At 66.0% G+C, this 56430-nt stretch carries 56 protein-coding genes, 3 tRNA genes and 1 other RNA gene (2 of these 60 cut by a window edge); 30 read left to right on the forward strand and 30 right to left on the reverse strand.

The annotated features are described in order from the left end of the window. Positions 1–365: the 3' portion of a 2'-5' RNA ligase family protein gene (locus tag NNX38_RS07285; protein ID WP_255797395.1), read on the forward strand. It extends 223 nt beyond the left edge of the window; 365 of the gene's 588 nt are visible here — the last part of the coding sequence; the start codon falls outside the window, past its left edge; the stop codon is at positions 363–365. 31 nt (positions 366–396) lie between these two features. On the opposite strand, the gene NNX38_RS16905 is transcribed toward NNX38_RS07285, so the two are convergent. After that, positions 397–1239 carry an LPXTG cell wall anchor domain-containing protein gene (locus NNX38_RS16905; protein ID WP_255797396.1) on the reverse strand — a complete coding sequence of 281 codons (843 nt, stop codon included), beginning with the start codon at positions 1237–1239 and terminating at the stop codon, positions 397–399. Between the two features lie 243 nt (positions 1240–1482). On the opposite strand from NNX38_RS16905, the gene NNX38_RS07295 reads away from it, so the two are divergent. The 8 genes from NNX38_RS07295 to NNX38_RS07330 all read left to right on the forward strand — a co-directional run bounded on the left by NNX38_RS07295 (position 1483) and on the right by NNX38_RS07330 (position 7715). Then, entirely contained in the window at positions 1483–1692 is a 210-nt protein-coding gene (locus tag NNX38_RS07295) for an SDR family NAD(P)-dependent oxidoreductase (protein ID WP_255797397.1), read from the forward strand. Further along, a complete protein-coding gene (locus tag NNX38_RS07300) occupies positions 1671–2216 on the forward strand; it encodes an SDR family oxidoreductase (RefSeq protein ID WP_255797398.1) in 546 nt (181 codons plus the stop codon). Before NNX38_RS07295 ends, NNX38_RS07300 begins: the two co-directional genes overlap by 22 nt. Positions 2217–2316: 100 nt before the next feature. Continuing rightward, positions 2317–2682 (forward strand): YraN family protein, encoded by a 366-nt coding sequence (locus NNX38_RS07305; protein WP_255797399.1) that lies wholly within the window; start codon positions 2317–2319, stop codon positions 2680–2682. Continuing rightward, the gene (locus NNX38_RS07310) at positions 2682–4229 is read left to right on the forward strand and encodes a YifB family Mg chelatase-like AAA ATPase (RefSeq protein ID WP_255797400.1); all 1548 of its coding nucleotides are present in this window, start codon (positions 2682–2684) and stop codon (positions 4227–4229) included. The genes NNX38_RS07305 and NNX38_RS07310 overlap by 1 nt, the downstream gene beginning before the upstream one ends. Next, a complete protein-coding gene (gene dprA / locus NNX38_RS07315; protein ID WP_255797401.1) occupies positions 4226–5449 on the forward strand; it encodes a DNA-processing protein DprA in 1224 nt (407 codons plus the stop codon). Before NNX38_RS07310 ends, dprA begins: the two co-directional genes overlap by 4 nt. Before the next feature lie 47 nt (positions 5450–5496). Further along, the gene (locus NNX38_RS07320; RefSeq protein ID WP_255797402.1) at positions 5497–6024 is read left to right on the forward strand and encodes a methylated-DNA--[protein]-cysteine S-methyltransferase; all 528 of its coding nucleotides are present in this window, start codon (positions 5497–5499) and stop codon (positions 6022–6024) included. A gap of 31 nt (positions 6025–6055) precedes the next feature. Continuing rightward, positions 6056–7000, forward strand: coding sequence for a tyrosine recombinase XerC (locus tag NNX38_RS07325; protein WP_255797403.1), 945 nt, complete (start codon positions 6056–6058; stop codon positions 6998–7000). Positions 7001–7211: 211 nt separating this feature from the next. Continuing rightward, positions 7212–7715 (forward strand): DUF3145 domain-containing protein, encoded by a 504-nt coding sequence (locus NNX38_RS07330; RefSeq protein WP_227923692.1) that lies wholly within the window; start codon positions 7212–7214, stop codon positions 7713–7715. A gap of 189 nt (positions 7716–7904) precedes the next feature. Here NNX38_RS07330 and fabF read toward each other — a convergent pair whose 3' ends face one another. The 12 genes from fabF to aceE form a co-directional block, all read right to left on the reverse strand. Then, positions 7905–9140: a beta-ketoacyl-ACP synthase II gene (gene fabF / locus NNX38_RS07335; RefSeq protein ID WP_255797404.1), complete on the reverse strand. Its 1236-nt coding sequence runs from the start codon at positions 9138–9140 to the stop codon at positions 7905–7907. A gap of 80 nt (positions 9141–9220) precedes the next feature. Beyond that, positions 9221–9466 carry an acyl carrier protein gene (locus NNX38_RS07340; protein ID WP_055240832.1) on the reverse strand — a complete coding sequence of 82 codons (246 nt, stop codon included), beginning with the start codon at positions 9464–9466 and terminating at the stop codon, positions 9221–9223. A 111-nt stretch (positions 9467–9577) separates the two neighbouring features. Beyond that, positions 9578–10639, reverse strand: a complete 1062-nt coding sequence (locus NNX38_RS07345) for a beta-ketoacyl-ACP synthase III (RefSeq protein WP_255797406.1) — start codon at positions 10637–10639, stop codon at positions 9578–9580. Beyond that, positions 10636–11589, reverse strand: coding sequence for an ACP S-malonyltransferase (locus NNX38_RS07350; protein WP_255797407.1), 954 nt, complete (start codon positions 11587–11589; stop codon positions 10636–10638). The genes NNX38_RS07345 and NNX38_RS07350 overlap by 4 nt, the downstream gene beginning before the upstream one ends. A 109-nt stretch (positions 11590–11698) precedes the next feature. Then, the gene (locus NNX38_RS07355; RefSeq protein WP_255797408.1) at positions 11699–12922 is read right to left on the reverse strand and encodes a CdaR family transcriptional regulator; all 1224 of its coding nucleotides are present in this window, start codon (positions 12920–12922) and stop codon (positions 11699–11701) included. 60 nt (positions 12923–12982) lie between these two features. Further along, positions 12983–14338, reverse strand: a complete 1356-nt coding sequence (locus NNX38_RS07360) for an ABC transporter substrate-binding protein (RefSeq protein ID WP_255797409.1) — start codon at positions 14336–14338, stop codon at positions 12983–12985. A 39-nt stretch (positions 14339–14377) separates the two neighbouring features. Continuing rightward, a complete protein-coding gene (locus NNX38_RS07365) occupies positions 14378–15298 on the reverse strand; it encodes a carbohydrate ABC transporter permease (RefSeq protein WP_255797410.1) in 921 nt (306 codons plus the stop codon). Then, positions 15295–16248, reverse strand: coding sequence for a carbohydrate ABC transporter permease (locus NNX38_RS07370; protein ID WP_255797411.1), 954 nt, complete (start codon positions 16246–16248; stop codon positions 15295–15297). The genes NNX38_RS07365 and NNX38_RS07370 overlap by 4 nt, the downstream gene beginning before the upstream one ends. A gap of 174 nt (positions 16249–16422) precedes the next feature. After that, positions 16423–17934 carry an acetyl-CoA carboxylase carboxyltransferase subunit alpha/beta gene (locus NNX38_RS07375; RefSeq protein WP_255797412.1) on the reverse strand — a complete coding sequence of 504 codons (1512 nt, stop codon included), beginning with the start codon at positions 17932–17934 and terminating at the stop codon, positions 16423–16425. Beyond that, positions 17931–19154: a CaiB/BaiF CoA-transferase family protein gene (locus NNX38_RS07380; protein ID WP_255797413.1), complete on the reverse strand. Its 1224-nt coding sequence runs from the start codon at positions 19152–19154 to the stop codon at positions 17931–17933. The genes NNX38_RS07375 and NNX38_RS07380 overlap by 4 nt, the downstream gene beginning before the upstream one ends. A 65-nt stretch (positions 19155–19219) precedes the next feature. Further along, positions 19220–20581 carry an SLC13 family permease gene (locus tag NNX38_RS07385; RefSeq protein WP_255797414.1) on the reverse strand — a complete coding sequence of 454 codons (1362 nt, stop codon included), beginning with the start codon at positions 20579–20581 and terminating at the stop codon, positions 19220–19222. 227 nt (positions 20582–20808) lie between these two features. Beyond that, entirely contained in the window at positions 20809–23553 is a 2745-nt protein-coding gene (gene aceE / locus NNX38_RS07390; protein WP_257794549.1) for a pyruvate dehydrogenase (acetyl-transferring), homodimeric type, read from the reverse strand. Between the two features lie 301 nt (positions 23554–23854). On the opposite strand from aceE, the gene NNX38_RS07395 reads away from it, so the two are divergent. The 6 genes from NNX38_RS07395 (at position 23855) to gndA (ending at position 28345) form a co-directional block, all read left to right on the forward strand. Then, positions 23855–24274: a DUF3052 domain-containing protein gene (locus tag NNX38_RS07395; protein ID WP_227923726.1), complete on the forward strand. Its 420-nt coding sequence runs from the start codon at positions 23855–23857 to the stop codon at positions 24272–24274. Next, positions 24271–24735, forward strand: a complete 465-nt coding sequence (locus tag NNX38_RS07400; RefSeq protein ID WP_255797416.1) for a peroxiredoxin — start codon at positions 24271–24273, stop codon at positions 24733–24735. Before NNX38_RS07395 ends, NNX38_RS07400 begins: the two co-directional genes overlap by 4 nt. Next, the gene (locus NNX38_RS07405) at positions 24732–25679 is read left to right on the forward strand and encodes an NAD-dependent protein deacetylase (protein WP_255797417.1); all 948 of its coding nucleotides are present in this window, start codon (positions 24732–24734) and stop codon (positions 25677–25679) included. The genes NNX38_RS07400 and NNX38_RS07405 overlap by 4 nt, the downstream gene beginning before the upstream one ends. 84 nt (positions 25680–25763) lie before the next feature. Beyond that, positions 25764–25839: transfer RNA gene (locus NNX38_RS07410), tRNA-Val, on the forward strand. Between the two features lie 86 nt (positions 25840–25925). Beyond that, complete coding sequence (locus NNX38_RS07415; RefSeq protein ID WP_255797418.1) at positions 25926–26783, forward strand: class A beta-lactamase-related serine hydrolase; 858 nt, start codon at positions 25926–25928, stop codon at positions 26781–26783. A gap of 125 nt (positions 26784–26908) precedes the next feature. Beyond that, on the forward strand, positions 26909–28345 hold the full coding sequence (gndA, locus tag NNX38_RS07420; protein WP_255797419.1) for an NADP-dependent phosphogluconate dehydrogenase: 1437 nt from the start codon (positions 26909–26911) through the stop codon (positions 28343–28345). Positions 28346–28411: 66 nt separating this feature from the next. Here gndA and epsC read toward each other — a convergent pair whose 3' ends face one another. From epsC to msrA, 3 genes are all read right to left on the reverse strand, one after another. Beyond that, the gene (gene epsC / locus NNX38_RS07425) at positions 28412–28996 is read right to left on the reverse strand and encodes a serine O-acetyltransferase EpsC (protein ID WP_255797420.1); all 585 of its coding nucleotides are present in this window, start codon (positions 28994–28996) and stop codon (positions 28412–28414) included. 48 nt (positions 28997–29044) lie between these two features. Then, positions 29045–29980: a cysteine synthase A gene (gene cysK / locus NNX38_RS07430; RefSeq protein ID WP_229951630.1), complete on the reverse strand. Its 936-nt coding sequence runs from the start codon at positions 29978–29980 to the stop codon at positions 29045–29047. A gap of 98 nt (positions 29981–30078) precedes the next feature. Next, on the reverse strand, positions 30079–30603 hold the full coding sequence (gene msrA / locus NNX38_RS07435; RefSeq protein ID WP_255797421.1) for a peptide-methionine (S)-S-oxide reductase MsrA: 525 nt from the start codon (positions 30601–30603) through the stop codon (positions 30079–30081). Between the two features lie 129 nt (positions 30604–30732). Here msrA and NNX38_RS07440 point away from each other — a divergent pair, with 129 nt between their 5' ends. The 3 genes from NNX38_RS07440 (at position 30733) to NNX38_RS07450 (ending at position 33446) form a co-directional block, all read left to right on the forward strand. Next, positions 30733–31665 carry a Nif3-like dinuclear metal center hexameric protein gene (locus NNX38_RS07440; RefSeq protein WP_255797422.1) on the forward strand — a complete coding sequence of 311 codons (933 nt, stop codon included), beginning with the start codon at positions 30733–30735 and terminating at the stop codon, positions 31663–31665. Between the two features lie 77 nt (positions 31666–31742). After that, on the forward strand, positions 31743–32483 hold the full coding sequence (locus NNX38_RS07445; protein ID WP_255797423.1) for a C4-type zinc ribbon domain-containing protein: 741 nt from the start codon (positions 31743–31745) through the stop codon (positions 32481–32483). Between the two features lie 3 nt (positions 32484–32486). After that, positions 32487–33446: a reverse transcriptase-like protein gene (locus NNX38_RS07450; RefSeq protein WP_370646387.1), complete on the forward strand. Its 960-nt coding sequence runs from the start codon at positions 32487–32489 to the stop codon at positions 33444–33446. A gap of 4 nt (positions 33447–33450) precedes the next feature. On the opposite strand, the gene NNX38_RS07455 is transcribed toward NNX38_RS07450, so the two are convergent. Further along, positions 33451–34215, reverse strand: coding sequence for a peroxide stress protein YaaA (locus NNX38_RS07455; RefSeq protein WP_255797424.1), 765 nt, complete (start codon positions 34213–34215; stop codon positions 33451–33453). A 77-nt stretch (positions 34216–34292) separates the two neighbouring features. Between NNX38_RS07455 and rnpB the strand changes: the two genes are divergently transcribed. The 3 genes from rnpB (at position 34293) to NNX38_RS07470 (ending at position 37719) form a co-directional block, all read left to right on the forward strand. After that, positions 34293–34698, forward strand: an RNA gene (gene rnpB / locus NNX38_RS07460) — RNase P RNA component class A. Between the two features lie 132 nt (positions 34699–34830). Further along, positions 34831–36138: an MFS transporter gene (locus NNX38_RS07465; RefSeq protein ID WP_255797425.1), complete on the forward strand. Its 1308-nt coding sequence runs from the start codon at positions 34831–34833 to the stop codon at positions 36136–36138. Between the two features lie 117 nt (positions 36139–36255). Then, positions 36256–37719: a glyceraldehyde-3-phosphate dehydrogenase gene (locus tag NNX38_RS07470; RefSeq protein WP_255797426.1), complete on the forward strand. Its 1464-nt coding sequence runs from the start codon at positions 36256–36258 to the stop codon at positions 37717–37719. 96 nt (positions 37720–37815) lie between these two features. Here the strand turns inward: NNX38_RS07470 and NNX38_RS07475 are convergent, their stop codons facing one another. From NNX38_RS07475 to NNX38_RS07495, 5 genes are all read right to left on the reverse strand, one after another. After that, the gene (locus tag NNX38_RS07475; protein ID WP_255797427.1) at positions 37816–38388 is read right to left on the reverse strand and encodes a peptide deformylase; all 573 of its coding nucleotides are present in this window, start codon (positions 38386–38388) and stop codon (positions 37816–37818) included. Positions 38389–38429: 41 nt separating this feature from the next. Then, the gene (locus NNX38_RS07480) at positions 38430–39587 is read right to left on the reverse strand and encodes an acyl-CoA dehydrogenase family protein (RefSeq protein ID WP_255797428.1); all 1158 of its coding nucleotides are present in this window, start codon (positions 39585–39587) and stop codon (positions 38430–38432) included. 166 nt (positions 39588–39753) lie between these two features. Beyond that, positions 39754–39829: transfer RNA gene (locus NNX38_RS07485), tRNA-His, on the reverse strand. Positions 39830–39969: 140 nt separating this feature from the next. Then, entirely contained in the window at positions 39970–40530 is a 561-nt protein-coding gene (gene orn / locus NNX38_RS07490; RefSeq protein WP_255797455.1) for an oligoribonuclease, read from the reverse strand. A gap of 93 nt (positions 40531–40623) precedes the next feature. Then, positions 40624–41259: a hypothetical protein gene (locus tag NNX38_RS07495; RefSeq protein ID WP_255797429.1), complete on the reverse strand. Its 636-nt coding sequence runs from the start codon at positions 41257–41259 to the stop codon at positions 40624–40626. A 241-nt stretch (positions 41260–41500) separates the two neighbouring features. Here NNX38_RS07495 and mptB point away from each other — a divergent pair, with 241 nt between their 5' ends. Beyond that, a complete protein-coding gene (mptB, locus tag NNX38_RS07500) occupies positions 41501–43045 on the forward strand; it encodes a polyprenol phosphomannose-dependent alpha 1,6 mannosyltransferase MptB (RefSeq protein WP_255797430.1) in 1545 nt (514 codons plus the stop codon). Here the strand turns inward: mptB and NNX38_RS07505 are convergent. After that, positions 43008–44273, reverse strand: a complete 1266-nt coding sequence (locus NNX38_RS07505) for a glycosyltransferase family 87 protein (protein ID WP_255797431.1) — start codon at positions 44271–44273, stop codon at positions 43008–43010. The two genes, mptB and NNX38_RS07505, sit on opposite strands and share 38 nt — an antisense overlap. Before the next feature lie 118 nt (positions 44274–44391). Between NNX38_RS07505 and NNX38_RS07510 the strand changes: the two genes are divergently transcribed. Next, positions 44392–44811: a DUF3224 domain-containing protein gene (locus tag NNX38_RS07510; RefSeq protein WP_229951641.1), complete on the forward strand. Its 420-nt coding sequence runs from the start codon at positions 44392–44394 to the stop codon at positions 44809–44811. On the opposite strand, the gene NNX38_RS07515 is transcribed toward NNX38_RS07510, so the two are convergent. The 5 genes from NNX38_RS07515 to NNX38_RS07535 form a co-directional block, all read right to left on the reverse strand. Next, entirely contained in the window at positions 44808–45560 is a 753-nt protein-coding gene (locus NNX38_RS07515) for a M50 family metallopeptidase (RefSeq protein ID WP_255797432.1), read from the reverse strand. The two genes, NNX38_RS07510 and NNX38_RS07515, sit on opposite strands and share 4 nt — an antisense overlap. A 26-nt stretch (positions 45561–45586) precedes the next feature. Next, entirely contained in the window at positions 45587–46405 is an 819-nt protein-coding gene (locus tag NNX38_RS07520) for an anti-sigma factor (protein ID WP_255797433.1), read from the reverse strand. Then, complete coding sequence (locus NNX38_RS07525; protein WP_255797434.1) at positions 46386–46958, reverse strand: RNA polymerase sigma factor; 573 nt, start codon at positions 46956–46958, stop codon at positions 46386–46388. Before NNX38_RS07525 ends, NNX38_RS07520 begins: the two co-directional genes overlap by 20 nt. Before the next feature lie 62 nt (positions 46959–47020). Then, the gene (locus tag NNX38_RS07530; protein WP_255797435.1) at positions 47021–47701 is read right to left on the reverse strand and encodes a class F sortase; all 681 of its coding nucleotides are present in this window, start codon (positions 47699–47701) and stop codon (positions 47021–47023) included. 88 nt (positions 47702–47789) lie between these two features. Next, the gene (locus NNX38_RS07535; protein WP_255797436.1) at positions 47790–48617 is read right to left on the reverse strand and encodes a DUF4397 domain-containing protein; all 828 of its coding nucleotides are present in this window, start codon (positions 48615–48617) and stop codon (positions 47790–47792) included. Between the two features lie 259 nt (positions 48618–48876). Between NNX38_RS07535 and NNX38_RS07540 the strand changes: the two genes are divergently transcribed. The 5 genes from NNX38_RS07540 to ettA all read left to right on the forward strand — a co-directional run bounded on the left by NNX38_RS07540 (position 48877) and on the right by ettA (position 53711). Beyond that, positions 48877–48949: transfer RNA gene (locus tag NNX38_RS07540), tRNA-Arg, on the forward strand. 110 nt (positions 48950–49059) lie between these two features. Further along, entirely contained in the window at positions 49060–50220 is a 1161-nt protein-coding gene (locus NNX38_RS07545) for an alpha/beta hydrolase (protein ID WP_255797437.1), read from the forward strand. Between the two features lie 194 nt (positions 50221–50414). After that, positions 50415–51011 (forward strand): single-stranded DNA-binding protein, encoded by a 597-nt coding sequence (locus NNX38_RS07550; protein ID WP_255797438.1) that lies wholly within the window; start codon positions 50415–50417, stop codon positions 51009–51011. Positions 51012–51078: 67 nt separating this feature from the next. Continuing rightward, a complete protein-coding gene (locus tag NNX38_RS07555; RefSeq protein WP_255797439.1) occupies positions 51079–51552 on the forward strand; it encodes a hypothetical protein in 474 nt (157 codons plus the stop codon). Positions 51553–52028: 476 nt separating this feature from the next. Then, positions 52029–53711 carry an energy-dependent translational throttle protein EttA gene (gene ettA, locus NNX38_RS07560; RefSeq protein WP_227921013.1) on the forward strand — a complete coding sequence of 561 codons (1683 nt, stop codon included), beginning with the start codon at positions 52029–52031 and terminating at the stop codon, positions 53709–53711. Positions 53712–53795: 84 nt separating this feature from the next. On the opposite strand, the gene NNX38_RS07565 is transcribed toward ettA, so the two are convergent. After that, entirely contained in the window at positions 53796–54680 is an 885-nt protein-coding gene (locus NNX38_RS07565; RefSeq protein ID WP_255797440.1) for an acyl-CoA thioesterase II, read from the reverse strand. A 147-nt stretch (positions 54681–54827) separates the two neighbouring features. Here NNX38_RS07565 and NNX38_RS07570 point away from each other — a divergent pair, with 147 nt between their 5' ends. Beyond that, on the forward strand, positions 54828–55307 hold the full coding sequence (locus NNX38_RS07570; protein WP_255797441.1) for a thioesterase family protein: 480 nt from the start codon (positions 54828–54830) through the stop codon (positions 55305–55307). Next, positions 55308–55970, forward strand: a complete 663-nt coding sequence (locus NNX38_RS07575) for a hypothetical protein (RefSeq protein WP_255797442.1) — start codon at positions 55308–55310, stop codon at positions 55968–55970. A gap of 19 nt (positions 55971–55989) precedes the next feature. Here NNX38_RS07575 and NNX38_RS07580 read toward each other — a convergent pair whose 3' ends face one another. Then, positions 55990–56430, reverse strand: the 3' portion of a protein-coding gene (locus NNX38_RS07580) for a globin (protein ID WP_255797443.1). The gene runs 45 nt beyond the window's last position; the window shows 441 of its 486 coding nt (coding positions 46–486); its start codon lies off the right edge, out of view; it ends in the stop codon at positions 55990–55992.

Raw genomic sequence — 56430 nt, forward strand, 5'->3', positions numbered from 1 at the left:
ACGAGCAGCTGCTCGCCGAATACATTGCCCGGACTGAGGCGCTGCTGCCCGCGGTTTCCTTCCGGCTGGAGCCTGCCGGGTTTGCCGGGTTCGGTACGCGGGGATCGACCCTGGTAGTGGAGTATCTGCCGACGCCGGAACTCACTTTGCTGCATCGGGAACTATACGGCGCGCTGCGTGGTTTCCTCGGCGCCGCCGGGATCCGGGACGCCGCAGCCTTCATGGCCGGTGATCCGAACTTTATGCATGCCGGAACCCTGCGCCCGCACATCTCCCTGGCGCGGGGATTCGCAGGCGACCTGCCCTCGCTGCCGCTGAAGTCCGTGACGCTGCAGCCGATGCCGGTGGTGTACCCCGGGCACTGATGGTGTCCGGGGTACACCTGCAGGTTACGGCTTAGGCCTTCCTGCGGCGGGCAATGACCACCAGTACGGCTCCCACAGCCAGAATGGCTGCGCCGGCAGCGGCAAGCCACATTCCGCCGGCACCCGTGTGGGCAAGCCCTGCATCAGGAACCCGGGGGCTGGGGTTGCCGGCAACCTGGACCCCGGGGTCCGTGGTGGCCGGGGCAGGCGGGGTGCCGTTCGAACCGGGCGGGGTTACCGAACCTGCCGGGGTCGTGGACGGGGTCGCGGACGGGGTGTCCGTAGGTGTCGGCGTCGGCGTGGGTTTCTGGGACGGGGTGTCCGTTGGTGTCGGCGTCGGCTTCTGGGACGGGGTGTCCGTTGGTGTCGGTGTCGGTGTCGGCGTCGGGGTCGCGGACGGGGTGTCCGTTGGCGTCGGCGTGGAAGCGCAATCGGGAACCGTCATCACCTCCTCAAGCTCCTGATGCTTGGAGTCCTTCAGCTTCGGATTCCCGGGGAAGGGCTCGGGATAAAGGAGGTGCGTCGGCCACTCATAAGCGTCTTCAAACTCGAGTACGTCTTGCTGGACGGCCCAGCCGGGACCGCATACCTCGAATGGAACCGAGGGGACCAGGGAGGATACATCGGTGAACCACTGGTGTCCGGGCTGCTTGGCAAGGAAGGTTTGTTTCCCCGAGTTGGTCCAGGCGGCCGGCTTCTCCGCGTCTACCTTCCGGTACAAGTAGATGCCTGTTTCCGTCACGGAAACCCCCGCCGAGGGAGACCCGCTCGGCGACGTGGTTGGGACAGTGTCCCCGGTCGCCGGCACGGCGGTGGCCAAAGCCGGCGCGCCGGTGACAATCGACAGCCCCGCTAAGGCTGCAAATCCTGCCACTACAGCGGTTGTATTTCGCTTGCGGTTTTGCATGATGTCCTTTGTGTGAGTCGAACATGGGCGTTAGCGTCGCCATCCTGTCCGGGCCGTCTCAGCGTTCCCCTACGGAATGACGCAGTTTCCCGGCAAGACCCGCTCAAATTCCGCTCCGGCTTCTATCTGCCCTTGGCCATACGGCGCCGGTGGTGTACCCGGGACCTTCAAAACGCTAAGGTCCTGCCTACGACCAGCGAGGAGAGTGTCATGGATACTGCGGGACGGGTTGCCCTGGTGACCGGAGGATCCGGCGGGATCGGAGCCGCTGTAGTCCGACGGCTCGCGTTGAACGGCTATTCCGTGGGTGTGCACTACGCACGGAATCGAGCGACAGCGGACGGGGTTGTTGCCGACGTTGCCGCCGAGGGGGGACATGCCTTGCCGTCGGCGGAGATGTGGGAGACGAGCCGGCGATGACTGCCGTGTTCGACGCCGTCGAGACAGCCTTCGGCGGTCTGGACGTGGTCGTCAACACCGCAGGCATCATGCTCCTTGCCCCCATCGCGGAGCTGGACCTGGCGGACCTGGACCGGATGCACCACACGAATATCCGGGGAACGTTCGTGGTGTCGCAGCAGGCGGCCCGCCGGGTGCGTCCTGGTGGAGCGATCATTAACTTCTCGACCACCGTCCGGCGCACCCAATACCCCGGCTACGGCGCCTACGTAGCCAGCAAGGCTGCGGTGGAAGGGATGACGCTGATCCTGGCGCGGGAACTGCGTGGACGGGACATCACGGTCAACGCGGTGGCGCCCGGGCCGACAGCTACGGCGTTGTTCCTGGACGGCAAGGACGAGGCCACCGTTGCCCGGCTGGCTGAGGCGGCGCCGCTTGGACGCCTGGGCCAGCCGGATGACATCGCCGAAACCGTCGCCTTCCTTGCCGGGCCGGGGCGCTGGGTCAACGGCCAGGTGGTTTACGCCAACGGGGGACTGGCCTGAACTTCTGTTCCTCCACACTCAGGGTCCGGTGCTCCGCGGCGGAAACTTCCTCCACAGGCCGGTAGTTCCCGGGTGACCGGCCCGGCGGGCTTCAGCCAACGTGGTGGACATGAAAGCCAAAGACATCCTGGGAAGCCGCGGAGAAGAACTGGCGGCGCGCTACCTGACCGAAGCCGGGCTTCGCATCATCGACCGGAACTGGCGGTGTCCCGAGGGCGAGATCGACCTGGTCGCAGTGGACGGCGCCACCCTGGTGGTGGTCGAAGTGAAAACGCGTTCCTCGGTGGACTTCGGGCACCCCTTCGAAGCGATCGGACAGGATAAGGTCGCCCGCCTCTACCTGCTGGCGGGCGCCTGGGCCAGGGCCAACAGCCGATACTTTACCCACCGCCGGATCGACGCAGTTTCGATTCTTGACGACGGCACCAATCCTCCTGTTGTGGAGCATCTGCGGGGGATTTCCTGATGGGGCTCGGACGGACCTACGGGGTAGGGCTTGTCGGCCTGCGGGGCAGGATCGTGGAGATTGAAGCCGACATCGGCCAGTCCCTGCCGTCCTTCATCCTGCTGGGGCTGCCGGATGCCTCCCTGAACGAGGCTCGCGACCGGGTGAAGTCAGCGGCAAAGAACGCCGGACTCCCGCTGAGCCGGCGCCGCATCACAGTCAATCTGATGCCGGCGGATGTACCGAAGCACGGCTCCGGCTTCGACCTGGCCATTGTTGTGGCCGCACTCTGCGCCGGGGGCGTATTGAGAACTCCGGGCCGGTGCGTCTTCCTGGCAGAACTCGGCCTGGACAGCAGGCTTCGGCCGATCCGGGGCATCCTTCCGGCTGTTATGGCCGCGGTTGCCGCCGGCTACACGGACTTCGCCGTGGCGGCGGAGAACGCAGAGGAGGCGGCACTGGTTCCCACAGCCCGCGTGCGTGGATACTCCTGCCTGGCCGAGGTAGCCGCCGACCTCGGCGCCGACCCCGAGCAGCTCAGTTTTCCGCTGCCGGTGGCCCGTACAGGCGAAGATCCGGAACACGAAGAGGGTGCAGTTGAATCCCGGATTCCCGACCTCGCTGACGTGGCAGGGCAGGCAGAGGCCCGCTTCGCTGTCGAGGTCGCCGCGGCGGGAGCACACCATCTGCTGATGACCGGGCCGCCGGGGGCGGGAAAGACCATGCTGGCTGAACGGCTGCCCGGCATCCTGCCGGACCTTTCCGATGACCAGGCAATGGAAGTCACTGCCATCCATTCCCTCGCCTGGCAGGGACGCCACTGCCGCCAACTGCTCCGCAGGCCCCCGTTCGAGAGTCCGCACCACACCGCGTCTACAGCAGCGGTGATCGGCGGCGGTTCAGGCATTCCGCGCCCCGGTGCTGCCTCCCGTGCCCACCGCGGCGTGTTGTTCCTCGATGAAGCGCCCGAGTACGAGCGGCGGGTACTGGACGGCCTGCGCCAGCCGCTGGAGAGCGGCGAGCTAGTCCTGCACCGGGCGGCGGGTACAGCCGTGTATCCGGCGCGTTTCCAGCTGGTCCTTGCCGCCAATCCCTGTCCCTGCGGACTCGCCACCGGTAAGGGAATCGAGTGCACCTGCACCTCCACGCAGCGGCGACGGTATTTCAGCCGGCTTTCCGGTCCGCTGCTGGATCGGGTGGACCTGCAGCTCTCGGTTCAGCGTGTCTCCCTGGTCGACTACTTCGCAGCAGAGACTGCGGAGGCCAGCTCTACGGTGGCGGCACGCGTGCAGGAGGCTCGGCGGCTTCAACGGGAACGGCTGGCGCCGCTGGGATGTGAAACCAACGCCGAGGTTCCCGGCACCTTGCTGCGGGGCACCCTGCGGCCGCCGAGCAAAGCGACTTCGGCACTGGACAGGGCCATGGACCGCCAGTTGCTGACGGCACGGGGCTACGACCGGGTGCTGCGCGTGGCCTGGACCGTCGCCGATCTCGCCGGGCACGGGAGCCCGGACGCCGACGACGTCGGACAGGCCCTCGCCTTCCGCCGGCAGGGAGCGGCGGCATGAGTAATGATGAGGCGCTTCTCGCACGGGCGGCGTTGTCGAGACTGTTCGAACCCTCGGATGCTGTGGGCCTTGCCCTCGTGGCAGCGGCCGGTCCGGTCCACGCGCTGCAGATCGCCACCGGAGCGGTGGACCCGCCGCCGGATCTTGCCGCCGAAACGGCACGGTTGCTGTCCCCGGGCGGCAGCCAGGGAAGCGCCCTGGCAGAGGGGCTTCAACGGTGGGCACCGCGGGTAGCTGATCTGGCCCCGGACCGGGACCTGGGTGCGATCCGCCGTATGGGAGGGGAACTCCTCGTTCCGGAGGATCCCCGTTGGCCCGAGTCGTTGCGACACCTGCAGATGGAGATGCCTCTGTGTCTCTGGGTACGGGGAGACCTGGGGCGGGGCCTGCCGGAACTTGACCGGACCGTGGCGCTCGTGGGTTCCCGGGATGCCACCGGATACGGGCTGTCCATCGCGGGGGACATTTCGGCGGGACTCGCCAACCGCGGGTACACCGTTGTCTCCGGGGGTGCCTACGGAATCGACGCGCAGGCACATCGTGCCGCGCTCGCATCTGCAGCCGCAGGAACCACGGCCACGATAGCGGTCATGGCCTGCGGTGCGGACCGGTTCTACCCGGCCGGCAACGAGGACCTGCTTCGCACCGTCGCGGAGCGCGGACTGGTGGTGTCCGAAGTGCCGCCGGGATCGGCGCCCACCCGCTGGAGGTTCCTGCAACGGAACCGGATCATTGCTGCGCTGAGTGCCGTCACCGTGGTGGTGGAGGCCCGGTGGAGGTCCGGCGCGTTGAACACCGCCCATCATGCTGCCGGGTTGGGACGGGAAGTCGGTGCGGTGCCCGGATCCGTGTACTCGGCCAACTCCGCCGGATGCCACCGGCTGCTGCGCGACGGCAGTGCGGTCTGCGTGACCGATGCCCAGGAAGTCGTGGAACTGGCCGGGCCGCTCCGTGCTGTCCTGCCGGGAGAACCGAACGACATCGGCGGACGGGCAGGGGACAGTCCGGCAGGGGACCGCCGCGCAGATCACGACGGACTGTCCGTGGAGGACCTGCTGCTGCTGGATGCGCTGCCGGTGCGCAGCGGATCGACCATCGAAAAACTGGCCTCCGTCGCGGGGCTGTCCCTGCAAGGGGTGCGCGCCGGGCTGGCACGGCTGGAACTGGAGGGACTCGCCGTACGGACCGAACCGGACCAGTGGCGCCGAGGCCGCCACTAGCAGCAACGACATTTCCACTACCCGAACAACCCAGGAAGGACATCATCATGCTCACTCACAAGATAGTCACCTCACCGATTGGGGTGCTCACCCTGGTCGCCTTGGACGGCGTCCTTTCCACGGTCCGGCTCGGGCCGCCCGCCGTGGCTGCAGGGGCAGGGACACCGTACGGCATTGCGGCGGAAGACGGCTTCGAGGATGTCGAACGCCAACTGACGGAGTACTTCGAGGGCCGGCGCTGCTGTTTCAACGTAGACACCAACCCGCAGGGAACCGAGTTCCAGCGCAGGGTATGGGAGCAGGTCTCGGGCATCGGCTACGGCAGGACGGCAAGCTACAAGCAGCTGGCGGTCCTGCTGGGTGACGCTGCCAAGGCTCGAAGCGTGGGGGCGGCATTGGCCCATAACCCGTTGAACCTGGTTGTGCCCACCCACCGCGTGGTAGGGTCCCGCGGCGCGCTGACCGGATACTCGGGCGGCGTTGATGCGAAGCGGTACCTGCTGGAGCTGGAGCAGGCACCGCAGACAGAACACCTGCGGCGGAACTGCCTGCGTGCCGACAGCGTGCCTGCTTGAACGCCGGCACCAAAGAGAGAACAGTAAAGAGGTGACATCAAAGGGAGCAGCAGACAGAACTGCGTGGCCGGCGGAATTCCGTTCCGCCCTGGAGGGCTTCTGCCGGTATTTGACGGCAGAGCGTGGACGCTCCGAACACACCGTCCGGGCCTACGAATCGGATGTGTCGAAGCTGCTCGACTATGCCCTCGGCGCCGGAGCAGGCTCGCTTCAGGAACTGGACCTGGGTATCCTGCGCGGCTGGCTGGGTGAACTCAGTGCCGGGGGACAGGCCCGTTCCACGCTGGCCCGCCGCGCCGCCACGGCGCGCAGCTTCACCAACTGGGCCCTGCGCGAGGAACTCATCAGTGAGAATCCGGCCCTGCGGCTGAAGGCACCGAAGAAGGAAAAGACCCTTCCCGGCGTACTGCGGAGCAGCCAGCTGGATGACCTGTTCGAAACCCTGCAGGCGGCTGCCGCCGAGGGCGAACCCGTGGCGCTGCGGGACCGCGCAATGGTCGAACTGCTCTACGCCACGGGCATCCGGGTGGGAGAGCTGGCCGGTCTGGACGTCGACGACCTCGATCCGGACCGCAGGACACTCACGGTGCTGGGCAAGGGCAACAAGGAACGCACGGTGCCTTACGGCCTGCCGGCTGCCCTCGCGGTGGATGACTGGCTGCGCCGCGGCCGCCCGTCGATGGTGACCGGGGACAGCGGTCCGGCATTGTTCCTGGGCAAACGGGGCGGACGAGTGGACCAGCGACAGGTCCGCAGCGTGGTCGCCGTCCTCCTGGAAGCCATGCCGGACACCTCCGCCTCCGGGCCGCACGCCCTCCGCCACTCCGCGGCCACCCACCTGCTCGACGGCGGTGCCGACCTGCGTGCCGTGCAGGAAATCCTGGGCCACTCGTCCCTTGCCACCACGCAGCTTTACACGCACGTCTCAGTGGCCAGGTTGCGCCAGAGCTACAGCCAGGCACACCCGCGCGCCTAGGGCCGGCCGACCCGACTCCCGGCCGCCCAACGCCGGCGGTCAGCACCGGCTGCACCGCCCGGCCTTCCGTGCTGCAGCGGCTCAAAAGGCTACATTGGCGCATCGACGTAACTTACGGCACAATGAGGGACAGCGGACACATATGGCTCGATATCCGTCCATGCAGCAGCAGGTCGTTGGGGAAGACGTACCTACAGCTATGGAGGATGGAATGTCTGTTGTGATGGCGCGCGGCGTACTGTTTGTGCACTCTGCCCCTTCCGCGTTGTGCCCCCATATTGAGTGGGCCATCGGATCCGTCGTGGAAAAGCGAACGGATCTTCAGTGGACCCCTCAGCCGGCTGCGCCCGGAATGGTACGGGCTGAAATCGCCTGGACCGGACCGCAGGGCACCGGTTCCCTGCTCGCGTCCGCGCTGCGCGGCTGGGCACACCTCCGGTACGAGGTGACGGAGGAACAGAGCCCCGGAGCCGACGGCAGCCGCTGGGCACACACCCCTGAGCTGGGCATCTTCCATGCTGCGACCGATGTGCACGGTAACATCATGATTTCCGAGAACCGCATCCGTTACGCCTATGAAAACGGCGCCGGCGACCCGTCGGCTGTCTACCACGAACTCTCACTCGCCCTGGGCGAAGCCTGGGACGAAGAGCTGGAGCCGTTCCGGCACGCGGCCGACGGTGCCCCAGTGCGCTGGCTGCACCAGGTAGGCTAGTTCCTCAAAACTCCATAGCTAAACAAACAGGCGTGCGGGGCCCCCGGGGGGGCGGCGCCCGGGGGTTTGGAGAGAATGCTTTTTGGGGAGGGGCGGAGGGCGTGGATAGTCCACAACCCCCCCCACTAACACCCCCCCGGCGCCCGGCCCCCGGGGGCCCCGCACGCCTGTTTGTTGCAAACGAAGGATTTAGCGGCTGCGCAGTACGGCGACGGCGTTGTGCCCGCCGAAGCCGAAGGAGTTGCTCAGCGCGACGATGTCTCCGCCGCGCAGCTGGCGGCTGGAGGTCACGACGTCGAGCGGGATCTCCGGATCCTGGTTGTCCAGGTTGATCGTTGCCGGCGCCTGGCGTTCGTAGACCGCCAAAGCCGTCAGGACGGCCTCGACTGCACCCGAGGCGCCCAGCAGGTGGCCCATCTGCGACTTGGTGGCAGACACGGCAACACCGTCGAGGGCACTGCCCAGGGCAGCCTTCAGCGCAGTGTATTCGGGCTTGTCGCCCACCGGGGTGGACGTGGCATGCGCGTTCACGTGGACTACGTCCTCGGCCTGCGCCCGGGCATCAAAGAGAGCAGACTTCAGGGCCCGGGTGGCGCCGAGGCCCTCGGGGTCCGGTGCGGTGATGTGGTACGCGTCGGCGGTGACGGCCGTGCCGGCGAGCTCGGCGTAAATCCGCGCGCCGCGGGCCAAGGCGTGCTCTTCGCTTTCGAGCACCAGCGCACCGGCACCCTCACCCATCACGAAGCCGTCACGGTCCTTGTCATAGGGGCGGGAGGCACGCTGGGGATCATCGTTGCGCTTGGACAGGGCCTGCATGGAGGCAAAGGACGCCAGGGGCATCGGGTGGATGCAGGCTTCCGCGCCGCCGGCGACGACGATGTCGGCCTTGCCGGAGCGGATCATGTCCAGGCCCTGGTGGAGGGCCTCGGTTCCGGAGGCGCAGGCGGAGACGGGCGTGTGGGCGCCGGCACGGGCACCCAGGTCGAGGCTGACCGCGGCGGACGGGCCGTTGGGCATCAGCATCGGAACGGTCATGGGAAGTACCCGCCGCGGGCCCTTTTCACGCAGGGTGTCCCAGGCGTCGAGCAGGGTCCAGATGCCGCCGATGCCGGTGGCGAAGGAGACGGCAAGCCGGTCATGGTCAACGTCTGCGAGGCCGGAATCGGCCCAGGCTTCGCGTGCCGCGACGACGGCGAACTGCGTAGAAGGGTCCATCCGCTTGGCTTCGACGCGGGAAAGGACTTCCGAAGCGGGAGTGGTGGCACGCGCGGCGAAGGTCACGGGCAGGGAGTACTTCTCCACCCATTCATCTTCGAGGGTACGGGCGCCGGAGACACCCTGCAGTGCGTTCTTCCACATGGTTGGAACGTCCCCGCCGATGGGCGTGGTCGCTCCGAGGCCTGTGATGACTACTTTGCGGGCCATGATTCACTCTCTTGAAGCAGTTGCAGGTGCTGGTTCCGGCGGTACCGGGCGGCCGCCGCCAGGCAGCGGCCGCCGGAAGGTTAAGCCTGGGCGTTGGAGATGAAGTCCACGGCGTCGCCGACGGTCTTCAGGTTCTTGACCTCTTCGTCCGGGATGCGCACGCCGAACTTCTCTTCGGCGTTGACGACGATGGTCATCATGGAAATGGAGTCGATGTCCAGGTCATCGGTGAAGGACTTGTCCAGCTCAACGGCCTCGGGGGCCAGACCCGTCTCTTCATTGACGATCTCGGCGAGGCCGGCCAGGATTTCTTCGTTGCTAGCCATGTTGGCTCCTTTTCTTGTAGTGCCGGTACGGGACCGGTCCGGTTTTCCAACCGCCGAAGCGGTGTGGTTCTGTGGGCTGCACCGGCTTAGCCGGCACTGCGGGCAATGGGGCTAAGGGAGGACAACTACCTGCGCGCCGAACACGAGGCCGGCACCGAAGCCGATCTGCAGCGACAGCTTGCCGCTCAGTTCCGGGTGCTCCTGCAGCAGGCGGTAGGTGGCCAGGGGAATCGATGCAGCCGAGGTGTTTCCCGCGTCGGCAATGTCCCGGGCAATAATGACCGACTCGGGCAGCTTCAACTGCTTCGCCATTTCGTCAATGATGCGCATGTTGGCCTGGTGCGGCACGAAGGCGGACAGGTCCTCGGCGGTGATCCCGGCGGCGTCGAGCGCCTGCTGGGCAGCCTTGGCCATCTCCCAGACGGCCCAGCGGAAGACCGTCTGGCCGTCCTGGCGCAGGGTGGGCCAGAGTTTGGTTTCCCGGCCGGAGAGGTCCGCGGGGCTCATGCCGCCGTCGGCCTCGGCAGCGAGGGAGAGTTCACGGACGTCCAGCATGGAGTGGGTCATGCCGATGGCACCGGACTTGCTGCCGTCGGAGCCCCAGACGGAGGGCGCGATGCCGGGGGTGTCGGAAGGTCCTACGACGACGGCGCCGGCACCGTCGCCGAGCAGGAAGGAGATGGTGCGCTCGGTGTTGTCGATGAAGTCGGAAAGCTTCTCCACGCCGATGACCAGCACGTAGTCGGCGGCGCCGGAGCGGACCAGCGCGTCTGCCTGGGCGATGCCGTAGCAGTACCCGGCGCAGGCGGCCGAAACGTCGTAGGCCGGTGCCGGCGTTGCGCCCAGCCGCTCGGTGATCTGGGTGGCGGCCGAAGGCGTCGCGTAGGGGTGAGTCACCGTGGAGACGATGACGGCGCCGAGCTGCGACCCCTCGATGCCTGCGTTCTTCAGTGCTTCACGGCCGGCGGCCTCGGCCATGTCCACCACGGACGTGCCCTTGTCCGCACGGTGCCGGGTCACGATGCCCGTGCGCTGGCGGATCCATTCGTCGGAGGAATCGATCCACTGGCAGACGTCGTCGTTGCTCACAATGACGTCGGGGCGGAAGGCGCCGATGCCGTGGATCCGGCTGAATTCGTTGACGGGGGACTGCTTCAGGGTGGGCGTGCTCACGCGTTACCTTCTCCGGTTGTTGCTGCCGTTCCGGAATGCTCACGGATGAACTCCCGGGCAGCGGTTAGATCTTCTGGGGATTTCAGGGCCAGTGTGGGGATGCCCTTCATGCCGCGGCGTGCCAGTCCGGTGAGGGTTCCTGCCGGCGGCAGTTCCAGCACGCCGGTCACGCCCATGCCGAGCATGTTCTCCATGCAGAGGTCCCACCGTACCGGGCGGGAAACCTGCGCGATGAGGCTGTCAAGGTTGGCATCACCGGACACCACTGCGGCGCCGTCGCGGTTGGACAGCAGCGTGGCCAGCGGCGCCTGCGGGGTGAGGGAGGGGCGCAGTGCTTCCAGGACAGTGACGGCGGGCGCCATGTGGGAGGTGTGGAACGCGCCGGCGACCTTCAGCGGAATAACCCGCGCCTTGGCCGGCGGTGCCGCGGTGAGTACTTCAAGCTGGTTGTGCGTTCCGGCGGCTACAATCTGCCCGCCGCCGTTGGCGTTCGCCGCCGTCAGCCCTGCGGCTTCCAGCACGGCCGCCACGTCGTCGGGGTCCCCGCCGAGGATGGCGCTCATGCCCGTGGGCTCCACTGCTGCGGCGCGTGCCATGGCATTGGCCCGTTCCCGGACAAACACCAGTGCGTCGTTTTCCGGCAGGGCACCGGCAATGGCGGAGGCCGTGATCTCGCCGACGGAGTGGCCGGCGAGGACGGTGGAGGATGTCAGTGCCGAGGGGTCCAGCAGCAGCCGGGCGGCCATCAGGCCGGCGGCCACGATCAGGGGCTGGGCGACGGCGGTGTCCTTGATGGTTTCCTCGTCGGAGACCGTGCCGTGGGCGATGAGGTCCAGGCCGGCGACGTCGCTCAGTGCGGAAAGATGATCACGGACGCCGGGCAGTTCCAGCCACGGCGAGAGGAATCCTGGCGTTTGGGACCCCTGGCCGGGGCAGACGATTGCAAGCACGTATACAGCTTTCCAAAGATAGGGGACGGTACCGGGTGTTTGCGTAGACCAAGCTCCCCGGACGGCTTTGTAGGAAGTCTACAAGCCGACGACGGCGTCCGGGCAAGGTTCAGGGGCGGACGGCGGGCTTCTCGGGGGCTGCTTTTCCTGCAGGTGCCAGGCGCCCAACCACCAATGCGGTCTGCAGCACGAACGCTTCGCGGGGCAGCATCGGGTCCCATCCGGTGACATCGCAGACCCGCCGCAGCCGGTAGCGGACCGTATTGGCATGGACAAAGAGTTCACGTGCCGTGGCCTCCAGGGAGTGGCCCAGCGAGAGGTACGCACTAAGGGTCTCGGCGAGGCCGTTGGAGGCACCCAGCAGGGGAGTGTAGATGCTTTCCACCAGGGCCCGGCGTGCAGTGTCATCACCGGACATCACCCGCTCGGGCCACAGATCATCAGCGGCCACCGGGCGTGGTGCAGCCGGCCAGGCGCGGGCGGCGGTAAGCCCGGCAAACGCGGCCTGTGCGGACGGGCCTGCCTCGACAAGGGAGGGTGCGGGCGGGCCGTACACCACCGGGCCCGGGCCGAAGAGTTCGGACAGGCGGGTGTAGGAGAAAGCCTTGTCCTCCAGTCCGCCCAGGACCAGGATCAGCCGCTCGCCCTGGATCCCCACGAGGGTGTCTTCGGCCAGCCGGCCGGTGGCCCGGCGGAGTTCATTGACGAACGTGGCGTTGGCTTCGGCAGGAGAGCCGCCCACCATAACGGTGACCGGTGCCGCCGACGTCCAGCCGACGGCGGCAATCCGGGAGCGCAGCGCGTCGGAACTCTCGCCGCGCAGGATGGCGTCGACAACAAGGGCCTCCAGTCGGGTGTCCCAGGCGCCGCGCGTTTCGGCCGCACGGGCATAGACGTCTGCGGCGGCGAAGGCCACTTCACGCGAATAGCGAAGCACCGCTTCGCGCAGCTTGGACTGGACCTCGCTGCCGGCGAGCTCCGGCACCCGGTCCTCGACCACCTGCACCACCACCCGGATCAGCTGAAGGGCCTTCTGCAGGCTGATCGAGCGGGTGAGCTCGGTTGGAGCGGTGCCGAAGACGTCGCTGAGCACCCATGCGGGTGAGGCAGGACGCTGGTACCAGTTCACGAAGGACGCGATGCCCTTCTGTGCAACCATTCCCAGCGCGGAGCGCTCGTCCGGGCGCAGCCCCCGGTACCACGGCAGGGAAATGTCCAGCTGCTGCAGGGTGGCAGTCGAAAGCCTGCCGATATTCGCTTTCAGGCGCTCGACGGTGGGCAGGTCTGCTTCCGGCGGCGCTGAGGCAGCGGACGTATTGGGACGCACTGGCATACCTGCGAGCTTACGGCCTGCAGGGGTGAACCGCTATTTTGTGTGAAGGCTACAACTTGGCTAGGCGGGCAGCTTGGGCTTCACATCGTTTGTGTAGATGCCTTCCAATGTTGCGGTCAGTTCCGTCAGGACGGTTTTCACATCGGCCTGTTCCGTGAGGATCCGGCCGGCCGCCTTGGCGATTTCCTGGTCCGCTCCGGGCAGGAACACCCGGGCATAGTCCTGGTTCCGGGTGACGGCCAGCTGGTCGATGGCCGTTTGGATCTGCGGCGTCGCAGCCAGCACCTGCGTCATGTCCGCGGACTTGCGCACCGGCATGTAGCCCGTGGCCGCGGAGAACGCTGCGGTGTTTTCCGGGGAGGTCAGGAACTTCAGGAAAGTCGCGGCGGAGAGCTGCTGCTCGGGGCTGATGTCCTTCGGAATGCCCAGGCCGGCGCCGCCCGTGGGGCAGACACCGGTCAGTTCCCGGCTGCCGCCGGGCATGAATCCCACGCCGACGTCGAACGTTGCCGTCTTGAGCACACCCACCAGGTTCCCGGTGGAACCCACAGCCGCAGAGACGGCACCTGCCGCCATGTCGGCCGTGGCGTCCTTGGAAGACACTCCCGCCCAGGCATTCTTATAGACGGTGTCCTGGACCTGCTGGATGGCGGTGACGGCCTCGGCCGAGTCAGCCGTAATGGTCCACTCGTCACTCCAGGCGGCTCCCTCTCCCCAAAGCTGGTTCTGCAGGGTCCAGCCCGCATAATCAATCAAGGCCGGGTGCTGGTAGACGTTCTGGATGCCGGGCACCGCCGCCTTGATCTTCGGCGCCCACTCCGAAAACTCCTGCCAGGTCTCCGGTGCCCGGTTGGGCAGGCCGGCGGCGGCCCAGTGGTCCTTGTTGTAGTAGAAGAGGGGAGTGGAGCGGGCAAACGGAACGGCCCACTGCCGCCCGTCATACTCATAGTCGCTGAACAGCTGGTCCCGGTAGTCGGCGGTGTCGAAGTCCAACTGTTCCATCAGCGCGTTCAGCGGGATGATGGAATCGTTGAGGAAATAGCGGAACCACCAGACGTCGGAGAAAATGACGATTGCGGGGAGGTCGCCGCCCTGCTGGGTGGTCTGGAACTTCTGGGCCACCTCTTCGTAGTTGGATCCCGCGCTCACCATGTTCACGCGGATCTCGCTCTGGGAAGCGTGGAACTTCTCGATGATCTCGGTTTCAATCGCCTCGGACTGGCCCGGGTGGCTGGACCAGAAGGTGATCTCCGGGGCGGGGGTCACGCCGCTGAAGTCGAGTTCGTCCTCCTCGACGGGGGTGTCCGTTTCCGTGGACGGTCCGCCGCAGGCCGCCAGGGCGGCCGCAGAGGCGCCGGCTGCACTCAGGGACAGGAACAGACGGCGGTTGAAGGCCGGTTTGGATGCTGTTGACATGGAATGCCTTTCTGGAGTGCGGACATTTTGCAGTTCGGCTTAGCCGGTGACGGAGCCTTGGGTCAGACCGGCGACGATATAGCGCTGCAGGGCAGCGAAGACCACCAGGATCGGAACCAGCACGAGGACCGCGCCGGCCATCATGATGCCCCAGCTGGCGGGATCGGACTCGGAATTCCGGAGCAGGGTCAGGCCGACCGGCAGGGTCATCATCTCGGGCCGGCTGACGATCACCAGCGGCCAGATGTACTCATTCCATTCGGTCACGATCGTGACCAGTCCCACGGTGGCGATGGTCGGCACGGAAATCGGGACGACGATCCGCCACAGGCGGGACCAGTGTCCTGCCCCGTCGATCTCGGCGGACTCCAGGATGCTGCCGGGCAGGGTGAGGAAATGCTGCCGCAGGAGGAAGGTCCCGAACGCCGTCCCGAGCCCGGGCAGGATCATGCCCCAATACGTGTCGGCACCGCCAAGGGACGTTACGAGGATGTAGTTCGGCAGGATCGCCACCTGCGGGGGGACCATGAGGGCTACCAGGATGGCTACAAAAATCACCCGCTTGAACGGGAACCTGATGAAGACCAGTGCGTAGGCGGTGAGGATGGCCAGCACCACCTTGATGGAGGCGCCGGCGAGTGTGACGATCACACTGTTGACGAAGAACCTGCCGAACGGCACCAGGGTCATGGCGTCCTGGTAGTTGCTGAAGTCCAGGGAATCCGGCAGGACATCCAGGTCCGTGGTAACGATCTCTCCGGGCCCCTTGAAGGAGGACAGGACCATCCACATCAGGGGGAGGAATACCACCAGTGTGGTGAGGGCCAGGGGCACATACCCGGTCAGCAGAGTTTCGGTGATGTTTCGACGTGAGAGCGGGCCTTCGCCGGTCCGGCGGGAACCCTTGCTGCCGGTTGGTGCCGGCGCGGACACCGGGGCGGCGGGTGCAGGGACACTCATGAGTAGTGCACCTTCCGCTCGACGAACCGAAGCTGGAAACCGGTGACCACCAGCAGCAGCACGAACAGGATCACTGAGACGGTGGCCGAATAGCCGGCCCGGTTGAATCCGCCGAAGGCCTGCAGATAGGCCTCGAAGATCAGGGTGTTGGTGCCGTTGCCCGTGGGGGTCATGATCCGGATCAGGTCGAAGGCCTGCAGCGAACTGAGAAGCGTGGTGATGAGCAGGAAGAAGGTTGTCGGGGAAAGCAGCGGCAGCGAAACGCTGAAGAACCGCCTCGCCGCACCTGCGCCGTCGAGCTGTGCGGCCTCGAGCACGTCGCGGGGAATCGACTGGAGGCCGGCAAGGTAGACCACCGCGCAGTAGCCGAGGTTCTTCCAGACGTAAACCAGGATGATCATGACCAGCGCCAGGTCCGGGTTGTTGATCCATTCGGGGCTGCTGGCTCCGAAACCGCGCAGCACCCAGGCCAGCGCTCCGTAGACGGGATCGAAAATGAACAGCCAGACCAGGCCCACACCCACTCCGGACAGGACATACGGGGCAAAGACGGCGGCGCGGGCCAAGGTGGTGCCGCGGACTTTCAGGTTCAGCGCCAGCGAAACCAGCAGTCCCAGCAGCATCGATCCGCCGACGGTGAAGACCGTGAACACTGCCGTTACGGTCAGCACGTCCCGGGCATCGGGAGAGGTGAAGAACGTGATGTAGTTTTCGATCCCGACCACCGTTGCTGTCTTGGCACCAAGGGTCCAGTTCAGGGTGGAGTAATAGATGTTGCTGAACAGCGGCCGGTAGGTGAAGGCGGCAATCAGGATCAGGTTGGGCAGCGCAAAGGCCAGGAAGGTGAAGAAGTCCCTGCGGGTGCGGCCGGAAAAACGTCGGCGGCGGACAGCGGGGTTACTGGCCGGCGGCGCGGCGGAAACAGGCGGCGACACGGTGGTCCTGGCCATCTTCTTCCTTTGGGCAAGGGTTCGACGTTGAACGACCGGCAAGCAGCCTTTCGGGTGCGCGTCGATTGTGGGGAGCATAACGGCACGCAGGGAGAAACGGAAAGGAACCGCCGTTGCATGCGGAGGTTTTGTTGTTTGTTACGGCCGATGTCGGGGCGGGCCGGGACAGCGGAACTACAGTGCGGAGCCCAGTCGCCGGAATCGGTCCGTCCGCCGTGCCAGCCGCTCTGCCCGCGGAACGGCGCGAAGCGAAGCCAGTTCGTATTCCACGGCCCGGGCCATCCGGCGGCAGAATTCGGGTGCCTCCTCCGCGGCATCGGGCAGTTCCGCCACAGTGTGGTCCACAATCCCGTGGGCGGCCAGCGCTGAAACGGTTACGCCCTGCGCCTGTGCCATTTCCGGGCCGTGCAGGGTATCCCGGTGCACGATGGCGCTGGCACCCTCCGGCGGCAGGGAAGAAAGCCAAGCGTGGCGGGCCGCGACCGTCCGGTCTGCGGGCAGCAGGGCCAACGCGCCGCCGCCTGCCCCCTGACCCAGCAGGACGGAAACCGTGGGGCAGTCCAACCCCACCAGGTCGTTCAGGCTCCGGGCAATTTCGCCGGCCAGGCCGCCCTCCTCGGCTTCCTTGGACAGGGCAGCGCCGGCGGTGTCGATCACGGTCAACAGGGGAAGGTCCAGTTCCTCCGCGAGCCGCATGCCGCGGCGTGCTTCCCGGAGCGAAGCCGGCCCCAGCGCAGCCTGTTCTGTTCCGCGTTCCCGGTCCTGCCCCAGCACGACGCAGGACGTTTCGCCGAAGCGGGCCAAGGCCAGTATCAGGCCCGGGTCTTTTTCACCCTGTCCGCTGCCGTTCAGGGGCAGCACGTCGCTCGCCCCGAAATGCAGCAGCTGGCGGACGCCCGGGCGGCGGGGATTGCGGGAAATCCGAATGGATTCCCAGGCGGGTAAGGGCTCCGGGGTGCTGCTGAGCGAGTCCGGGGCAGGCACCGGCACGGTCGAGCCGGGCAGCAGCATGGCCAGGGCGCGGTGGACGGTCCGGGGAAGTTCATCCGGCGGCAGCACCGCGTCCACCAGTCCGCGGTTCCGCAGGTTCTCCGCGGTCTGCACACCTTCCGGGAAGGGCTCCCCGTAGAGTGCCGAGTAGACCCGCGGGCCCAGGAAGCCCAGAAGCGCGCCGGGCTCGGCGACGGTGATGTGGCCCAGGGATCCCCAGGAGGCCATGACTCCGCCGGTGGTGGGGTGGCGCAGGTAGACAAGGTAGGGCAGGCCGGCCTCCTTGTGCCGGCGGACGGCGGCGGTGATCTTGACCATCGAAAGGAACGCCAGGGTGCCTTCCTGCATCCGGGTTCCGCCGGACGCCGGCCCGGCCAGGAGCGGCAGCCCTTCTCTGGTGGCGCGTTCAACGGCGTCGGTGAGCCGATCCGCGGCGGCAACTCCGATGGAGCCGCCCAGGAACCCGAACTCGCTGACCATCAGTGCAACGCGCCGGCCCTGCACCAGCCCTTCACCCGTGAGCACCGATTCGTCCACACCGGTTTTCTGCCGGGCGGCAGCCAGATCCGACGCGTAGGCCGGGCTGGGGTCGGCATAGGCCACCGGTACGTCCCAGGAGCGGAAGGAACCCGCATCGACAACCAGCGCCAGCAACTGCCGTGCGTCCAGGCGGCGGGGCGCCGTCTGGATGCTCATGCTTCGGTGCTTTCCGCGGCAGCCGGTTGCGGGCTGCCCGCCAGCCAACGGCGGATCGCGTCCCCGTGCTGGTCCAGCAGGGGCGGGGCAGCATGCACACGGCGAGTACTTTCCGTGCCCTGCACGGCATCAAAAAAGCGCAGCGGCGGCCCCGGCAGCGAGACGGTGCCCAGGACAGGATGCTCGACGTCGACCACCAATCCCTGTGAATGGACCTGTTCCCATGCATACACTTCGTCCAGGGTGCGCACTTTTCCGGCCGGAATGCCGGCGGCGCGCAGTTTCTCCAGGAGCGGTTCCGCCTCGATATCCGCGAAAGCCTGCTCGACGGCGGCCACCAGCGCCGGACGGTTGCGTACCCGCCGGGCGTTGTCCGCGAATTCGGCACGCGAGGCATCGATGCCGAATGCAGCGGCAAACGCCTCCCATAGTCTTTCGCTCCCGACACTGATCTGGACCATGCCTTCACGGCAGGAGAAGAGCCCGTAGGGGGCAATGGACGGATGGTGGTTGCCCTGCGCGGCCGGCACCTCGCCGGCAACAGTGTGCCGGGTGCCCTGGAAGGCATGGACTCCTACGACGGCGGCCAGCAGTGAAGTGCGCACCACCTGGCCCTTTCCGGTGCGTTCGCGTTCCAGCAGGGCTGCCAGGAGTCCGAAGGCGCCGTACATGCCCGAGAGCAGGTCCGCGATGGGCACGCCGACTCGCTGCGGATCCCCGGCGCCGGACCCGGTCAGCGACATCAGGCCGGCCTCGCCCTGGACAATCTGGTCGTAGCCGCTGCGGGTGGCCTCCGGGCCGTCATGGCCGAACCCGCTGATGGAGAGGATAACCAGCCGGGGATTAAGTTGGTGCAGCCGGTCCGGCGGGAATCCGAGCCGGTCCAGCACCCCGGGGCGGAAATTCTCCACCAGCACGTCCGCCCGCCGTACCAGGTCCGTCAGCACCGCCGCGCCGTCCTCGGACTTCAGGTCCAGGGCGATGGACTCCTTGTTCCGGTTGCAGGAAAGGAAGTAGGTGGCCTGCGGTGTCTCTTCCGGTCCGACGAAGGGCGGTCCCCAGCCGCGGGTGTCATCACCCGTGCCGGGGGTTTCGACCTTAATGACGCGGGCGCCGAGGTCCGCGAGCATCATGCCTGCGTGCGGACCGGCAAGGGCACGGCTGAGGTCGACGACCAGATAGCCGTCCAGAGGGCCGCGGGCGGGGGAGTGGTTGTTCATGGATCGCTCTCTTCCTGGTTCGGTGCGGGAAGGACAGTTGCACTCCAGCGGGAACCGCGCCGGACCTAAAGCCATCCGGGGACCACCATGACCAGCCACGCCACCAGCGGTCCCACTACTACGACGATGCCGCTGTAAGCGAGGATCTGCTTGTAGAAGCGGTCTTTGTCCAGCTCTTCCGGTGCGTTTGCCAGCACGAGGGCGCCGTTGGTCGAGAAAGGCGATACGTCCACGATGGTCGAAGAAACGGCCAGCGCGCAGATGAGGCCCACGGCGCCGATTTCCCCCGAGGCCAGGAACGGTACGGCCAGCGGGATGAGGGCGGCAAGGATGGCGGTTGATGAGGCGAAGGCGGACACGACGGCGCCGATGTAGCAAATGAGCAGCGCCGCCAGCAGCGGCATGCCCAGGCCGGCGACGCCGTCGGACACGTACTCGATCGTGCCGGCCTCCTGCAGGACGCCGACGAAAGTGAGCATGCCGCAGATGAGCAGGACAGTGGTCCAGCTGATTTTGTTGACTGCACCCTTCTGCGCCTGCGGGGAGACGAGGGCAAGGACCATGGCGATGGTGATGGACACGAAGCCCACGTCCACCTTGAAGCCCAGGGCAACCACGGCCAGGGTGATCAGCCCGGCGATGGTGACAATCTGGGGGAAAGTCTCGCTGCGGGTCTTCGTGGCGGTGATCCCGTCACCGGCGGGGTCGCGTGGACCATAGATGCCGGATCCGGTTCCCTTGAAGGCGACGTCGGCGCGGCCGGCGACACTGAGGTTCATCCTGGCTTGGGCGACCTGCTCCGCGAAGGCACCTGCGGTGGTGCGGCGCAGCCTGCTGCCGCCGAGGACGAAGAACAGGATCAGCGCAATCAGGGTGTTGAAAAGCAGGCTCGACATGAAGACGGCAAACGGGCTGGACTCCAGATCCGTTTCCGCAATGATGCCGTTGACCGTGACTCCGTAGACGGCGATCGGGGAGAATCCACCGGCCTGGGCGCCGTGGATGACCATCATGCCCATCATCAGGGGGTTGATCTTGTTCTTGGCGGCGAAACCCAAGGCGATCGGGGCCACGATGGCCACGGCGGCCGGCGAGAGAGCGCCGACGGCGGTGATGACGGCGGTGACCGCGAACATGATCCAGGGAATCAGGGCCACCCGGTTGCCGACCAGCTTCACGGCGCCCCGAACCAGCAGGTCGATGGTGCCGTTGTTCTGGGCTATGGCAAACAGGTAGGTCACCCCGACTATCGTCAGGAACAAACCACCCGGAAAATTGGCCAGGATCTCCTCGGTAGTCATGCCGAGGAAGACGAATCCCAGGAGGAAAGCCCCTACAAAGGCCAGCGCGCCCATGTTGAGGGGCAGCACGGTGGCCAGGATGAACATGGCCACCAAAATCAGGATGGACAGGACTGGAGCGGACATCATTGTCCCTTCGTTGAAGGTCAGGGCCTTCCCGGAGCCGGCAGGCAGGACGCCGCGGCCCGGGCAACGCGTGCACTGGACCAGCCTGCGGGGCCGGGCACCGTTGTCAACGAGTGTTTTGGAAGGGACGTGGGATTCGGGCAATCCGGGCCGCAAACGAAAAGGAACCGCCGCAGATGCGGCGGTTCCTTTTCATGTTCCCCGGGTTCGAGGAATGGCGGAAATGCTTAGGCGTCGCCGCCGGCGTTTCCGCTGGTGCCGGCGTTGACGTCCAGCAGGCGGTACTTCTCCATTGCCTCCTTGGGGGCGTTGGCGTCGACTTCACCGCGGCGTGCGAGCATCTCCAGCGCCCGCACCACCATCGAGTGGCTGTCGATCTTGAAGTACCGGCGTGCAGCTGCACGGGTATCCGCGAAACCGAAGTCATCGGCACCGAGGGTGGCGAACTCGTTCGGCAGGAACTGGCGGATCTGGTCCGGCACGGCCTTCATGTAGTCCGTGGAGGCAACAATCGGGCCGGTGGCGCCGGCCAGCTGCTGGGTCACGAAGGGTACCCGCGGCTCCGAGCCGGGGTTCAGGAAGGCTTCCTCCTCGGCGGCGAGGCCGTCGCGGCGGAGCTCGTTCCAGGAGGTCACGGACCAGACATCGGCCGAGACACCCCAGTCCTCAGCAAGGAGCTTCTGGGCTTCCAGTGCCCACGGCACGGCAACGCCGGAAGCCAGCAGCTGCGTGCGGGGTCCGTCGATCTTTGCCGGTGCGAGCAGGTAGATGCCCTTGATGATGCCTTCCACGTCCAGGTCCTCGGGGGCCTTGGGCTGCTGGATCGGCTCGTTGTAAACCATGATGTTGTAGATGACGTTCGGGTCCTGGGAATCCGGGCCGTACATCTCCTCGAGGCCGTGGCGGACGATGTGTCCGATCTCGTAGCCGTACGCCGGATCGTAGGTCTTCACCGCGGGATTGGTGGAGGCCAGGATCGGCGAGTGGCCGTCGGCGTGCTGCAGGCCTTCACCGGTGAGGGTGGTGCGGCCGGCGGTAGCCGAGATCAGGAACCCGCGTGCCATCTGGTCGGTAGCCGCCCAGATGTAGTCGGCGGTGCGCTGGAAGCCGAACATCGAGTAGAACACGTAGACCGGGATCAGCGGCTCGCCGTGCGTGGCGTAGGACGTGCCCGCCGCGGTGAATGCCGCAATCGAGCCGGCCTCGTTGATGCCCACGTGCACAATCTGGCCCTGCGGGGACTCCTTGTAGGCCAGGACGAGGTCCCGGTCCACGGACAGGTAGTTCTGCCCCTTGGGGTTGTAGATCTTGGCCGTCGGGAAGAACGAGTCCATGCCGAAGGTACGGGCTTCATCAGGAATGATCGGCACAATGCGCTTGCCGAACTCCTTGTCCCGCATCAGGTCCTTGAGCAGGCGGACAAAGGCCATGGTGGTGGCGGCCAGCTGCTTGCCGGAGCCCCGGTTGGCTACTTCGTAGGCCTTCTCATCCGGAAGGTGGACGGGTTCGTGCTTCACCCGGCGTTCCGGGACGTTGCCGCCCAGTTCACGCCGGCGTTCCAGCATGTACTTGATCTCGGGGGCATCTGCACCCGGGTTGTAGTACGGCGGCCGGTACGGATCGGCTTCGAGCTGCTCGTCGCTGATCGGGATCCGCAGGTGGTCGCGGAAGGCCTTCAGGTCATCGAGGGTGAGCTTCTTCATCTGGTGGGTCGCATTGCGGCCCTCGAAGTGCGTACCCAGGCCGTAGCCCTTGACCGTGTGGGCCAGGATGACCGTCGGGGCGCCCTTGAATTCCGTGGCGGCCTTGTACGCGGCGTAGACCTTGCGGTAGTCGTGGCCGCCGCGCTTGAGGTTCCAGATTTCCTCGTCGGTCAGGTTGGCGACCAGTTCCTTGGTTTCAGGGCTCTTGCCGAAGAAGTGCTCGCGCACGAATCCGCCGGACTCGGCCTTGTAGGTCTGGTAGTCGCCGTCGGGGGTGGCATTCATGATGTCCACCAGCGAGCCGTCCTTGTCACGCTGGAGCAGGTCATCCCACTCGCGGCCCCAGACAACCTTGATGACATTCCAGCCTGCACCGCGGAAGAAGGCTTCCAGTTCCTGCATGATCTTGCCGTTGCCGCGGACCGGGCCGTCGAGGCGCTGCAGGTTGCAGTTGATCACGAAGGTCAGGTTGTCGAGCTTGTCATTGGCGGCGAGCTGGAGCAGGCCGCGCGATTCGGGCTCGTCCATCTCTCCGTCGCCAAGGAACGCCCACACATGCTGCTGCGAGGTGTCCTTGATGCCGCGGTTCTGCAGGTAGCGGTTGGACTGTGCCTGGTAGATGGCGTTCATGGGGCCAATGCCCATGGAAACCGTCGGGAACTCCCAGAAATCCGGCATGCTGCGCGGATGCGGGTAGGAGGACAGTGCATGCCCCTCGCGGGATTTCTCCTGGCGGAAGCCGTCCATGTCCTCTTCGGACAGGCGGCCTTCGAGGAAGGCGCGGGCATACATTCCGGGGGAGGCATGACCCTGGAAATAAATCTGGTCTCCGCCGCCCGGGTGGTCTTTGCCCCGGAAGAAGTGGTTCATGCCCACTTCGTACAGGGTCGCTGCTCCGGCATACGTTGAAATATGTCCGCCGACGCCGATTCCCGGGCGCTGGGCCCGGTGCACCATGATGGCAGCGTTCCAACGCAGCCAGGCACGGTATCGCCGTTCGGTTTCCTCGTCACCGGGGAATTCAGGTTCCTGATCAACCGGGATGGTGTTGACGTAGTCGGTGGTGGTTACCATCGGCACGCCCACGCTCTGGGAACCGGCACGCTGGAGCAGTGAGCGCATGATGTACTGCGCGCGTTCAGTGCCCTGCGAACGGATCAGCTCGTCGAGCGATTCGATCCATTCTGCGGTTTCCTCAGGATCACGGTCCGGTAGCTGGTTGGTTAACCCGCTCAGGATGTCCGTTGTGTCTTCTGCGGCCACGGCCAACCTCTCTCATGTACAGATTGTGTCTGCGACATTCTTTCTGTGGTATCCGGCCGGTGTCCGCCGGATCTTCGCTTGCGCGTATGTCTTCGCTTGCGCGTATGCGCGCCTCGGCGCCCCTTTTTATCCACTCTAGTCCCGTCACGCCGTTGTTGCGTAGCCTGCACGGCGGTCATCGCTGACGGCGTACAGCCCGGAACCCTTGAAGCCGGCGGGTTTTAGGTGTTTCGTTGAGTCCGAGACAGCGCAGATCAGGCAAATGTGTGATTCCCTTGTATTTATGCAGTCAACCAGGAGGAGTGAAGTGAGCGAGGCCGAGGCCGTCACTGAAGAAAACGTGGCGAGCAGATTGGGTTTCAAGGACGGGGACCTGGTTCAGGAGTACGGCTACGACGAGGACGTGGACTTCGACTTCCGTGAGGACCTTGAGGACCTCATCGGCGGCGAGCTGCTGACTGAAGACGACCACGATGTTGTGGACGGCGTCATCCTCTGGTGGCGGGCCGACGACGGCGACCTGGTCGACGCGCTGGTCGATTCCCTGACCACGCTCGACGACGGCGGCGTCGTCTGGGTTCTGACTCCCAAGTCCGGGCGCGAGGGCTACGTTCCTCCGGCCGACATCGAGGAAGCGGCCCCCACAGCGGGACTGCACGTCACCACCTCCCCGGGCGTCACCGAGGACTGGGCCGCCACACGCCTGGTGAGCCGACGCAAGAAGTGACTGCGCACCTGCTCACGGCAGGTGCTGCGGTTCCGGACTTCTGCCTTCCCAACCAGTTCGGCGAAGAAGTCCGGCTTGACGGTCTGCGGGGTGCCGGCGTCGTGCTGGTCTTTTTCCCGTTCGCGTTCTCCCAGGTGTGCCGGAGCGAGCTCGCAGAGCTGCAGGCCGAACGTGCCCTTTTCGACGACGCACGCGTGCGCCTGCTGGCGGTGTCCTGTGACTCGAAATACACCCTGCGGGCCTGGGCCGAGCAGGAAGGCTTCGGGTTCGACCTGCTTTCCGACTTCTGGCCGCACGGGGAAACAGCCCGGGCCTTCGGGGCTTTTGACGCAGGCAGGGGGCTGGCGGAACGCGCCAGCTTTGTCATAGACGGGGAAGGCACCCTCCGCGCAAGCATCCGTTCAGACCCGGGCGCAGCGCGTCCGCTCGAGCAGTACCGAACTGCTTTGGAGGCACTGTGAGCGAGCAGCCCAAGAACGCCCGTCCGGGCCTCGGCCTGACGGGTTTTGCCAGCGGCCATGCCCTCGAATCCGTCCCGGCACCCACGGAGGCGGAGCTGCGGCTCCTCGAGCGCGCCGTCGGCTATCTGGGCGGGCAGCGGCTGGCCCTGCTGACCGGTGCCGGGTTGAGCACGGATTCCGGCATCCCCGACTACCGCGGTCCCGACGCGCCTCCGCGCAATCCGCTGACCTACCAGCAGTTTGTCGGTGATCCGGACCTGCGCCGCCGGTACTGGGCCCGCAACCACGTTGGCTGGCACCATCTGCGCCATGCAGTGCCCAACCCCGGCCACGAGGCTGCGGTGGTCCTGGAACAGCGCGGACTGCTCTCGGGCCTGATTACCCAGAATGTGGACCGGCTCCACACGGACGCCGGGAGCGTCAATGTCATCGACCTGCATGGGCGTTATGACCAGGTGGTCTGCCTGAACTGCCGTTCGGGCTTTTCCCGTTCAGAGGTTGCCGGGCTGCTGCAGGAGCTGAATCCCGGCTACCTCGAGCAGGCGCGGCTCGACGGCGGGATAGCCCCGGACGCCGACGCGGACATCGCCGATACCGAAAACTTCGTCGTCGCGGACTGTCCCGTCTGCGGCGGAATGCTGAAACCGGACTTCGTGTACTTCGGCGAGAACGTCCCCAAGGACCGCGTGGCCCGGGCCTTCTCGGTGGTGGACGACGCAGGTGCCCTGCTGGTGGCGGGCTCCTCGCTCACCGTGATGAGCGGGCTGCGTTTTGTCCGCTACGCGGCCAAGGCCGGCAAGCCGGTGGTCATCATCAACCGGGGGGCCACTCGCGGGGATCCGCTGGCCACCCTGAAGATCGATATGGGAGTCAGCACGGCCCTGACCTGGCTGGCGGAAAACCTCCCTGACCTGCCGGCCGGAACGAAGGACGGCGCCGATTAGGCATTCGCCCGGGTCTTACGGTAATGTAGTTCCTCGTGATGCAGGGCCTGCGGAGAAGTTTCTGACGGCCGGGCAACATGTTCTGGGTCTTTAGCTCAGCTGGTAGAGCGCCACGTTTACACCGTGGATGTCATCGGTTCGATCCCGGTAGGACCCACCAGACAAGCCGCCGTTACTTTCCGCAGATGTGGAAGGCAACGGCGGTTTTTTGTTTAACCGCACACATGCACGGGACAAAAGGGGCTGATGGGTAAGGAAAACCAGGCGAGGAAGCGTATCTGCGCGGCGCTGGCCGTGGTGATCATGCTGGCAGGCTGCACAGCGCCGGACGATGCTGCGCAGGCACCGCCGATGGCAGAGCAAGGCGCAGGCAGCACCGTGGACGCAGGGGCGCCGGACGAGATTGCCGTCGCCCTGGACCTGATGGCCGGGGACCGGCGTGAAGATTTCTCCGTCGCAGTGCAGGACAACCGCACCGGGAGGTCCTGGATCCAAAACCCGGACGGGCGGTACCTCGAGGCAAGCCTGGTGAAGGTCCCCATCCTCCTGACCTTGGTCCGCCAGGCCACCGAAGAGCAGCGCAGCTTCACGGCGGACGAAGAGAGCCTGGCAACGCTGATGATCGAATACAGCGACAACGAGGCCACCAGTGAGCTGTACGGCCGGCTCGGGGGTCGGGAGGAACTGAACCGTACCTATGAACTCATTGGTGTTGCGGATACGGAAGCCGGTGAAGTCTGGGGAGCCGGTGAGACCACGGCGGGGGACCAGTTGCTTATCGCCCGGACGGTCGCCTGCGGTGCCGACTGGCTGGACCCGGATCTGCTGGCATTCGCCGTCGGACTGATGGAAAACGTCTGCCCGGAGCAGAACTGGGGGATCAATGCCGGGGTTCAGGCGCCCGATGCTGAAGTGGCCTTGAAGAACGGATGGCTGCAGGACGACGACGCCGTGTGGAACGTGGGCAGCGCCGGGTTCGTCCGGGCCGCCGGGAGTGACTACAGCATTGTTGTGCTCAGTTCCGGGAACTCCACGCTCGAAGAGGGGATCGGCATTGTCGAAGGCGTTGCCTCGGTGATCAACGGCTACGAAACGGGGATCTGAGCCCGCCCCCGTGCCCCTGTGGCGGCGGGATGCCGAAGAAGCATAGGCTGGAGCGTGAACACGGCGCGATGATTCCTGCGCCGTCCCCGTGCCCGCCGGGCACCCGAACCATCCTTGGAGAGAACTTGAGTGCACAAATTGGTGTAACCGGCCTTGCCGTCATGGGTGCAAACCTCGCCCGCAATCTCGCCCGCAACGGTTACACGGTGGCCCTGCACAACCGTTCCATCGAGAAAACGGATGCCCTGCTTTCCGCCCACGGTGACGAGGGAGACTTCATCCGCACCGAGACGCTGCAGGAACTGGTCGATTCTCTGGAGAAACCGCGCCGCGTACTGATCATGGTCAAAGCCGGAGCGCCGGTGGACTCGGTGATCGGGCAGCTGGTTCCGCTGCTGGAGCCGGGCGACATTGTGATCGACGGCGGCAACTCGCATTTCGAAGACACCCGCCGCCGCGAGGCCGCCCTGGCCGAGAAGGACCTGCACTTTGTCGGCGTCGGCGTGTCCGGCGGTGAAGAGGGAGCCCTTCTGGGCCCCTCCATCATGCCCGGCGGTTCCCGTGAGTCCTACGATTCCCTGGGCCCCATGCTGGAGAAAATCGCCGCGAAGTACGACGGCGAGCCCTGCTGCACCTGGATCGGCACCGACGGCGCCGGCCACTTTGTGAAGATGGTGCACAACGGCATCGAATACGCAGACATGCAGGTGATCGGCGAGGCTTACGACCTGCTGCGCTCCGCAGCGGGCATTGAACCGGCCGAGCAGGCCAAGATCTTCAACGAATGGAACACCGGCCAGCTCAGTTCCTTCCTGATCGAAATCACCGCCGAGGTCCTGGGCCATGTGGACGCCCGGACCGGGAAGCCGTTCGTGGACGTTGTGGTGGACTCCGCCGGGCAGAAGGGCACCGGCCGCTGGACGGTTGTCTCCGGACTGGACCTGGGGTCCCCGGTGTCGGCCATCGCCGAGTCAGTCTTCGCCCGTGCGCTGTCCTCCCAGCGCGGACAGCGCGAGGTTGCACAGCAGACGCTCCAGGGCGCGGAAGCCGCCGTCGAGCTTCCCGAGACGTTCGTGGAGGACGTGCGGCAGGCCCTGTACGCCTCCAAGCTGGTCAGCTACGCGCAGGGCATCGACATGCTCAACGCTGCAGCGAAGGAATACGGCTGGGAACTGAAGCTGGACGAGATTGCCTCGCTCTGGCGTGCAGGCTGCATCATCCGCGCCGAACTGCTGGATGACATCATGAAGGCCTACGCCGGCAGCGAAGCTCCCGCGAACCTGCTGTTCGCCCCGGCCTTCGCGGAGTCGATCGCCGCCGCCGTGCCGGCCTGGCGCCGCGTGGTCTCCGTCGCCGTGCAGCTGGGCATCCCCGTGCCGGTGTTCTCCTCCTCGCTGGCCTACTACGACGGCCTGCGCCGCAAGCGGCTTCCGGCGGCACTGACGCAGGGCCTGCGCGACCTGTTCGGTGCACACACCTACCACCGGGTCGACGCCGAAGGAACGTTCCACACCATGTGGGGCGAAGACCGCGCCGAGGTCGAGGCAGTGGACACCCACTAAGGATTCTCGACGGTACTAAAAAGGTCCGCAGCGGATGCTGCGGACCTTTTTAGTGTGCCTCGCGGGCTAGATGTAGATTGCCGGATCGATGTACTCTGCCGGGTCCACTGCGGGCTGGGTCATCTTGGTGTCCCGGTGCCGCCACTTGGCCGGAATGCCGGTGATGATCGAGTCCGCCGGGGCATCCTTGACCACTACGGCGTTGGCCCCCACCGCACTGTTGGCACCAATGGTCACCGGCCCCAGGATCTTCGCTCCGGCACCTACGGTGACGCCGTCGCAGATGGTTGGGTGACGCTTGACCTTGGCCAGCGAACGGCCGCCCAGGGTCACCCCGTGATAAAGCATGACGTCGTTGCCGATCTCCGCTGTCTCGCCGATAACCACCCCCATGCCGTGGTCAATAAAGAACCGGCGGCCGATGGTCGCACCGGGGTGGATCTCGATGCCGGTGGCGAAGCGGGTCATCTGGGAGAGCACACGGGCCGGGAACCGCAGCGGGGGTCGAGCCCACATGCGGTGCGTCAGCCGGTGCATCCAGATGGCATGCAGGCCGGAGTAGACAACGAGGTTTTCGAGCGAACCTCTGGCCGCCGGATCGTGGGATGCGGCGGCGTCGAGGTCTTCGCGCAGTCGGGCTAACAGACTCACAGAGGACTTTCTGCTCGGATGATCCGCCCTGCAGGGGCGGAACGCGGACTAACCGCGGATGTCGTCGTACAGGACCGTAGAGATGTAACGCTCTCCGAAGTCGCAGACGGTGGCAACAATCAGCTTACCGGCGTTCTCTTCGCGCTTGGCGAGTTCCAGCGCCGCCCACACGATGGCACCGGACGAGATGCCGCCGAGGATGCCCTCCTGGGTGCCCAGTGCGCGGGCCGTGGCTACGGAATCCTCGATGGAGGCATCGAAGACCTCGTCATAGACGGTGGTGTCCAGGATCTCCGGGACGAAGTTGGCGCCAATGCCCTGGATCTTGTGGGGGCCGGGGGATCCGCCGTTGAGGATGGCGGAGTCCTTGGGCTCTACGGCCACGATCTTCACATCCGGCTTGCGTTCCTTCAGGACCTGCCCGACGCCGGTGATGGTGCCGCCGGTGCCGATGCCGGCCACGAAAATGTCCACCTTTCCATCGGTGTCTGCCCAGATTTCCTCGGCGGTGGTGGCCCGGTGTACGGCCGGGTTCGCTTCATTGGCGAACTGCTGCGCCCAGATGGCGTTTTCGGTGGTGGCCACGATTTCCTTGGCCTTGTCCACTGCTCCGCGCATGCCGTCGGCGCCGGGGGTGAGGACAATTTCCGCACCGTAGGCGCGCAGCATGACCCGGCGTTCCGTGGACATGGTTTCGGGCATGGTGAGGATCACCTTGTAGCCGCGGGCAGCGCCCACCATGGCCAGGGCGATACCGGTGTTGCCGGAGGTGCCCTCCACGATGGTGCCGCCGGGCTTGAGTGCGCCGGCCTTCTCGGCGGCGTCCACAATGGCCACGCCGATCCGGTCCTTGACGCTGTTGGCCGGGTTGTAGAACTCCAGCTTCACGGCCACCTGGGCGGGAAGCCCCTCGGCGAGCCGGTTCAGGCGGACCAGCGGGGTACCGCCTACGAGCTGGGTTACATCGTCATAAATACGAGCCATGGTTTCCTCTATTCCTTCAACGTTCCTTCAAAAATCCGGACTTCTCAAAGCCGGACTCAGTTATGCCCGTTCCAGCCTATCGGCGGGACCGCAGAGCCCTAGTCCTGAAGCCATTCAGAGTAATACTTGCGGGCCTTGGCCAGCTTGGGATTAATAATCACCTGACAGTAACCCTGGCCGGGGTGCTTGGCGTAGAAGTCCTGATGGAAATCCTCCGCCGGGTAGAACCGGGGGAGGGGAACGATCTCGGTGACAATCGGGTCCTTCCAGTTCTCCCGCGCACGCTCAAGCGCAGCTTCAAATTCCTTGCGCTGATCCTCGTCCCGGTAGAACATCGAGGACCGGTACTGGGTGCCGACGTCGTAGCCCTGCCGGTTGAGGGTGGTGGGGTCATGCTGCGAAAAGAACATGTCCAGGATGACTTCCGGGGGAATGATGTCCTCGTCAAAAGTCACGGCCACTACCTCTGCGTGTCCGGTGATCCCGGCGCTCACGCTGTCATAGTCCGGGTTGTCCACCGCACCTCCCGTGTAGCCGGAAACTACATCGGTTACGCCGCGGACCTTGCGGTAAAGAGCATCGAGGCACCAGAAGCAGCCTCCGCCTAATACATACGTCTTCATGCCCTTAACAAGACGCCGGGACCCGCTTTGATTCCCGATGTCCGGCAACCGGATGCGGTGGTGTTCGTTCCGTCACGGCAGGCGCGGCGGAATTGAGGACGGCAACGGCTGCAGGGTAGAACTAAAGTCATGGAAGCGGATCACCCCCACGAGCGCGCCGGCGCGGACACTGACACTGACTCTGACCTTGACACTGACACTGACCAGGCCACCGACGTCAGCGACACACCCACCCTTGGCGACATACTGCTGGCAGCCGAAGAACTCTGGCCCGAATCGCTGGCCGAGGACTGGGACGCACCCGGCCTTGTTGCAGGCCGCGGCGACCGGGAGGTCAGGCGGATCCTGTTCGCGGTTGATCCGACCCGCGAAGTCATCGACGAGGCCCTCGAATGGGGAGCGGATCTGCTCGTCACCCATCACCCCCTGCTGCTGAAACCCGTCAACTCGGTGGCAGCCACGACGTTCAAGGGCGACGCCGTGCACCGGCTGATCGAGGGCGGCTGCGCCCTGCTGACGGTGCACACCAACGGCGACAGCGCCGTCGGCGGCGTTTCGGACGTGCTCGCAGACGCCTTCGGACTCCGGAACGTCACCCCGCTGGTTCCTGCCGCGGAAGGCCTGCCCGAAGAAGGGATCGGCCGGGTCGGGGACCTGCCCGAGATGCTTTCACTGGCCGACTTTGCCGAGCGTGTTTTCAGCCTCCTGCCCGCCGTCGCCGGCGGTGTCCGCGTGGCGGGCGAACAGCAGGGCCTGGTCCGTCGGGTGGCCGTCTGCGGAGGTGCCGGCGACAGCCTGTTCGACGCCGTCCGGGCCCAGCGTGCCGACGTCTACGTCACCGCGGACCTGCGCCACCACCCGGCGTCGGAACTGCGGGAGCGTGCCCTTGCCGAAAACGGCCGTCCCTACCTCATTGACGTTTCCCACTTCGGCAGCGAATGGCTGTGGCTGACCCCGGCAGCGAACGCCCTCGAAAACGTCCTGACGGACCAGGGCTTCACCGCTGACGTGCGCGTCAGCGGGGTGAACACGGATCCGTGGGACTTCGTACTGACTCCCTAGGCTGAAGTGATCCCCGGCAGTGGCATAGGCTTAGGAGAGCCGGGCCAGGCAGGCCCGGATATACACGGAGGTAACCGGTGGCAAAAGCATCGCCCGCGGAGCAGCTGAGGCTGCTGGATCTGCAGGCCCTGGACAGCAGGATCAAGTCCCTGCGCAACCAGGCCCGCAACGTTAGCAACAATCCCGAGATCGCGTCCCTGGCCGGTGCCGTTGCCGCAGCCGAAAGCGCACGTGTGGCAGCGGGCACGGAAGTGGCCGACATTGAACGTGAGCTCACCCGCGCCGAAGCGGACGTAGCGTCCGTTGTCGCACGGATGGCCCGTGACCAGCAGCACCTGGACAGCGGCAAGGGCGGCTCCAAGGAGCTCACCGCGCTGCAGGCGGAAATCGTTTCGCTCGAACGCCGCCGGTCCGACCTCGAAGATGTCGAGCTCGACGTGATGGAGCGGCTTGAAGCTGCCCGCACCCGCGAGGCCGAAGCCAGTGAAGCGCTGACATCCCTGCACGAGAAGCGCCGGGAACTGGAAGAGAAGCGCGACGCCGAACTCGCCGTCATTGCTGCGGACAGCTCCGACGCCGAAGCCCGCCGTGCAGAGCTTGCCGACAGCTTCGATACCGCCCTGCTTGCCGTCTACGAAAAGACATTGTCAAAGCACGGCATCGGCGCCGCCCGGCTCTTCCACGGCACCTCTGAAGGATCGGGGATGCAGCTTAGCCCCGGCGACCTTGCGGACATCCGCAAGGCTGCGGAAGACGAGATTGTCTTCTGCCCGGATTCGGGCTGCATCCTGGTCCGCTCCGCCGAGTGGGGCAGCTGAGCGGTGACATTGTTTGACCCGGAGCCTGACTCCGGTGAGGAACCCCGCCGCGCCTCCGCCGGCAGCCCCCGCCGCACCCTGATTGTCGAAGCCGACGGGGGTTCGCGGGGCAATCCGGGTATTGCCGGCTACGGCGCGCTGGTCCGTGATCCTGACACCGGCCGCATCCTGGCTGAAAAGGCCGAATACGTGGGCCGGGTGTCCAATAACGTAGCCGAGTATTCAGGCCTTATTGCGGCCCTGGAGCTGGCCCACAGCATCGACCCGGACTGCTGGATCCTGGCCAAGATGGATTCCAAGCTCGTGGTCGAGCAGATGAGCGGCCGCTGGAAGATCAAGCATGCCGATATGCAGAAGCTTGCGGCCAAGGCACGTTCGATCGTCAACCCGCAGCGGGTGAAATACCAGTGGATTCCGCGGGAACTGAACAAGGACGCGGACCGGTTGTCCAATGAGGCAATGGACGCCGGCACGGCCGGCGTCCCATGGAAGCCGCGCGCCGGTGCGGACACCAAGGCAGCGGCTGCCGCGGCGGTACTCGAAGCGGCTTCGTCTCCCGCCCCTGCGGCCGCCCCCACGGGACGGCTGCATCACACGGAGATCTGGGTCAACGACTTCGCTGCGGCGGAAAAGTCCCTGGGCTGGCTGCTGGAACGGGTGGGATACGTCCGAAAAGACGAGTGGGACTCCGGTGCGAGCTGGCAGGGCGCTGAGGGCTACATCGTGCTGGAGGAAGGCCCCGACGTCGAACGGGGCCCCTATTCCCGGAAGCGGGCCGGGCTGAACCACCTCGCGTTCCGTGCCGGTTCGGAGGCCGACGTCGAACTCCTGGCACGGCGTGCGGCCAGCCACGGCTGGACCCTGATGTTCGCAGACCGGCACCCCCACGCCGGGGGAGCGGAGCACTACGCTGCGTACCTGGAAAACGAAGAGGGTTTCGAAGTGGAACTGGTGGCCGGCTAGGCCGCTATCCGGCCAGGATGAGGTTGAGCTGGTACGGCTTCCGCCCTGCGGGGGCCACCAGCTCGGCCTCCCACTTTTCCTGTGCAGCAGCCAGCAGCTCCTGCGGCGTCGCCGGCTCCGTGCCGGTGCGCAGGAGCAGATGGCGGGCCAGCTCGCCGCGGGCGTGCTTGGCGAAGTGCGAAACCACTTTGCGTTTGCCGTCACGGACGGTGAATACGTTAACCGCGGCCGTGCGCTGCGGATCAGGCGTCCAAGCCGCCGCATAAGTGCTGGAACGGCAGTCCACCACCAGCGCATCCGCGGCATACTCGTCCAGGGGGCCCGTCAGGTGCTGCTTCCAGAAGGCGGCAAGGCGCCCGGTCTCCGGGAGCCGCACCGACATCGAGAGCCGGTAGGCCGGAATCGGATCCGCAAAGCCGAGGGCACCCCACAGGGCGGACATCACCAGCACGGCGTCGTCTGCACGCCGCTGCACCGCCGGCGGAAGCGACGCGTAGCCCAGCGCGTCGTACAACACACCCGTGTAGACCCGGTGTGCAGGCGCGCAGGGCGCACTGTCCAGGGCCGTATTGCGCCGTACCTCCGGCGCGAGGGTTGCACCCACCCCCAGGACCGCCAGGGCGTCCTCGGAGCTGCTGGCGTCGGCCAGGGCCTTGAGTACCAGCGCCCGGGGTTCGGAAAGCAGCGGGAAATGCAGCCGGGACGGGTCCAGGACCGGCCCGGACACTGCAGGGGTTTTTCCTTCGGAGGGCGGGAGCAGAATCAGCACCGGTTAATCCTACGCGAGCCGGCCGGTGCAGGCTCCGGACCGGGCAGTGCCTGCGGGACGGTAGAGTTGACAGTGGACGGGTTGGCCAGGCAATCGCGTCGGCGCGGATTCCTTTTTGGGAAACCGCTGCCGCCGAGGAAAGTCCGGGCTCCGCAGGGCAGGGTGGTGGGTAACGCCCACTCGGGGAAACCCGCAGGCCAGTGCCACAGAAAAGAAACCGCCGGCGTAGGCTGCTTTGCAGCCTGAGCAGGTAAGGGTGAAAAGGCGGTGTAAGAGACCACCAGCGTCCCGGGTGACCGGGACGGCTAGGTAAACCCCACCCGGAGCAAGGCCATACAGGACACGTTTGAGGGCTGCCCGCCCGATGTGTCCGGGTAGGCCGCTTGAGGCAGCCGGCAACGGCGGCCCTAGATGGATGATTGCCGCTCCCGGTCCGGCAACGGTCCGGGCGTACAAAACCCGGCTTATCGGCCAGCCCGTCCACATACTTCCGCAGAACAGCTGCGCCGCGCAGCAGCCAAAGATTTACGCACTGTTGGCAAAGCTTTCATGCAATATTCCTTATCCGGCACGTTGACTCGTTTTATTCAACGGGTGCTGGGCTAGTCTGTGGCAATGTCCCACACGGAGGCGGCAAAGAAGCCGCTGGTTCTGCGAAATGCGAATTTCCGACGGCTGTGGATCTCTTCAACCGCCGGAATATTCGGCACTGCCGTAACCAGCGTGGCCCTGCCGGTGATAGCGGTGACGGAACTGGATGCCTCGAACTCCACGGTTGCCGTCCTTTCCGGCATGACCTTCCTTCCCTGGCTCCTGTTCGCGCTGCCTATCGGCGTGCTCGTGGACAGGCACCGGCGCCGTCCCCTGATAGTGGTTTCGCTTGCCGTACGGACACTTCTGCTGGCCAGCCTGCCGGTGGCCTGGTGGCTGGATGCCCTCACGGTTACCCAGTTGTTTGCGGTGTCTTTCGGCGCAGGACTCGCAGCAGTGTTCTTCACCCTTGCCGAGCAGGCACTCGTACCTGCCGCGGTGGACCGCGATGAACTTGTGGAGGGCAACGGGCTCATGACCGGTTCCGGCGCCCTTGGCGACGCCGGCGGCCGGGCAGTGGGCGGCTGGGTCACGGATGCCTGGGGGGCATCCAATGCCCTGTTGCTGCAGGTCGCCGCATCCCTTGCCTCCCTGACGGCGATTCTCCGGCTCGACGTTGCCGAGGCCCGCCCCGACCGCCCGAAGGACCGAAGGGTTTTCCGGGATATGGGGGAAGGGCTGCGCTACATTTTCAGCACGGTGCCCCTGCGCATGCTGCTCATCACCGGGGCGCTCTGGAACCTGGGCGGCAACATTGTGGTGTCCCTGCTGGTCCTGTTGGTTATCCGTTCCCTTGGCGAGCATCCCGGCATGCTGGGCCTCCTGACGGCAGCTACAGCGGTGGGGGGAACAGTCGGAGGCCTGTCCGCCAAGTGGATCACCGGCCGTCTCGGCTCCGGGCGGGTGTGGCGGTATTCGATGTTCCCGGTAGTGGCCGGATATGCGACCCTGCTGTTCATCACACCGGGGTGGGGAATGACTGCAGGCTTTATCGGCCTTTTCATTGCGGGCTTTTCCATTGCCTTGAACATTGTCGTCTCCACGACCTTCCGCCAGCGGGTCTGCCCGCCGCAGATGCTCGGCCGCCTCGGGTCTGCCCAGCGGATGGTGACCTGGGGCATGCTTGCCGTCGCGGCGTTTGCCGCCGGGCTGCTGGTCGAGGTGATGGATATCCGGGGGGCGATCCTGACCGGGATTCTGGTGGCCGCGCTGGCCCCGTTGGCCGCTGTCTTTGGTCCGCTGCGCCGGGTCCGGGATCTTGAGGACCTGGAACCCCCGAGGACGGAAGGGCCGGCAGGCACACGCACCGAAACCGGCCTGCACACCTCCTGAATGTGATTGATCTCTCAGCTGTGGGTCCGGTGGGGTGGATGTGTCCTAATACACTGGTAGGGATTACCGCCCAACCGGCACAACGCAGTGCCGGCTGAGAAAAGGATGTGAAGTTCTGTGAGCTCCAATTCGGATACGTGTCTTGACGCCTGGATGGATCGGGAGGCCCTCGCCGAGGCCATGATTCCGCTGATCGGGCGGCTCTACCGGGAAAACAGCGTGGTGACCTCGGTCTACGGGCGTCCACTCGTCAACAAGTCGGTTATCGACATTCTGAAGGCGCACCGGTTCGCCCGCCAGATCGACGAAACCGAACTGCCGGTCGCAGAGACCTACCCGTTGCTCCTGGCCCTGACCGAGCTGGAACTGGGCGCCGCGTCCGTGGACCTGGCCAGGCTGAGCAACAAGTACAAGGAGCAGGGCGGGGACCTCACCGACTTCCTGCGCACCGAGCTGGCCGACGTCGCCGGCAAGAGCGGAGCCGACGAGCGGACGAGCACCGACGTCGTCCTCTACGGTTTTGGCCGCATCGGACGGCTCCTGGCCCGGATCCTCGTAGAGAAGGCGGGCGGCGGGCAGGGCCTGCGGCTGCGCGCGATTGTGGTGCGGAAGGGCTCCGAAAACGATCTCGTGAAGCGCGCCAGCCTGCTGCGCCGCGATTCGGTCCACGGGGCCTTCAACGGCACCATCACGGTGGACGAGGAAAAAAACACCATCCTCGCCAACGGAACCCTGATCCAGGTCATTTACTCCAACGATCCGGCGACCGTGGATTACACGGCATACGGCATCAGTGACGCGGTGGTGGTGGACAACACCGGCCGCTGGCGCGATGAGAAAGGCCTGTCCCAGCACCTGGCCGCGAAGGGTGTGTCCCGGGTGCTGCTGACCGCACCCGGCAAGGGGAGCCTGAAGAACATCGTGCACGGGATCAACCACGGTTCCATCACGGACGATGACCGGATCATTACGGCTGCCTCCTGCACCACCAACGCCATCACCCCGGTGCTCAAGGTCCTCAACGACAAGTACGGCATTGTAAACGGGCACGTGGAAACGGTGCATTCCTTCACCAATGACCAGAACCTGATCGACAACTTCCACAACGGCGACCGGCGCGGGCGTTCCGCGGCCCTGAACATGGTCATCACGGAGACCGGTGCCGCGAAGGCGGTTGCCAAGGCACTGCCGGAACTGGAAGGCAAGCTCAGCGGCAACGCGATCCGCGTTCCCACCCCGGACGTGTCGATGGCCATCCTCAACCTGAACCTGGAGACCGCCACCACCAGGGACGAAGTAAACACCTTCCTGCGCGAAACCTCGCTGAACTCGCCGCTGCACAAGCAGATCGACTACATCGCCTCACCCGAGGTGGTCTCGAGCGACTTCGTGGGCTCCAAGCGCGCCGGCATCGTGGACGGCCTCGCGACCATTTCCAACGGCAAGAACCTCGTGCTGTACGTCTGGTACGACAACGAATTCGGGTACAGCTGCCAGGTGGTCCGGGTCCTGGAGGAGATGGCGCACGTCAACCCGCCGGCTTTCCCCAAGGCGCAGTCGCTGGCTGCCATCGCCGGCTAACCACCGGCACCGCGCAGCGAGTTAATGCACGAAGGGCCCGCAGGAGATTTCCTGCGGGCCCTTCGTGCATTACGGGCGATGTCGGTACAGACGGACTCAGTGGCCGAACGGGTCCGGGTCCACACCCGGCATCCAGGTATGGCCGGGCACGGTCCAGCCCTGCGCCTTCAACACCTTCCGGGCCTTCCGGCTCCACCGGTCGGTAAGCCGGTCCACGTAGAGCTTGCCGTCGAGGTGGTCATACTCGTGCTGCAGGACGCGGGCAAACCAGTCGGTCGCCTCGAACTGCACGGGCGCGCCGAACTCGTCGAAGCCGCTGATCTTCACCCATTCGGCCCGGTTCACCGGGAAGTTCTCGCCGGGAACGGAGAGGCAGCCTTCGGAGGTTTCGTCCGGATCGGGGGCGGAACCCGGGATCTTGGACGTGATCAGGACCGGGTTGATGACGACGCCGCGGTTCGGGGCGTCGTCGTCGTTCTCATAGTCGAAGGTAAACAGGCGCAGGCCGACGCCGATCTGCGGGGCTGCGAGGCCGACGCCGTTGGCGACGTCCATGGTTTGGAACATGTCGGCAACCAGGGTGCGCAGTTCGTCATTGAACTCTTCCACCTCGGCCGCCCTGCGGTGCAGTACGGGTTCTCCGTGGATGACGATGGGACGAACGGTCATTACTGTCTTTCTCTCGTGGTGTTGGTGCCGGGAAACCGGACTCAGCGGACGATGCCGCGGCCGATGACTTCCCGCATGATTTCGCTGGTGCCGCCGAAGATGGTCAGCAGGCGGGCCGCCAGGAAGGCCTGGGCCACCGGGTATTCCAGGATGTAGCCGTAGCCGCCGTGCAGCTGCAGGCAGCGGTCCGTGATGGACTTGGCACGTTCGCTGGCCCAGAGCTTGGCCTTGGCGGCCGAGACGGCGTCGAGCTTTCCTTCGTTGAACGCAAGGATGGCCGAATCGACGTAGGCTTCCGTGACTTCAACCTCGGTGAGGATGTCCGCCAGTGCAAACCGGCTGTTCTGGAAGTCGGCGATCCGGTCCCCGAAGGCGTTGCGGTTTTTGGTGTATTCCACGGTGGCTTCGTAGATCTGCCGGGCGACGGCGGAGGAGGCGACGGCGATGGCCAACCGGCCCTGGGGAAGCTGCCCCTCGGCGTACTCCAGCCCGCTGCCGACTTCGCCCACGAGGTTGGCGGCCGGGACATGAACGTCGTCGAAGAACAGTTCAGCGGTGTCGGAGGCCTTGACACCCATCTTGTCGAGCTGGCGGCCGGTGCTGTAGCCGCCGGTTTTCTCCACCATGAACATGCTGAACGAATCGCGTTGTCCTCGCCCGGTGCTGCCGTCTGTCCGGGCAAGGACCAGGGACGCATCGCCGCTGATGCCGTTGCCGATGAAGGTCTTCTGGCCGCTGAGGCGCCAGTCGCCGTCGTCGGTGCGGACCGCCTTGGTGCGGATGCCGCGCAGGTCGCTGCCCGCGCCGGGTTCGGTCCAGGCCACCGAGGTGACTTTGTCTCCGGACACCATGCCGGGCAGCCAGTATTCCTTCAGCTCGTCGGATCCGTAGGCCAGCAGGTGGGGGAGGACCATGTCGTCATGCAGATGGAAGGCGAGGCCGACGGCGAGGTGGTTGGAGCGGGCAAATTCCTCGTCCATCACGGCGCGGAAGCGGTAATCCGGCATGCCGGCGCCGCCGAATTCCTCGGGGACGGCCAGGCCGAGCAGGCCCTGTTCGCCGGCGGCTTTCCAGAGCCGGCGGGGCATCATGTGCGCCGCGTCCCATTCCGGGTATCCGGCGGCGACTTCGCGGGAATCGAATTCCCGGACGACTTCCCGGAACAGCTCATGGTCCTCTTCGAACAGTCTGCGCTCCAAGGCGGCGCCTCCTCATTGATAAGCCACGCATAGGCGTAGTGGTTGTTGCCGGGCTGTGCCCGCAGCGGCAGAGATTGCCGCTGCGGGTAACAGTCAAACACACATAGGAAAGGCCGCCCCGGAATCATCCGAGGCGGCCTTTCGAAGCTGTAACCGCCAGCCTCATTGGGGTGAGTAACGGGGGTTGAACCCGCGACCTCCTGGACCACAACCAGGCGCTCTGCCAACTGAGCTATACCCACCATGTGCCTCAAACGTTCATCCGCGAAGTCCAGGCGAGTGGTCTTGCGGACTCATTTATCTGAGGCAGCGGAATCAAGCTTACACGGTTTTTGGAGTGCTTTTGACACGTCCGGCGCCGGACGGCTCTTTTGTGATGGAGCTAACTCAAAATCCCAGCAGCAATCTTCTTTGCAGTGGCGGAATCCGGCCCCGGCGCGGGGACGAAAATAGCCTCGCGGTAGTAGCGCAGCTCATTGATGGAATCGCGGATATCACCGAGGGCGCGGTGGCCACCGTTCTTCGCCGGCGCCTGGAAATAGGCCCTCGGGTACCAGCGGCGGGCCAGCTCCTTGATGGTGGATACATCGATGATCCGGTAGTGCAGGTAATCGATCACTTCGGGCATGTCGCGGGCCAGGAACATCTTGTCCGTCCCTACGGAGTTGCCGGCGAGCTGCGCTTTCTTGGGCTCGGGCACCCACTTGGTGATGTATTCGACGACGGCGGCCTCGGCTTCGGCCATCGTGATTCCGTTGGGCAGCTCGTCCAGGAGCTTGGAGGTGGTGTGCATCTGGCGCACAAAATCACCCATCTGGGCCAGCGAGGCGTCGTCGGGCTTGATGACCACGTCCACACCGTCGCCAAGTATGTTCAGCTCGGAGTCCGTCACGAGGACGGCTACTTCGATCAGGGCGTCGTTCTTGATGTCCAGACCGGTCATTTCGCAGTCGATCCAGACCATACGTTCATTTGTTATTGGCACTTCTCCAATGTACCGCTTTCGACCACCTGGTCCCTGGAAAGGGTTCGGGGGCTAAAGGCTGGAGTGGCTGCGCTGGCGCCGGTCCGGAAGGTCGTTGTCAGCGGTGGCGTAGCTTGCCGGCACGCCGGACAGGTAGGGCTGCAGGGGGATCTGGCCGGTGTCGGGCGGTCCAAATGTACGGGTCCAGCGGCTCGGCTCGGCGGGCATGTCGTGAAACACCGGGGCGGCGGCAGCACGGCGTCCGTGCGGCGCGTTTCGGGGCCGGTCTACGGAACGGGCACGGGCATGCTGACTGGCCGGTGCGGGGGCGGGTGCCGGTGCGGGGGATGGGGGAGACGCAACTGCAACCGTGGGCGGGGCGGGCGCGGGAACCATCGTCGGAGCCGCCGGAGCACGCACCGCCGGAGCCGGCAGGTCCTGAGCGGCAACTGCGGAGGCCGCCGCCGTCGTCGTACGCGGCGGAGCGAAGAACCAGCTGAGTCCGAACGCGAGGAACAGCAGCGCCGATGCCGCCGTCACGGTGCCCCAAGGCACCTCGACCCACAGCATGGCGACGACGGCAACGGCAGTGAGGAAGACACCCCACGCCAGCAGTTCCGGGCTGCGTCCCTGTGGCAGTACGGGCCGCGCTGTAGCAACCCGGATCCCTACGGGTTTGTTTATCTTTGTTGCCCGGTGGCGCCCCACAGCCAATACCGCCTTGCCTCGTTTGTCACAACAGAAACACCAGTGTATGCGACGGTGGTCCGGCTCACAGGATTGACGGCGGCCGCGTCGGCTACGACCCGGGCAAGCGCAGGCCCCGGTGCTAATATCAGCCTGTTACGTTACCCGGGCATCCTTGTGCCCGCATTCGAATGAGGTAGCGGACCCTGACTGCCCACAGGCCCGCAGGACAAAGTGTCACCCAGAGATTGGAACCACGTAGATGACCGCCCAGGTCCCCGCGACCGAGCCTTCGTCTCCGGGCACGGAGATAGCGAAAGCCGACCGCCCCAACATCGCGATCCTGCAGGGGTTCATCGGTTCCCTTTTGATCCTCTTCGGATCATTCGGCGTGGGCTGGCTGTCGCTCGCATCCGCCAATCTCCGGAGCAATCCGCTGATTATCTGGATGCGCTTCGATCAGCCCATCGGCGCCGTAGCCGCTGTGCTGATGCTGGCAACGGGCGGGATGCTCCTGGTGCGGTCCTGGCTGCGGCTCGGCCAGCGGATGAAGGGAAGCTGGGGTCCGGAATCGCGGCCGGTGGTACTGCGCGCCGTGATCGCATGGTCGGCACCCATGTGCCTAGCCCTGCCGCTGTTCAGCCGCGACGTCTTCGCCTACATCGCCCAGGGACTGGTCATGGTCAGCGGGTTGAACCCGTACAAGGACGGCTACTCCCAGATCTCCAACTACCTGCAGCTCGGAGCGGATGATCTCTGGGCCCAAAGCCCCACCCCTTACGGGCCGGTCTTCCTCTGGATCGAGGAACTGGTGGTCCGGATTACCGGCGGCCAGCCTGAGTTCTCGATCCTGCTGTTCCGGCTGATAGCCCTGCTCGGCGTCGCGCTCTGCGTCTACTACGTCCCTAAGCTGGCCGAGCTGCACGGCATCAACCCGAACCGTGCCCTCTGGTTGACCGCAGCCAACCCGCTGTTCCTGGTTAACTTCATCGCCGCAGTCCACAACGATGCCCTGATGATCGGCCTGGCGCTGGCCGGACTGTACCTGGCCGCGACCAACCGGGCCCTCGCCGGCATCCTGCTGGTGACCCTGTCCATCGGCATCAAGCCGATCACCATCATTTTCCTTCCGTTCATCGGCCTGCTGTGGGCCGGAAAGAACGCGTCATGGCGGCGGAAGTTTGCCTACTGGTTCATGACTGCGGGTATTTCCCTGGGCCTGCTGTGGATCATGGGCCTGATCAACGGCTTCGGCTTCGGCTGGGTGGGCGCCCTGAGCACGCCCGGAAGCGTCTGGATCTGGTACGCACCGGTAGGATTCGCGGGCATGCTGGTGGCAACGCTGGGCAACGCCCTGGGGCTGCCGGGCTGGACTCTGGCCGACATTGTCCACACGATCGGACGCGTGGCGTCCGTGGGGATTGTGCTGTGGCAGATGTTCGTGGGGCAGCACAGCCGCATGATCAGGCGGCTGGCGCTGGCCTTCGCCGCCATCGTGATGCTGGCACCGATGATCCAGTCCTGGTACGTCGTGTGGCTCATTCCGCTGTTCGCCGTGACAGGCCTGCGGGACGACTGGCAGGCGAAGACGCTGTACCTGTTCGTTTCGTTCTTCATGGTCTACGCCATCAGCGACCAGCTTGATATCTGGCCCTACTTTGAGTTCAGCCTCAGCGCGGCCCGCCAGATCGCCGCCGTGATCGCGCTGGGCTTCGCCCTTTACCTGATCTTCCTGGACCCCAAGACCAAGGTCCTGTTCCGCAAAAAGCTTACGGAGCCTGCTCCGGGCGAGCTGCGGACGCACTGAGGCTTTCGCTGCCGGCCCGGGTAAGGCGGATGACCCGGGCCACCGACCAGCCGAAGAGCACCAGCAGCAGGATGTTGCGGGCGGTCAGGAGCAGGGCCACGGCAATGTTCAGGTCGTTGTACAGGGCAGAGTAGAACATCGGATAAACCAGGGTGGTCAGTGCGGCAATCGCCGGCATAAGGAGCCCGGGTACCTTCCAGGCCTTGCCTTCCCAGGCCAGTCCGACGGCGATCACGGCGCCCAGCCACAGCATGAACTGCGGCGAGCCCACCTTGTTGAACACAATGAACGCGCTCACCAGTGCCAGCGAGCCCGAGATCAGCAGGGCACGGGAATCGGCTCCGCGGCGCAGCGCCCAGATCAGCAGTCCGACGACGGCGAGGGCGGCCAGCGCCAGCAGCGGCGTCATCAGCGCGGCCACGGGCTCGCCGAGGGCTCCGCGGACTTCGCGGGTGTTGATGACCTTGTCCTCGAAAATGTACGCGTCGGAGGAGCCGAGGATCGCCTGCCAGAGTCCCGGCGTGGTGAACGGGGCTTCCATCTGCATGCCGCGGGCGCCCTGTTCACCGACGAAGCTCAGCAGGTGGGGAAGGCCGCCGGACAATGCCACGGCGACGGCAATGACCGCCGATACGGCGGCACCGGTAGCCAGCAGGGTGAGGCGTTTCTTCCACGCTACGAGCACCGCGAGGATGACGGCGGCGGGCCAGACCTTGATCCAGGTAGCCAGCGACAGCAGGGCCGACGCCAGCACGGGACGGGTGGCAAGGAAGAGCAGGCCCATAATCACCAGGGGCGCGGTGAGCCCGTCCACGCGTCCCACGGCAACCGGACCGAGCAGTGCCGTGACGGCCAGCCACCAGTAGGCCGACGCGATGCCCTGGGTCCCGGCGCGCCGGGCGAGGACCGCGACGCCGGCCGCATTCAGGGCGGTAAAGAGCAGGAACCAAGTGAACTGGTAAGCGCCGTAGCCAAAGACCGCTGCCAGGACCATCGGTAAGAGCGCCGCAATGGGATAGACCCAGCCGCCGTCGATCCCGACCCAGTAGCCGTTCTGGATTCCGGAGAACGCCCACAGCCGGTAGAAGCCCACATCGCTGAGGACATCGCCGCCGAGGATACGGGTCGCAAGGGCGGCAAGGAAGCCCAAATGGACTACGGCAAATACCGTCCAGAGGGTGGCGGGGCGGAGTAACCGTGGATGCTGGAATGCCGATTTCCGGGTCATGCGAGGGTGGTGCTCCTTAGTTAAATCCGTTGCCGTGCCGCGTCCGTGCACAGCGATAAGGCTACCCAAGCGCGGCACCCGGCATGCAATCCGCCGTCGGACACGGGATACTGGAGTAATGACCGACCTAACTGAAGAAGTGATTGTGGCGGATTTCGACGTTTCGGAGTGGGAACCCACCCCGTACCAGGTGGAAGGAACCAACAGCGAACTCTCCACGGTTCGGGCGGTGAAGATCTACGAGGGTGACATCACCGGGACTTCCGTCGCGGACCTGATTATGGCCGGCAACTCCGCGGGGGCCGGCTATGTGGGTTCCGAGGTCTTCGCCGGGACCATAGCGGGCCGCTCCGGAACCATGGTTATCCAGCACTGGGGGTTGGCCGAGGGAACTGCGACGGCGAGCTCCGGGCACATCATTCCCGGCTCCGGCACCGACGATCTCGCCGGCATTTCCGGCAAGGCCATCTACACGCAGGAAGAGGACGGCCAGCACCGGCTCGAGCTGCGGGTAACCTTCCCCGCTCCCCAGGCCTAGGTCCGGACGGACTCGGCGCACAGCGCGGCGAACACCGCCGCCGCGAGTGAAGCAGCAATGACGAGGGCGAATCCCGCCAGCCACAGGACGGCAGGAACCCCGGTACGCCGGGAGAGGATGTAGGCGTCGGAGCTTTCCAGGTTCCGGCGCCGGCGTGTGTGGACGCTGAGCACATTGAACCAGTCCCGGACAGCGCCCACCATGAGCGCGATACCCGTACACATGGCCACATACCCCGCCACCGGCGGGGCAGCGAACCAGACCAGCAGCACCGAGACTGACGCGCAGCCGAAAGCAATCACGATGCCCTGGCCGTTTCGGATGAACAGCAGCGCAGCGAGCAGCACGAGGGTGCTGACCGACAGCGCCGCACCGGACCAGCCGCCCAGCGCCGCCAGCACCAGGACGGCACCCACGACGGCCGGAACGGGATAGCCCCAGAAACCGGCCCACGCCGCGGGGAAGCCTCCCCGACCCAGGGAACGCATGTCTCCCGAGTGGTCAAAGCGCAGGCGGATGCCCTTCACTACCTGCCCGGTCATCAGCGCCGCGAAGGCATGGCCGAGTTCATGGACAAACGTCACGAATAGTCCGAACCACCGCCACGTTGCCCGGGGGACGCTCAGCAGTGCGGCAGCGGCGGCAATCATCAGCAGCACCCCGGGTTCGGGTTCCACGGCCGGAACGCGGTCGAAGCCCGCCAAGACCCGGGACCACCACTCGGCGGCGACGCCTAGAGCCTCATCCACGGACGGCCGGCTTAGAAAGCGCGGACTTAGAGGTCGAGGACTCCGCGGAGGATGGAATCCCCGGAATGGGTGGGATTACCGTCAAAGGGTTCGTCCGAGATATCAACAATTGGGTACTCATCGAGGTCAAGGTTAGCCGGGATCGTGAACCGGCCCTCCGTGCCCTCCATCGTCCCGAGACTGACCATGCGCTGCACGTCGGGGGCAATCAGCCAGACTTCGCGGAAGCCCTGGGCATCGGATCCGCTCGCCGTGACTACCAGGTCCCGTCCGCCGTCGGAACGCTGGTCCACCTCCGCCCGGCCCGTTTCCGAATAGGCAGGCAAGGGGGCCAGCTCCACCGCGGCAATAACTTCGCTGCGGTCCGTGAGGATCCGGGATATGCCCCAGATGCCTGCGGCTGCCAGCACCACGGCCGCAGCGGCTGCACCGAGCACCTGCGGAAGCCGCCGTCGTTCGCGGCGCTTCCGGACGGCGTCCAGCGGAACCGGAGTCGCCCCTGAAGGGGACGACTGCACGGGGGGCGGTGACGGCGCCGTCCCGGTCTCCGCGTTTTTGTCGGACAGTGAGGATGCCTGCACAGCCTCATCGGACGGAGCCGCGTCATAGGGATCGGCGCGCACGGCCTCCCCGAGCCCCAGCCGGTCGTGAATGGACTCCCAGACCGACGACGGCGGCCGGGGGAGCCCCTCGGGAACTGGCGGGGTCCTTCCTGCGGTCACGACGCGCTGCAGCGCACTGACCTCTGCTGCGCACTCGGTGCAGTTGTCGAGGTGTGCCGTGTCCTCTGGTCCGGCCTCGCCCAGGGCGCACAGGGCCAGCGCTTCAGGTGGCAGATGCTGCATCGCTGACCTCCAATCGCTGCCGGAGTTGGACAAGGCTTCTTCGAATATGGCTCTTTACGGTACCCAACGGGAGTTTCAGTGTTTCCGATATCTGCTGATGTGTCAGGTCTTCATGGAAGGCCAGGCGGAGGATGGAACCCTGGGGTTCCCCGAGCCTGGCCAGCTCGGCATCAAGCACCACCCGGTCTGCCACGCCGTCGGGATCAGGACCGGCGGGCGGAACCGGATTCCTGCCGGACTCCGGAGTCTCCATCAGGGTTTCCGAAGAACGGCCCCGGGCAGTGGCCATGCCGGCAGCCACGTTCCGCCCGATTCCTACCAGCCAGGCGGCGAGGGTGGAACGGTCAGGCGCATAGCTGTCCCGGTATTTCCAGGCCCGGATGAACACTTCCTGCACGGCGTCGTCGGCTGCGCCCTGATCGAGCAGCTTGCGCAGCGCCAGCGCGCGGATCAGGGGCGAGAACCTGCGGTAGGCCTCCGCCAGCGCCGCTTCGTCCCCTGCCGCAAAGGCATGGTCCATCGCGGCGTCGCGATCTGAGGCGCCCGTGGGCATCAGTGCCGTTCTCCTGCCGTGCGGGGCTGCGTCCGGTGTCCGGCAGCTCTCTGGGGTAGCCACTATGGTACGGGTACGGCGGTGAGCACAACGTTGTCTTCATAGTCACCTACCGAGTCCAGCCATCTACCGCCGCACGTTACCAGTTCCAGCCGCGGCGCACCGTCACGGTCGAAGAGATTAAATTCGTCGAGTGAGGCCTTGGGAATGTTCTGTACCTTTTCGGAGGTGTACTTCACGACGGTTCCGTCGCTGCGGGTCACGGTCACGGGGGTGCCGGCAGGGACATCGTCCAACCCCGCGATGGGAAGTTCCTCGGTGCGTGAGTCAACGTGGGCGGCCAGCACCGCTGCTCCGCGGGAGGATCCGGGTGCCGGTCCGTAGCGGTACCAGCCGGCCTGGTAATGGTTGTCCGGCAGCGTCATGGCGCCGTTCGCTTCCTGCCCCACCGGGATCACCTCCAGCTCGATGCCGGTTCCCTCCACGCTCACCCGCACGGGCTCGGGAACGGCTTCCGCCGGGGTGGGTACGGCCGGCCGCACGGGTATGTCAGTGGCGGGGACGGTTGGTGCCCCTGTCGACGCCGGGGCGGGTGCCGCCGTCGACGTCGGTGCGGGTGCGGCGGAAACCGATTCGGCCGGGGAAACGGCCTCGGGGGCACCGCTGCACGCCGCGGAACCGGCAAGGACCGCGGCGGAGAGGCAAGCCGCTGCAGCGAATCGCTGCAGGGGGACAACGGGCATGGGATGGACCTCCGGAAAAGGTGGCCCCGGTGCTGCCGCGCGGAAAGGGGGTGCGCAGCAGCACCGGGGGGATCGGGCGGGTACTGCCTTAGCTGTCGCTGACCGTGGAACGGCGGCGCAGCAGGACGGCACCCAAGGTGAGCAGCGCGACGCCGCCGGCAGCGGCAGCCGCGGTCAGGGCCTGGTCATCCCCGGACTGGGCAACCTGCTCCAGTGCACCCGGAACCGCGTGCGGCGCGGAGTGCAGCCCCTCGATGGTCTGGGTAGCGAGGGCCAGGTTCCCTGCTTCGAGCGAACCCCACGCATAGACAATCGTGTTCGTACCTTCGGCCAGGGCCAGATCCGCCGGACCGATCACCGGAGTGGTGGTGCCGGCTGCAGCAACCGAAGCGGAGACCGTTCCGGCATCCACGGTCAGCGCTTTCTCATTGGGATTGGTCAGGCCCTCGATCACCGGCGTGCCGCCGGCCAGGACGTCCACGGCAGGCGCGGCGGCCACGTGGCGGACGGTCAGGCGTGACTTGCCTGCCTCGACGGCGGACGTGTCATTGGTGAACAGGTTTGCCGTCGGTTTGCCCGAGGCATCCAGGTTGGCGGTGGCCGTGTAGTTGCCTCCAGCTGCCAGGTCTGCCGAGACCGGGCCAATGATCGGGGCGGAGGCATCGGCGGCGTCGGCGGCCGTGATGGCCAGCTGGTAGTTGCCGCCCGGCAGCTCCAGCGGCCCGGCAAGATCGCCGGGCATGAAGTCATCCAGGGTAAGCGTGCCGTTGACGTAGACATCCACGGGAGTGTCCGGGACGCCGTGCAGCACCGACAGTTTTGCCGTGTCGGAATCAGCAGCGGATGCCGGTACAGCCGAGAAGGCTGCGGCGGCACCCAGTCCGAGGGTCGCGAGAGCGGTAGCGGTCTTGCGCATGGTCTGAGCTCCTTGATCTGCCGCACCTTTCGGGTACGGGTTCCGTGACTTACACCCCTACTACCTCCGTGGGGGCCGTCATGGATGCAGAACCGGAGATATTTTCCGCAAAAGAGTTTCGGCGGGGCCGAGCCGGGCCGGTGGCGAGCCCGGGGCGGTGGCGACGGGACGAGTCGAGGCCGAGCCGAGCCCGCGGCGCCGGGGTGCCGGAACGGGTCCGGACGGGAGCCTGCCGCGTCCGTAGTATCATCGTGTGGTTGCCCCCGTAGCTCAATGGATAGAGCAACGGCCTTCTAATCCGTAGGTTGCGCGTTCGAGTCGCGCCGGGGGCACTCAGCAGGCGCAGCACCCCCGGCAGGGGCGTAGGCTTCCCGGGATATGCCCGCTCTCCAAAGGAGCCGCAGTGCCCGCCGGTTACCTCATCACAGTTTTATTGCTTGGAGTGAGTACCTGCTGCGCGCTCTGGCCGCCCGGCGCCGCCAGTCCGCGTAACCGGCCCTCCATCCGGTCCCGTTGGTCCGTCGCGGCCTACCTCATCGGCATGACCGTCAACGAGGCTCCGCTGTTTCCGCTGCTGCTTGGCGTGGCTGCAACTGCCTTCGCCATTGGAGAAGGGGACGTTTCCGCGCCGCTGGGAACGGCGGCCGTGGGAGGCATGGCAATTGTTGCCGCCGGGCTCGTGTGGGTGGCAGTGCGCGCGGTCCGGGACCGTGGCGTTGCGGCCGCGGCCCTGGATGCCTGCCTCGGTGGCGGCTGGCGCGCCGTCCTGGGAAGGGAGGCTCCCGCCGTGGCCGGACGCGGCGCCGTCGTTGCCGGGCTTTTCCTGCCCTTCCGGCGCCGCCGCCGGGATGTGCAGCGGATCAGCGGACTTCGGTACGGAGAGTTGGGCCGGGAAAACACCCTTGACCTGTATCTGCCGCGGCGGAGACCGGCCCAGGGTCCCGTGTTTGTGCACTTTCACGGCGGACGGTTCGTCTCCGGGGCCAAGAACCGGGAATCGTTGTATCTGCTGCACCGGCTGGCGTCCCACGGGTGGACCTGCGTTAGCGCCAATTACCGGTTGGCTCCGGCTGCGCGGTTTCCGGACTACGTGGTGGATGCCAAGCGGGTCCTCTTCTGGGTCAAGACGCACGGCGCCGCCTATGGTGCAGGTACGGGACCCATGGTCGTGGCGGGAAACTCGGCCGGTGCCTTCCTGGCCGCGTTCACCGCGCTGACGCCCGGCCGGGCGGAGCTGCAGCCCGGCTTCGAGGATGCGGATACCACGGTGGCAGCGGCCGTCTGCCTTTACGGCTATTACGGCAGGGTGCAGGGCACCAACCCGGACAGCACACCGGCAGCCTATGCCAACCCCTCAGCCCCGCCCTTCCTGCTCCTTCACGGTGACAGGGACAGCGTTGTGTCCGTTGACCACGGACGGGACTTTGCGCGGACCCTTGCCGGGATCTCCCGGCAGCCGGTGGTCTGGTGCAGGCTGCCCGGTGCCCAGCATTCCTTTGACTACTTTGCGTCTGTACGGGCCCGCTTCGCGGCCGAGGCCATCGAAGGCTTCGCTGACTGGGCACAGGCAAGGAACGTGCAGGACAAAGGGTCGGGGGACTGACAGCTCTTCCTCCACAGGACCGGCAGCGTTCCTTCCCGCCTCACATCGTCCACACACCGGCCCTTCCGCGGGCAGGGGTGGACATGTCGGTGAAGACTTGCGGGCACCGGCGGACCAGCCGGAACGTATGCGGGCGACACTGCGCATCGTCAAAAGGCACAGGCGCCGCGGTACCGAACCGAAGGCAGGAAAACATGAGTGACACCATTACGCTCCGGGGCTACGTTGCCACCGACCTCCGTCAGAACACCACTGACAACGGACTCGCGGTGGCGAGCTTTCGCATGTGCACCACGGAGCGGCGGTATGACCGGGACACCGGGGGATGGCAGGACGGACAGACAAACTGGTACGCCGTCAGCCTGTTCCGCCAGTTGGCCACCAACGCGGCGTTCAGCGTCCACAAGGGGGACCGGGTAGTAGTGACCGGCCGGCTGCGCCTGCGGCAGTGGGTCACGGAGGACGGACGCAGCGGCACCAGCGCCGACATCGACGCCGACACGGTGGGCCATGACCTGATGTGGGGGACCGCTAGCTTCCGCCGCACCACGTCCGCCGGCAGCGACGCATCCCCGGGCGGGGTCGACGGCGGGATCGACGGCGGCCCAAGGGCGGACGACGCCGCCGGGCCCGGGTCCCACGGGAATCCGGATTCCGTGGAGTCCCTGGGCCGGATCGACCCGCTGACCGGCGAGCTTCTTGATGCTGTCGCCGGGGACAGCCTGACGGAAGAGGATGAACAGGCGGAGACCACGGAGGCTGCCCGTGAAGGAGTAGCCGCGCCGTATTGAGAGAGGCTCCCGTATATCCCCGGGACCCTTTTTGTCCGGACGGCGTAATACGTGGCAGAATCGCCGGATGAAGCCCCGCCGCAGAGCCCGACCCACCCTTCCCGCCGTTGGCCTGGCGGCCGGGTTCCTGGCGCTCGCGGTCGGGCTTTCCGGCTGCGGATGGCAGGGGGAAACCAGCGAGGAGCCCCCGTCGGCGGGAGAGGCCGCGCCTGGATCGGCCACGCCTGGATCGGCACCGGCGGACACCCCCGCGCCCCATGCCGCACTGACCGAAGCACTGGAATCCGAGTTGGGGAAGCTGGCTGATTCGGATTCGCTGCCGGACGGGGAAGCGGTGGGTGCGGCGTTTACCGCGGCGGGCTTTACGCCGGGAACGGTGGAAGTCTCGGCGGACACCACACCCACCGGCCTGGAAGTTGACTCGATCCAGGCTGCAGCTGTGCAGGACGGGGATTGCATTTTCGGTGAGGTCCGGGACGGCTCGGCCTACGTTACGGTGCTGCCGGTGTTGTCCGACGGCGGATGCTTCGTCGGCAACTGACCGGGAACCGACGGGGAACCGACCCGAAGTGACCGGGACCCGACCGGGAACCGACCCTAAGTGACCGGGACCTGACCCGGAACCGGTCGGGGGAATTGTGCGGGAATCGACACCGGGACGAATGTTGGCGCCGGAACGAAGACGGACCGGCAGAGCGCCTCGGCCGGGAAAACCCCTTCGGTTTGTCGCGATCCCAGCGGTTTGTGACAATTCCTGCGCCGCGCGGTGCGGGGATCCGGACATACTGCGGGGATTCGGACGCCTTGAGGGGACAATCGGCAGGGATCCGGACATACTGCGGGGATTCGGACGCCTTGCGGGGACAATCGGTGGGGATCCGGACATAGTGCGGGGACAACGGGCAGGGATCCGGACAACCTGGATCCGGCACCCCGGGCCGAAGCGCAAGGGGTAACCGCCCGCGCCGGAAACCGGAAAATGGTATATATCGGCGCTGACAGATTAGCCTTGTAGATATGGCGGAATTTATCTACACGATGACCAAGGCCCGCAAGGCCGTTGGCGACAAAGTTATCCTCGACGACGTAAGCATGTCCTTCTACCCCGGTGCCAAGATCGGCGTGGTGGGTCCCAACGGTGCGGGTAAGTCCACCATCCTCAAGATCATGGCTGGACTGGACACCCCCTCGAACGGTGAGGCCCGGCTCAGCGCCGGCTACACGGTGGGCATCCTGCTCCAGGAGCCGCCGCTGAATGAGGAAAAGACCGTACTCGGCAACGTCCAGGAGGGCGTCGGCGAGATTTACGGCAAGATCCAGCGGTTCAACGAAATTTCCGAAGAGATGTCACAGCCCGACGCGGACTTCGACAGCCTGCTTGAGGAAATGGGCAAGCTGCAGGAAGCCATCGACGCCGCCGATGCCTGGGACATTGATTCCCAGCTCGAGCAGGCCATGGACGCCCTGCGCTGCCCGCCGCCCGAAGCGGATGTCACCCTCCTCTCCGGCGGTGAGCGCCGCCGCGTGGCGCTCTGCAAGCTGCTGCTGCAGAAGCCGGACCTGCTGCTCCTCGATGAGCCCACCAACCACCTGGACGCCGAGAGCGTGCTCTGGCTTGAGCAGCACCTCTCCGCCTACCACGGCGCCGTCCTGGCCGTGACCCACGACCGGTACTTCCTGGACCACGTGGCCCAGTGGATCGCCGAAGTGGACCGCGGACACCTGTACCCGTACGAGGGCAACTACTCCACGTACCTGGAAAAGAAGCGCGCACGCCTGGAAGTCCAGGGCAAAAAGGACCAGAAGCTGGCCAAGCGCCTCACCGATGAGCTGGACTGGGTCCGCTCCAACGCGAAGGGCCGCCAGACAAAGTCCAAGGCCCGCCTGGCCCGCTACGAGGAAATGGCAGCCGAAGCGGACCGCACCCGCAAGCTGGACTTCGAAGAAATCCAGATCCCGCCGGGACCGCGCCTGGGCTCCCTCGTCCTGGAAGCCAAGGGCCTGCAGAAGGGCTTCGGCGACCGGCAGCTGATCGACGGACTGTCCTTCTCCCTGCCGCGCAACGGCATCGTCGGCGTCATCGGCCCGAACGGCGTGGGTAAGTCCACCCTGTTCAAGACCATCGTCGGCCTGGAAGAGCTCGACGGCGGTGAGCTGAAAATCGGTGACTCCGTGAAGATTTCCTACGTGGACCAGTCCCGCGGCGGCATCGATCCGGAGAAGAGCCTGTGGGAGGTCGTTTCCGAAGGACACGACTGGATCCAGGTGGGCCAGGTGGAAATGCCGTCCCGCGCCTATGTCTCCGCTTTCGGGTTCAAGGGTCCGGACCAGCAGAAGAAGGCCGGGGTGCTTTCCGGTGGTGAGCGCAACCGCCTGAACCTGGCCATGACCCTGAAGCAGGGCGGAAACCTGCTCCTGCTCGATGAGCCCACTAACGACCTGGACGTCGAAACCCTGTCCAGCCTCGAAAACGCGCTGCTGGAATTCCCCGGCTGCGCCGTGGTGGTCTCCCACGACCGGTGGTTCCTGGACCGCGTGGCCACCCACATCCTCGCCTTCGAAGGCACGGAGGAAAACCCCGCGAACTGGTACTGGTTCGAGGGTAACTTCGAGTCTTACGAGCAGAACAAGATCGAACGCCTCGGCCCGGATGCAGCCAAGCCGCACCGTGTGACGCACCGCCGCCTGACCCGCGACTAAGTCCGGCGCAGGCAGACAGAAAAGAGCTCCGCTTCCCTTCGGGGAAGCGGAGCTCTTTTCGTACTCGTTCAGAGTCAGCGGTGATTACTGCGGAACGCGGACCATGCCCTCCTGGGCAACGGTGGCCACCAGCTCGCCGCTTCGGTTGAAGATCCGTCCGGTGGACAGCCCCCGCGCGGCGGAGGCGCTGGGGGATTCCTGGACGTAGAGCAGCCAGTCGTCCACCCGTACCGGCCGGTGCCACCACATGGCGTGGTCCAGGCTCGCGATGCTCATGCCCGGAGTGGTCCAGGCGAGCCCGTGCCCACGCAGGACCGGTTCCAGCAGAGTGTAGTCACTGGCATAGGCGAGGGCGGCGCGGTGCAGGTTCTCGCCGTCGGGCATGGGCTTGAAGGTCTTCATCCAGACGGCGTTGTGCGGGGTCTTTTCCCGTCCGGCGCGGACATAGACCGGATCCATCACGTGGCGGATGTCCATGGGGCGCCGGTGGGACCAGGCCTCGGCCACCGGGTGGTCGAAGTCCTTCAGCAGCTCGGCCGTGGTGGGCAGGTCCTCCGGTTCGGGGATGCCGGCAGGCATCTCCTCCTGGTGGTCCACTCCCGAATCGGGTACCTGGAAGGAAGCAATCATGGACAGGATCGGCTTGCCGTTCTGGTAGGCGTGGCTGCGCCTGGCGGAGAAGGAACGGCCGTCCCGCAGCCGTTCCACACCGAACGTAATGGGCACCTCGGTGTCACCGGGGCGGAGGAAGTACCCGTGCATGGAGTGCATGATCCGGTCTTCGGGAACGGTGCGGGCAGCAGCAACGAGGGACTGGCCCAGCACCTGTCCGCCGAATACCCGCTTGCGCGGCTCTGGCTGGGAACCCCCGACAAAAATGTCCTCGTCGGTCTTCGCGCCGTCGGCCCAGCTAAGGTTCAGGAGCTCGAGCAGGGACGCTGTCGGATCGAAGGATTCATCAATGGACATCAGGGACTATCTCCTAGCAGGAAAGGCGGTGCTGCCTCAGGCAGGAACCGTGGAACACTTCTAGCTTAAACGTACCGGTCAGTAACTAGTGCGGCTGCCGGAGCCCTGCGTTTTAGGGCAAACCTCACTCTCTGGGAAGATGGGGGCATGTCTGTGCATCGTTTCCCCGTCCAGCTTCGGTTCGGCGACCAAGATCCCAACGGCCACATCAACAACGTTAGGTTCGTCCAGTTCCTGGAGGAAGCGCGGGTCCAGCTGGGCCTGTTGCCGCTACCGGACGGCGCGGGCGGACCGGGTAGTTTCCGCGACCTGGCCGGGGACCGCACGGCAACGTACGTGGCGCGGCAGGAAATCGAGTACCGGGCGCCGTTGCTTCACCGGAAGGAACCCGTCTGGGTGGACGTCTGGGTAACCCGGATCGGCTCCAGCAGTCTTGCCTACGGTTTCCGCGTGGCGGATGAAGACCCGGAGACGGTGTACGCCTACGCCGAGGCGGCGATGGTGCAGGTAGAGGCTGCCAGCGGCAGGCCCACACCGCTCACGGACGAGCAGCGGGAAGTGCTTCAGTCGTGGATGGGCGAGCCGGTGCCGTTCCGTGCTGCCGTCCCTGCCGGGCAGGCCAGCTAGATGGACAGCGAACTCCGGCTGGCCGATCCGCAGGTCACCGCCGATCTGCGTAACTTTGTGACCCGGGCACGGACGGCCGACGACGGCGCGGTCCGCCTGCAGGCAGTGGGCAGTGTCCTAGCCGCCTACGTCTGCGTCCTGCGCCCCCGGATCCTCGGGGAAGACACACCGACCGTGCTGGGCCTGCGGACCATGCCGCTGGCTGCTCCGGCGGAGGTGGACGCCACGGTCCAGCTGTCGGCCGTCGGGGACCGGCTCGCCCGGATGGGAACTGCGGATACTGTGCTTCCAGTGCCGCCCATGACTGTGCGTGAAACCTGGGCGGGCATCCTGGCGCCGCGTTCGGGCTGGCAGCCGGCCGGCGGGGTTCCGGTACAGCTGCTCGAACAGACGGCACACCGGGGAATCCGCGAGGTTGCCGCGATGCTGCCCCAGAGCCCGGGAGCCGCCGTCGTGCACAGCGCCCGGACAAGGGTTTGGGCGCAGCCCATGGGCGGAACCGAAATCCCGGTGCCGGCCGGGGCTGCTTTTGCGGCGCTTTCCCTCGGTTTCCTGCCCGCCGGCGGAACCGGGGCCGACGTCGCCCTGTTCAGCAACGGGCGCTGGCTGCGGCTGAGCACTCCGCTCGGGCACGTGCTGACCCGGCTGCCGGCGGTCCTGTAGGCCCTGCCGGGGCGGCGGATCAGGCTGAGTTGACCATGGAGTGGGCGGCGCGCTCCAAGTAGTCCCAGAGGGTCCCCTCGTGCAGGGGGGAGAGATCGAGGGAGTCCACGGCGGCACGCATGTGCCGCAGCCAGGCGTCGCGCGCGGCGGGCGTGACGATGAAGGGCATGTGACGCATCCGCAGGCGGGGGTGCCCGCGCTGCTCGCCGTAGGTCTTCGGGCCGCCCCAGTACTGCTCAAGGAACAGCAGCAGGCGTTCCTTCGCCGGCCCGAGGTCCTCTTCTGGATACATCGGCCGCATCAGCGGATCGTCCGCAACACCTTCGTAGAACACGTCCACGAGCTTCACGAACGTGGGATGCCCGCCCACGGCGTCGTAGAAGTTGTCCGTGTACTGCGGCTGCTGGAAGGCCTGGGGCTGCTGCGTGGGCTGCTGCGCCGGGTGCAGCGGCAGGGACGC

Origin of the sequence: Arthrobacter sp. zg-Y238 (assembly GCF_024385525.1) — a bacterium.
GTDB lineage: Bacteria > Actinomycetota > Actinomycetes > Actinomycetales > Micrococcaceae > Arthrobacter_B > Arthrobacter_B jinronghuae.

Excerpts from the sequence above, each read along its gene's own strand:
- NNX38_RS07295 (WP_255797397.1), top strand. The coding sequence starts at position 1,483 with ATGGATACTGCGGGACGGGTTGCCCTGGTGACCGGAGGATCCGGCGGG.
- NNX38_RS07310 (WP_255797400.1), top strand. The coding sequence starts at position 2,682 with ATGGGGCTCGGACGGACCTACGGGGTAGGGCTTGTCGGCCTGCGGGGC.
- dprA (WP_255797401.1), top strand. The coding sequence starts at position 4,226 with ATGAGTAATGATGAGGCGCTTCTCGCACGGGCGGCGTTGTCGAGACTG.
- NNX38_RS07320 (WP_255797402.1), top strand. The coding sequence starts at position 5,497 with ATGCTCACTCACAAGATAGTCACCTCACCGATTGGGGTGCTCACCCTG.
- NNX38_RS07330 (WP_227923692.1), top strand. The coding sequence starts at position 7,212 with ATGTCTGTTGTGATGGCGCGCGGCGTACTGTTTGTGCACTCTGCCCCT.
- fabF (WP_255797404.1), bottom strand. The coding sequence starts at position 9,140 with ATGGCCCGCAAAGTAGTCATCACAGGCCTCGGAGCGACCACGCCCATC.
- NNX38_RS07340 (WP_055240832.1), bottom strand. The coding sequence starts at position 9,466 with ATGGCTAGCAACGAAGAAATCCTGGCCGGCCTCGCCGAGATCGTCAAT.
- NNX38_RS07355 (WP_255797408.1), bottom strand. The coding sequence starts at position 12,922 with ATGCCAGTGCGTCCCAATACGTCCGCTGCCTCAGCGCCGCCGGAAGCA.
- NNX38_RS07360 (WP_255797409.1), bottom strand. The coding sequence starts at position 14,338 with ATGTCAACAGCATCCAAACCGGCCTTCAACCGCCGTCTGTTCCTGTCC.
- NNX38_RS07365 (WP_255797410.1), bottom strand. The coding sequence starts at position 15,298 with ATGAGTGTCCCTGCACCCGCCGCCCCGGTGTCCGCGCCGGCACCAACC.
- NNX38_RS07370 (WP_255797411.1), bottom strand. The coding sequence starts at position 16,248 with ATGGCCAGGACCACCGTGTCGCCGCCTGTTTCCGCCGCGCCGCCGGCC.
- NNX38_RS07375 (WP_255797412.1), bottom strand. The coding sequence starts at position 17,934 with ATGAGCATCCAGACGGCGCCCCGCCGCCTGGACGCACGGCAGTTGCTG.
- NNX38_RS07380 (WP_255797413.1), bottom strand. The coding sequence starts at position 19,154 with ATGAACAACCACTCCCCCGCCCGCGGCCCTCTGGACGGCTATCTGGTC.
- NNX38_RS07385 (WP_255797414.1), bottom strand. The coding sequence starts at position 20,581 with ATGTCCGCTCCAGTCCTGTCCATCCTGATTTTGGTGGCCATGTTCATC.
- NNX38_RS07415 (WP_255797418.1), top strand. The coding sequence starts at position 25,926 with ATGGGTAAGGAAAACCAGGCGAGGAAGCGTATCTGCGCGGCGCTGGCC.
- cysK (WP_229951630.1), bottom strand. The coding sequence starts at position 29,980 with ATGGCTCGTATTTATGACGATGTAACCCAGCTCGTAGGCGGTACCCCG.
- msrA (WP_255797421.1), bottom strand. The coding sequence starts at position 30,603 with ATGAAGACGTATGTATTAGGCGGAGGCTGCTTCTGGTGCCTCGATGCT.
- NNX38_RS07440 (WP_255797422.1), top strand. The coding sequence starts at position 30,733 with ATGGAAGCGGATCACCCCCACGAGCGCGCCGGCGCGGACACTGACACT.
- NNX38_RS07465 (WP_255797425.1), top strand. The coding sequence starts at position 34,831 with ATGTCCCACACGGAGGCGGCAAAGAAGCCGCTGGTTCTGCGAAATGCG.
- NNX38_RS07475 (WP_255797427.1), bottom strand. The coding sequence starts at position 38,388 with ATGACCGTTCGTCCCATCGTCATCCACGGAGAACCCGTACTGCACCGC.
- orn (WP_255797455.1), bottom strand. The coding sequence starts at position 40,530 with ATGACCGGTCTGGACATCAAGAACGACGCCCTGATCGAAGTAGCCGTC.
- mptB (WP_255797430.1), top strand. The coding sequence starts at position 41,501 with ATGACCGCCCAGGTCCCCGCGACCGAGCCTTCGTCTCCGGGCACGGAG.
- NNX38_RS07505 (WP_255797431.1), bottom strand. The coding sequence starts at position 44,273 with ATGACCCGGAAATCGGCATTCCAGCATCCACGGTTACTCCGCCCCGCC.
- NNX38_RS07510 (WP_229951641.1), top strand. The coding sequence starts at position 44,392 with ATGACCGACCTAACTGAAGAAGTGATTGTGGCGGATTTCGACGTTTCG.
- NNX38_RS07520 (WP_255797433.1), bottom strand. The coding sequence starts at position 46,405 with ATGCAGCATCTGCCACCTGAAGCGCTGGCCCTGTGCGCCCTGGGCGAG.
- NNX38_RS07525 (WP_255797434.1), bottom strand. The coding sequence starts at position 46,958 with ATGCCCACGGGCGCCTCAGATCGCGACGCCGCGATGGACCATGCCTTT.
- NNX38_RS07530 (WP_255797435.1), bottom strand. The coding sequence starts at position 47,701 with ATGCCCGTTGTCCCCCTGCAGCGATTCGCTGCAGCGGCTTGCCTCTCC.
- NNX38_RS07535 (WP_255797436.1), bottom strand. The coding sequence starts at position 48,617 with ATGCGCAAGACCGCTACCGCTCTCGCGACCCTCGGACTGGGTGCCGCC.
- NNX38_RS07550 (WP_255797438.1), top strand. The coding sequence starts at position 50,415 with ATGAGTGACACCATTACGCTCCGGGGCTACGTTGCCACCGACCTCCGT.
- NNX38_RS07555 (WP_255797439.1), top strand. The coding sequence starts at position 51,079 with ATGAAGCCCCGCCGCAGAGCCCGACCCACCCTTCCCGCCGTTGGCCTG.
- ettA (WP_227921013.1), top strand. The coding sequence starts at position 52,029 with ATGGCGGAATTTATCTACACGATGACCAAGGCCCGCAAGGCCGTTGGC.
- NNX38_RS07565 (WP_255797440.1), bottom strand. The coding sequence starts at position 54,680 with ATGTCCATTGATGAATCCTTCGATCCGACAGCGTCCCTGCTCGAGCTC.
- NNX38_RS07570 (WP_255797441.1), top strand. The coding sequence starts at position 54,828 with ATGTCTGTGCATCGTTTCCCCGTCCAGCTTCGGTTCGGCGACCAAGAT.
- NNX38_RS07575 (WP_255797442.1), top strand. The coding sequence starts at position 55,308 with ATGGACAGCGAACTCCGGCTGGCCGATCCGCAGGTCACCGCCGATCTG.